Here is a 56,221-nt window from a genome sequence, read left to right on the forward strand (position 1 = left end):
CCGGCGTCGTGGTGTTCGCCGTCATGGCCGACCGCGTCCCCGCGCCGGGCACCCTCGCGGCCCGCGCCGCGCTCGACCGCGTGGCGACGGCGCTCGCGCGCTGCGGGTGCCGCTAGTGGTCCGGAACATGGGCACGCTGCCCAACTGGCTCGCGGTGGCGGGCGCGGTCCTCGTCCTCGCCGGCCTCGTGGCGCTCGTCAAGCAGCGCCCGGCCCTCGGCAGCGGGCTCGTCGTCGCCGGTCTCGTCGTGGGACCCGCCGCGATCGTCGTGCTGCGCTGAGCGACCTCGACGTCGCGCTGCGCCCGCGCGCGGAGCGCATAGCGTGAGGGCATGAGCGCTCCCGCAGTCCCCACCGTCGACTGGGACCTGGCCGTCGCGGCGGCGGTGCGCCTGGCTCCGCGCCCGCCGAGCCTCGACCGGGCGGAGGCCGCAGCCGTCGTCGCCGAGCTGCGCGATGCTGCCGGCCGCGCCCAGGCGCACGTGCGCGAGCACACCGGCCTCGTCGCCCCCGCCGGCGACGGTGCCGTCCTCGTCGTCGACCGGCCCTCGTGGATCCGCGCCAACGCCGACGCCTTCGCCGCCGTGCTCGACCCGCTGGTGCTGCGCCTCGCCAGTCGGCGCAAGGGCCCCGGCGCCTCCCCGGCCGCGCTCGCCGTCGGCGGGGCGCTCACCGGCGCCGAGGCCGGTGGCCTGCTGGCCCTGCTCTCGGCGAAGGTGCTCGGCCAGTACGAGGTGTTCGCCCCCGCGGCCTCCGGCGGCCGGCTGCTCCTCGTCGCTCCCAACGTCGTGGCCGTCGAGCGCGAGCTCGACGTCGACCCGTCGGACTTCCGGCTCTGGGTCTGCCTGCACGAGGAGACCCACCGGGTCCAGTTCGCCGTCGCGCCGTGGCTCCGCGACCACCTCCGCGAGCAGCTCGAGGTCTTCATCGACGCGACCGAGCTCGACGCTGCCGCGGCGCTGCGCCGGCTGTGGGCGGTGCTCCGCGCCGTGGTCTCCGCGGTCCGCGGCACTCCCGGCGCCTCGCTCGTCGAGGCCGTGCAGAGCGACGCGCAGCGGGCCGCGCTCGCCCGGGTGACCGCGGTGATGTCGCTGCTCGAGGGCCACGCCGACGTCGTCATGGACGACGTGGGCCCGCAGGTCGTGCCGTCGGTCGCGCAGATCCGCGAGCGGTTCCAGCGCCGCCGCGAGTCGACGAGCCTGCAGGACAGCGCCGTGCGCCGCTTACTCGGGCTGGAGGCGAAGATGCGGCAGTACCGCGAGGGCGCCGTCTTCGTCCGCGGCGTCCTCGACGCCGTCGGCATGGAGGGGTTCAACCGCGTCTGGGAGTCGCCCGAGACGCTGCCCCGCCCCGAGGAGATCGCCGACCCCGCCGCGTGGGTCGCGCGCGTGCACGCGGCCTGACCCGTGGGCGGCGCGCTCGACCCCGCGCTCGCGCGGGTCCGCGGAGCCGTGCGCGCCGCGCTGGCGGACCTGCCGCCCGGCGGCGCCGTGCTCGTCGCGTGCAGCGGGGGTGCGGACTCCCTCGCCCTCGCGGCCGCGGCCGCCTTCGAGGCCCCGCGCGCCGGGTTGCGCGCCGGGGCCGTCGTCGTCGACCACCAGCTCCAGCCCGGGTCGGGCGAGGTGGCCGCCGCCGCGGCGTACGCGCTGGCGGGGCTGGGCCTCGCGCCCGTCGCGGTGCAGCAGGTGGCTGTGGGGGAGCACGGCGGGCCGGAGGCGGCGGCGCGCACCGCGCGCTACGCCGCCCTGAGCGCCTGCGCCGACGCCGTGGGTGCCCCCGCGGTCCTGCTCGGCCACACCCGCGACGACCAGGCCGAGACCGTGCTGCTCGGCCTGGCGCGGGGCTCGGGAGCGCGCTCGCTCGCGGGGATGCGCCCCGTCGACGGGCGCTGGCGCCGCCCGCTGCTCGACGTGGACCGGGCCGAGTGCCGGCGCGCCTGCCTCGCCGCGGGGCTCGTCCCGTGGGACGACCCGCACAACGGCTCGGCCGCGTACGCCCGGGTGCGGGTCCGCGCACAGGCCCTCCCGGCGCTCGAGGACGCGCTCGGGCCCGGGGTGGCCGGGGCGCTGGCGCGCACGGCCCGGCTGCTGCAGCAGGACGCTGACGCGCTGGACGCGTGGGCCGCCCGCGCGCTCGACGAGGCGTCGGACGGCGACGGCCTCGACGTCGCCGCCCTGGCCGCACTCCCCGCGGCCGTGCGCACCCGCGTGCTGCGCCGGGCCGCGCTCGCCGCCGGCTGCCCCGCGGGGGAGCTCGCCCTGTCCCACGTGGACGCCGTGGATGCCCTCGTCACCCGGTGGAGGGGGCAGGGCCCGCTGGACCTGCCGGGCGGTGTCAGGGCGCGGCGGCGGTGTGGCAGGGTGAGCCTCGACCGGGCGCTGCCCGGCTGACGAGCGGGCTGGAGGCAGGACGTGCAGCAGGCGGACGTCGCAGGCGACCTCGAGAAGGTCCTCGTGACCGAGGAGCAGATCGCCGGGCGCCTGGCGGAGCTGGCCGAGCAGATCGCCGCCGACTACGAGGGGCGCGACCTGCTCCTCGTCGGGGTGCTCAAGGGCGCGGTCATGGTGATGGCGGACCTCTCCCGCGCGCTGCGGATCCACGTCGACATGGACTGGATGGCCGTCTCGTCGTACGGCTCGGGGACCAAGAGCTCGGGAGTCGTGCGCATCCTCAAGGACCTCGACCGCGACATCTCCGGCCGCCACGTGCTGGTCGTCGAGGACATCATCGACTCGGGCCTCACGCTGTCGTGGCTGCTCGCCAACCTGCGCTCGCGCCAGCCGGCTTCCCTCGAGGTCGCCGCGCTGCTCCGCAAGCCCGAGGCGGCGAAGGTCGACGTCGACGTGCGCTACGTCGGCTTCGACATCCCCGAGGAGTTCGTCGTCGGCTACGGCCTCGACTACGCCGAGAAGTACCGCAACCTCCCCTTCGTCGGGACGCTCGCGCCGCACGTCTACCGCTGACGCCCCGAGGTGTGGCGGGGCGCTCCCGCCGGAACAATGGGTCCCGGGCGCACGTTGACCGTGCGTCCCCGGTGCACGCCTCCTGGGGCGCCCGGAGCCGGCCCCGGCGGGCTCCAGCGCTCCCGGTGTACCGTCGGCAACCAGACCGTCGCTACTCGAGGAGGGACGGGGCCACCCGCCCCGCTTCGATGGACCTCAAGCGCTTCTTCCGCGGACCCGTGTTCTGGGTCCTCCTCGCCGTGCTCGCGGCCGTGCTCGTCATGACGACGATCCGGTCGTCGGGCGGCTACAAGACCGTCGACACCCAGAGCGCGCTCGACGCGATCAACAGGGACCAGGTCCAGTCGGCGAAGCTCGTCGACCGCGACCAGCGGCTCGAGCTGACCCTGAAGAAGGGCCAGGAGGTCGACGGGGCCGACAAGGTCCGCGCGTCCTACGTCGACATGCAGCAGGTCTCGATCGTGCAGCAGCTGCAGACGCACCAGCCGTCCGAGGGCTGGGACGTCGAGGTGCCCCGGCAGAGCTGGTTCGTCAGCCTGCTGCTCACGGTCCTGCCGATCCTGCTCATCTTCGTCGTCTTCCTGTTCGTCATGAACTCGATGCAGGGCGGCGGCTCGCGGGTCATGAACTTCGGCAAGTCCAAGGCCAAGGTCGTGTCGAAGGACACCCCCAAGACGACGTTCGCCGACGTCGCCGGCGCGGACGAGGCCGTCGAGGAGCTCCAGGAGATCAAGGAGTTCCTGGAGAACCCCGCGAAGTTCCAGGCCATCGGCGCCAAGATCCCGAAGGGCGTCCTGCTCTACGGCCCTCCCGGCACCGGCAAGACGCTGCTCGCCCGTGCCGTCGCCGGCGAGGCGGGCGTGCCGTTCTACTCGATCTCCGGCTCGGACTTCGTCGAGATGTTCGTCGGCGTCGGCGCCAGCCGCGTCCGCGACCTGTTCGAGCAGGCCAAGACCAACGCTCCGGCCATCGTGTTCATCGACGAGATCGACGCCGTGGGCCGGCACCGCGGCGCGGGCCTCGGCGGCGGCCACGACGAGCGCGAGCAGACCCTCAACCAGCTGCTCGTCGAGATGGACGGCTTCGACGTCAAGGGCGGCGTGATCCTCATCGCCGCGACCAACCGGCCCGACATCCTCGACCCGGCGCTGTTGCGCCCGGGCCGCTTCGACCGGCAGATCGCGGTCGAGAGCCCCGACCTCAACGGCCGGCACAAGATCCTCCAGGTGCACGCCCGCGGCAAGCCGATCGACCCCTCGGTCGACCTCATGGCAGTCGCGCGCCGCACGCCCGGCTTCACCGGTGCCGACCTCGCCAACGTGCTCAACGAGGCCGCCCTGCTCACCGCGCGCAGCGACCAGAAGCTCATCGGCCCGTACGCCATGGACGAGGCGATCGACCGCGTCGTGGCCGGCCCGCAGAAGAAGACGCGCCTGATGAGCGACAAGGAGAAGAAGCTCACGGCGTACCACGAGGGCGGTCACGCCCTGGTCGCCGCAGCGCTGCCGAACACCGACCCGGTGCACAAGGTGACGATCCTGCCGCGCGGGCGCGCCCTCGGCTACACGATGGTGCTGCCCGACGACGACAAGTACTCGACGACGCGCAACGAGATGCTCGACCAGCTGGCCTACATGCTGGGCGGGCGCGCGGCCGAGGAGCTCGTCTTCGCCGACCCCACGACCGGTGCCGCCAACGACATCGAGAAGGCCACCGGCGTCGCGCGCGCCATGGTCACGCAGTACGGCATGACCCAGCGCATCGGGGCGATCAAGCTCGGCCAGACCAACGGCGAGCCCTTCCTCGGGCGCGACATGGGCCACCAGCGCGACTACTCCGAGGAGGTCGCCTCGGTCGTCGACAGCGAGGTGCGCGGCCTCATCGAGGCGGCGCACGAGGAGGCGTGGCAGATCCTCTCGGACAACCGCGACATCCTCGACCGGCTCGTGCTCGAGCTCATGGAGAAGGAGACGCTCAACAAGGAGCAGATCGCCGAGGTCTTCTCCGACGTGCGTCGCCGCGCTCCCCGTCCGGCGTGGACGGGCTCGCCGAAGTTCCGCCCCGGCGACGGCCCGGTGCTGACCCGCAAGGAGCGCGAGCTCGTCGCCAACGGCCACGCGCCCAACGGCCGCCTGGAGAAGTCCATGGGGACCGGCGCGCCGACCGACGTCCCGGGCGGTCCGCTGCCCACCGAGGGCTGATGGCCGAGCAGGCGGGCGCGGTCGTCGACGAGGACGGCCCGCTCGAGCAGAGCGACGTCACCCGCAGCGAGCGGGCGGGGCGCCCGGCGTACGACGAGGAGCGGGCTCGCGCCGCGGTGCGCGAGCTGCTCCTCGCGCTCGGGGAGGACCCCGACCGCGACGGCATCCGGGACACCCCCGCCCGCGTCGCCCGCGCCTACCGCGAGCTGTTCGCCGGGCTGTGGATGGAGCCGGAGGACGTGCTCACCACGACCTTCGACCTCGGCCACGACGAGATGGTCCTCGTCAAGGACATCCCGATGGTGAGCGCCTGCGAGCACCACATGCTGCCGTTCTACGGCGTGGCGCACGTCGGCTACATCCCCGGCCCCGAGGGGCGGATCACCGGCCTGTCCAAGCTGGCGCGCCTCGTCGAGGTCTACGCCCGCCGCCTCCAGGTGCAGGAGCGGCTGACCACCCAGGTGGCCGACTCCCTCGAGCGGATCCTCGGCCCGCGCGGCGTGATCGTCGTCGTCGAGGCCGAGCACACCTGCATGTCCACGCGCGGCATCCGCAAGCCCGGCGCGAAGACCGTGACCAGCGCCGTGCGCGGCCAGCTGCGCGACCCCGCGACCCGGGCCGAGGCCATGAGCCTGATCCTCGGCCGGTGAGCCCCGCCGCTCCCCCCGTGGTCGGCCTCCCGGCGACGCTGCCGCAGGACCGCTGCCTCGTCATGGGCGTCCTCAACGTCACGCCCGACTCGTTCAGCGACGGCGGCCGGTGGCTCGACCCGCGCGCGGCGGTCGAGCACGGCCTCGCGCTGGTGGCCGAGGGGGCCGACCTCGTCGACGTCGGCGGGGAGTCGACCCGCCCCGGCGCGGGGCGCGTGGAGCCCGACGAGGAGGCCCGCCGGGTGCTGCCGGTCGTCCGGGAGCTCGCCGCGGCGGGCGTCGTCGTCAGCATCGACACCATGCGGGCGAGCACCGCGCAGGCTGCGCTCGAGGCCGGGGCGGTCCTCGTCAACGACGTCTCCGGCGGGCTCGCCGACCCCGACCTCCCGCGGGTCGCGCGGGACGCGGGAGCGGCGTACGTCGCCATGCACTGGCGCGGGCACAGCGCCGGCATGCAGGCGCGCGCGGTCTACGCGGACGTCGTCGCCGACGTGCGCGCCGAGCTCGCCGAGCGCGTCGCCGACCTGCTGGCCCTCGGCCTCGCGGCCGAGCAGCTCGTCGTCGACCCGGGGCTCGGCTTCGCCAAGACCGCCGCGCACAACTGGGCGCTGCTCGCCCGTCTGCAGGAGATCGCCTCGCTCGGCCTGCCCGTGCTCGTCGGCGCCTCCCGCAAGCGGTTCCTCGGCCTCGTCGGCCGGCCCGAGGGCTCCGTGCCCCTGCCCGTGGAGGAGCGCGAGGCGGCCACCGTCGCCGTGAGCGCCCTCGCGGCCGCGGCCGGCGCGTGGGCCGTCCGCGTGCACGAGGCCCGGGCCAACCGCGCCGCTGTCGACGTGGTCGCGGCGGCCGGAGCGGCGCGATGAGCCCGGTCGGCGCCGAGGACCGCCGCGCGGTGGAGCGCGTCACGCGCTCGCTGTACACCGCCATCGAGACCGCCGACCTCGACCTCATGCAGGCCGTGTGGCTCGACAGCGACGACATCGTCTGCGTGCACCCCGGGTGGCCCGCCCTGCGCGGGCGCGGCCAGGTCATGCGCTCCTGGGCCGTCGTCATGGGCGGCGCGCCCTACGTCCAGTTCTTCCTCACCGACCTCGAGACCCGCATCGAGGGCGACACCGCCGTCGTGACCTGCGGCGAGTCGATGCTCACCGGCGCGGAGGGCAGCGAGGACGGCTTCGTCGGGGCGCGGGCCGTCTCCACCAAGGTGCTGACCCGCACCCCCGGCGGGTGGCGCGTCGTCGTCCACCACTCCTCCCCGGTGCTCGGCACCAGCGAGGACGACGACGACGACCACATGGACGACGACGACGCGGACGACGGGACGGGAACCGGTCCGCAGGGCACGAGCGAGGGGGATGGTCCGCGTGGCTGAGGCTCCGCGCGACCGCATCGAGCTGCGGGGCGTGCGCGCGACGGGCTACCACGGGGTGTTCGAGTTCGAGCGGCGCGACGGCCAGGAGTTCGTCGTCGACGTCGTGCTCGGGCTCGACCTCGCCCCTGCCGCCGCCACCGACGCGCTCGACCGCACCGTCGACTACGGCGGCCTCGCGCTGCAGGTGCTGGCGCGGATCGAGGGCGAGCCCTCCGACCTCATCGAGACCCTCGCCGGGCGCATCGCCGACGACGTGCTGGCGAGCGCGCCGATCGTCGCCGACGTCGAGGTCGTCGTGCACAAGCCGACCGCGCCGATCCCCACGCCGTTCGGGGACGTCGCCGTCGTCGTGCGCCGCTCCCGCACCCGGGTCGCGCGGGTCGCGCTCGGGGCCAACCTCGGCGACCGCCGTAGCGCGCTCCAGGGCGCTCTGCTCGGGCTCGCCGGCCTGCCCGGCACGCGGGTCACGGGCGTCGCCCCGCTCGTCGAGACCGCAGCGGTCACCCTGCCCGGCAGCGGCCCGCAGCCCGACTACCTCAACACCGTCGTCCGCCTCGAGACCGCGCTGCCGCCCGCCGACCTGCTGGCCGCGGCCCACCGCATCGAGGCGGCGTACGCCCGGGTGCGGACCGAGCGCTGGGGCGCGCGCACGCTCGACGTCGACCTGCTGTCCTACGACGGGGTGGAGAGCGCGGCCCCCGAGCTGCTGCTGCCCCACCCGCGCGCGCACGAGCGCGCCTTCGTGCTGGTGCCGTGGGCGGCGCTCGAGCCGGGCGCGCTGCTGCTGGGCCGCCGCGTCGACGAGCTGCTCGCGGGGCTGCCCGAGGAGGAGCGCGCCTCCGTGCGCCCGGCCGAGGGCGAGCTGCCGCTGGAGCTGGTGTGACACCGCGCCTGCGCCCGATGCGCATCGCCGTCCTCGCGACGGTCGCGGTCGTCGCCGGCGTGGCGGCCTGGGCGCTGCTCGTCCTGCTCGACGCGCGCAGCGTCGACGTCCTCACCGCCTCCTGGCTCGCCGTCCCCCCGACCCTGCCCGTGGGACTGCTGGTCGTCGCCGTCGGCCTCGCGGTCGCCGTCCGCGCCTGGCGCCAGCGCGTCTCCGGCCACCCGGACGCCCGCCCGCTCGAGCCGCTCTCGGCCGCGCGGGCCGTGGCGGCGGCGAAGGCGTCGGGCGCCGTGGGGGCGGTCGTGGGCGGCGCGTACCTCGGCTATGCGGCGTACCTCGTCCCGGACGCGCACAGCGAGCTGCGCACCTCCCGGCTGGTCGGCTGCGCCGCCGTGGTGGTCTGCTCCGTGCTCGTCGTGGCCGCCGCCGTCGCCCTCGAGCGCGTGCTGCGGCTGCCCGACGACGACGAGGACGACCCGAGCGGCGCCGACCGGCGCTGACCAGCACTGGTCCGGCGCTGGGGCTCAGCCGGGGATGCTGTCGACCTCCGCCTGGCTGAGGTCCACCCCGAGCGCGTCGGAGTCCACGCTGCGCCGCAGCGCCTCGTGCAGCGTCTTGGGCGTGAGCACGCCGAGGTAGCGCGCGCCGTCGAGGACCGCCACCCAGCCGGCGTCGTGCTGGAGCATCTCCTGCAGGGCGTGCTTGAGCGTGCTGCGCGCCGGCACCCACGCCTCCATGCGGTGGCAGGCCTCGCCGACCGTGCCCGACCCGCGCACGGTGTCGGGGATGCCGACCCACCCGCGCAGGGCGCCGCCCTCGTCGACGCAGACCGCCCACGAGGCGCCCTCGCGGCGCAGCACCTCGGCCGCCTCCGCGAGCGACTGCTCCACGCGCACCACCGGAGGGTGGTCGAGGTCCTGCTCGGCGATCTCCGTCACCGAGAGCCGCTTGAGCCCGCGGTCGGCGCCGACGAAGCCGGCGACGAAGTCGGTGGCGGGGCTGCCGAGGACGGCGGCGGGCGTGTCGTACTGCTCCAGCACGCCACCCTCGGACAGCACGGCGATGCGGTCGCCCAGCCGGACGGCCTCGTCGATGTCGTGCGTCACGAGCACGACCGTCTTGCCCACCTGCTCCTGCAGGCGGAGGAACTCGACCTGCAGCCGGTCGCGGACGACGGGGTCGACGGCGCCGAACGGCTCGTCCATCAGCAGGACGGGCGGGTCCGCGGCGAGCGCGCGGGCGACGCCGACGCGCTGGCGCTGCCCGCCGGAGAGCTGGTGGGGGTAGCGCGGACCGTGCACGGCCGGGTCGAGCCCGACGAGCTCGAGCAGCTCGGTCGCGCGGGCGCGGGTGCGCCTCTTGTCCCAGCCGAGCAGCGAGGGGACGGTGCCGACGTTGTCGAGCACGGTGCGGTGGGGGAACAACCCGCCGGACTGGATGACGTAGCCGATGCGCCGGCGCAGCTGCGTGGCGTCGGCGCGCGTGACGTCCTCGCCGTCGAGCAGGATGCGCCCGCTCGAGGGCTCGATGAGCCGGTTGATCATCTTCAAGGTCGTCGTCTTGCCGCAGCCGCTCGGGCCGACCAGCGCGACCATCTCGCCCGCGGTGACGGCGAGGTCGAGGGCGCGGACCGCGGTCGTCCCGTCCGGGTACTGCTTCGCGACCGCCTCGAGGCGGATGGCGTCGGGCCGGGCGGTGCCGTTGGCGGTAGCGTCCATCCATGGCCTCCTCAGCCCCGAACCCGTGGTTCGACTGGGGCTACGTGCGTGACAACCGTCAGGACATCCTGTCTGCTCTCGAGCACCACGTCACCCTGACGGTCGAGACCGTGGTCATCGCCACGCTCGTCGCCCTGCCGCTGGCCGTGCTCGCCCGCCGCCGCAGGTGGCTGCGCGGGCCGCTGCTCGGCGTCGCGGGTGTGCTCTACACCATCCCCTCGCTGGCGTTCTTCGCCGTCCTCGCGCCCTGGAGCGGCATCGGGGCGCGCACCGTGCTCATCGGCCTCGTGGTCTACGCGCTGCTCATCCTCATCCGCAACACGCTGGTCGGCCTCGACGGCGTCCCGGACGACGTGCGGGAGGCCGCCCGCGGGCTCGGGTACGGGCCGGTGCGCATGCTGCTCCAGGTGGAGCTGCCCGTCGCCCTGCCCGCGGTGCTCACGGGCATCCGGCTCGCGACCGTCTCCACGGTCGCGCTCGTGACGGTGGGCGTCGTGGTCGGCTACGGCGGGCTGGGCCAGCTGATCCTGCGCGGCTTCAACAACAACTTCTACCGCGCGGAGATCTTCACGAACTCCCTGCTCTGCGTGCTGCTGGCGCTCGTGCTGGACCTGCTGCTGCTGGGAGCGTCACGGCTGCTCACGCCGTGGGCGAGGGGGCGGGCATGAGCTACCTGCACGACGCGTACGTCTGGGTGAACGACCCCGACAACTGGCGCGGGGACCACGGCGTCCCGTCGCTGCTGCTCGAGCACCTGCGGATCACCGCCGTCTCGGTCGTGGCGGCCGGCGTGGTCGCGCTGCCGATCGGCGTGCTCCTCGGGCACGTGCGCCGCGGCGGCCCGGCGACCGTGGCGCTCACCAACCTCACCCGCGCGGTGCCGGTGCTCGCGGTGCTGACGATCCTCGCGACCACGCCCGTGGGGTTCGGCGACCGGGCGAGCGAGTTCGCGCTCGCGCTGTTCGCGGCGCCGCTGCTGCTCGCCAACGCGTACGTCGGGATGCGGGGCGTCGACCCCGAGCTCGTCGAGGCGTCGCGGGGCATGGGCATGTCGGAGGGCCAGCTGCTGCTGCGGGTCGAGCTGCCGATCGCGCTGCCGCTGCTCGCCGCCGGGATCCGCACCGCGGTCGTGCAGGTCATCGCGACCGCGACGATCGCCGCGCTGGTCGGCGGGGGAGGGCTCGGCGTGCTCATCAACGAGGGGCTGAGCACGCAGCGCTACGGCGAGACCGTCGCGGGCGGCTTCCTCGTGGCGCTGCTCGCCGTCGTCGCCGAGCTCGCGCTCGCCGGGGTGCAGCGCTGGGTGACGCCCAAGGGGCTCGCCGGCGCCCGCTGACGCGCTCGTCCTCGTGCGGGGACGTGTCCACGATGTGAACGCGGCGCCTTCTCGCTTGCATCACAGCGCGTGGTCGGGTGGGGTGTACACCAGGGCCCGTGTGGGGCCACGCCGCCGCACATCGTGGCGGGGGGATGCGAGGAGGAAGCGCGATGTCCGTACGGCGTACGACCACGGCGGGAGCGGTGCTGGCCGCCGCCCTCGTGCTGGCGGGCTGCGGGGCCTCCGGCTCCTCGAGCGGCACGAGCGCGGGAGCGGCACCCGCGGGCAGCGGGGGCGCCAGCAGCGCGCCACTCGCATCCGGGGCCGCGTCCGGCGCGGCCGGTGACGCCTCGGCCGGGACCGGCGGCGCGGCCTGCGCACCGGTCGCCGACAGCCAGCTCGTCGTGCTCACCGACGACAAGAAGCTGCAGACGGTCGACAACGTCGTGCCCGCGATCAACGCGAAGGCCGCGACGCCGGCGCTGACCGCAGCGCTGGACAAGGTCTCGTCCACGCTGACGACCAGCGACCTGGTCGACCTCAACCGCCAGGTCAGCGCCGAGCGCAAGACCTCGCCGAACGTCGCGAAGGCCTACGTCGCGGCGAAGGGCCTCGCGAGCGGCCTGTCCGGCGGCAAGGGCTCGATCACGGTCGGCGCGGCGAACTTCGCCGAGAACCAGACCGTCGCCTCGATCTACGCCGACGTCCTCGACGCGGCCGGCTTCTCGGCCAAGGTGCAGACGGTCGGCAACCGCGAGGTCTACCTCCCGGCGCTCGAGAAGGGCCAGCTCCAGGTCGTGCCGGAGTACCTCGGCACCCTCACGGAGTTCCTCAACAAGGGGCAGAACGGTGCGAACGCCAAGGCGCTCGCGACCTCGGACACCGACGCGACGCTCGCCGCGGTGCAGCCCCTCGCCAAGAAGGCCGGCCTCGCGCTCGGCAAGCCGGCGGAGGCCGCCGACCAGAACGCCTTCGCGGTGACGAAGAAGTTCGCCGACGAGCACAAGGTGAAGACGCTCTCCGACCTCACCACGGCCTGCGGCTCCGGCCTCGTGCTCGGCGGCCCGGCAGAGTGCCCGACCCGGCCGTTCTGCCAGCCCGGGCTCGAGTCGACCTACGGACTGAAGTTCGACAAGTTCCAGGCGCTCGACGCGGGCGGCCCGCTCACGCAGACCGCGCTCAAGACCGGCAAGATCTCGATCGGCCTGGTCTTCAGCTCGGACGGCGGCCTGACGCCCGCCAGCTGACGCAGCACGTCCAGGGGCCCGTCCACGCACGTGGGCGGGCCCTCGGCGTCCTCCCAGGATGTGCATGATCACGGGGGAGGGGGTGCCGGGGGCCTCGGGGTTCAGCGGTCGACGTCGCCCGTGACGAAGAACAGCGAGGTGACGACCGCGGCGAGGTCCTCGACCCGCGTACCGGGCAGGAGCGCCTGCACCGCCTGCACGTTGCCGAACGACGCGCTGCGCAGCTTGAGCCGCCACGGCACCTTCCCGCCGCGCGAGACGAGGTAGTAGCCGTTGAGCCCGAGCGGGTTCTCGGTGGCGGCGTACGCGGTGCCGACCGGGACGGTCAGCACCTTCGGCAGGCGGACGGCGTGCTCCTCGCCGGTGGAGGCCTCGAGCGCCGGCAGGCAGGCCTCGGCGAGCGCCAGCGCGTCGGTCGCGGACTCCAGCAGCACCTCCCAGCGCGCCAGCGCGTCGCCCTCCGCGCGCACGACGCGCGGCACGTCGAGCGCGCCGTAGGAGAGGTACGGCGCGTCGCGTCGCAGGTCGACGCCCACCCCCGAGCCCCGCGCCACGGGCCCGCTGGCGCCCCAGCCCAGCGCGGCCTCCCGCGGGAGGACGCCGATGCCGCGCAGCCGGGCGGCGAGGGCGGGGTCCCCGACCGTCAGGGCGCGGACGCGGGGCAGCCCGGCGCGCACCTCGGCGACGGCCGCGGCCGCCCGCTCCGGCCACCCGGCGGGCACGTCCTCCTTGAGCCCGCCGACGCGGTTGAGCATGAAGTGGACCCGGCCGCCGGAGACCTCCTCGAGCACGCGCTGGAGCGGCTCGCGCAGCGCGAGGACCTCCTGGTGCGTGACGGTCCCCTCGCCGTGCGGGTCGGGCGGGGAGGCGAGGAACGCCAGCGAGGCGAGCGTGCGGCCGATCTCGGCGAGGCACGTGCGCGCCCAGGTGGCGCGGGGCGGCACCGCCATCCCCAGCAGCAGCTCGGTGGCCAGCACGATGCCGAGTTCGTTGCCGAACGCCGAGAGCCAGTCGTGGCGGTTCGCCAGCACGAGGATCTGCCGGTAGTCGCGCACCTCGAACAGCTTCTCGGCTCCGCGGTGCATGAAGCCGACCTCCGGCTCGACGCTGCGGACCACGCCGTCCTCCAGCGCCAGCCGCAGCCGGATGCCACCGTGGGCCGAGGGGTGCTGCGGGCCGATCGGCAGCACGAGGTCGGCGGCCCCCTCGCCCCACCCGGTGCTCGCGCCGACGCCGGCGACCAGGCTGCCCGTCCCGCGGCTGCTCTCCACCCGCCCATCGTCCCAGCCCCCGCCACCCCGCCCGTACGCTGCGGCGCGTGACCGATCCCGCCTTCGACGCGCTGGACGTCGAGTGGCGCGGCGTGTCCCCGCGCCTCGCGGCGGTCCGCCGGCTGCTGCTCTGCCCGCTGCTCCTGCTCGCCGGGCTCGGCGTCGGGGCGCTCGTGCTGCTGCTGGGCGGAGGGGGCTGGGCCGCCCTCCCGCTCGGGCTCGGGGTGGTCGGGGCGCTGCTCGCCTCCGTCTGGGTCGGGCGGGCGGTGGCGTCCTGGGCGTACGCCGAGCGCGGGGAGGACCTCCTCGTCCGCCACGGCGTGCTCGTGCGCCGCCTCGTCGTGGTGCCGTACGGCCGGATGCAGTTCGTCGACGTCACCGCCGACCCCGTGCACCGGCTGGCCCGGCTCGCCACCGTGCAGCTGCACACCGGCGCGGCGACGAGCGAGGTCGTCGTCCGCGGACTGGTGCCCGCGGAGGCCGCGCGGCTGCGCGACCGGCTCGCGGCGCGCGGCGAGGCCCGGGCAGCGGGGCTGTGACGGGTCCCGTCCGCCGGCTGCACCCGCTGACCCCGCTCGTCCGCGGGTGGAAGGCGTACGCCGCGTTCGCCGTCGTCGTCGGCCAGCAGGTCGGTCTCGAGCGCCACGGCGGCGCCCGCATCGCGGCGTACGCGCTGCTGGCCGCCCTGCCCGTCGCCGCGCTGCTCGGGTGGCTGGGCTGGCGGACGACGAGCTTCGGCTTCGACGGGGAGGACCTGCGCATCGACAGCGGTCTGCTCGTCCGCCGCTCGCGGCGCATCCGCCTCGACCGGCTGCAGGCCGTGGACGTGGTGCGCCCGCTGCTGGCCCGGCTCGCCGGCCTGGCCGAGCTGCGCCTCGAGGTCGCGGGCGGGGGGAAGCAGGCCGAGGGCGGGCTCGCCTACCTGGGGGAGGCCGACGCGCTCGCGCTCCGCGCCGAGCTGCTGGCCCGTGCCGCCGGCGTCGCGCGCGACGACCGCCCCGGAGCCGCGCCGGCCGAGCCCGAGGAGCACCTCCTGCACGAGGTGCCGACGCGGCGCTACGTCGCCAGCCTGCTGCTGCAGGGCGGCACCGTCGTCGGCCTCCTGCTCGTGGGGGTCGCGGTGGCCCTGGCCGTGGTGCTGCGCACGCCCGAGCTGCTGGTGACGGTGCTGCCGCCGCTCGTCGTCCCCGCGCACACCGTCCTCGTGCGCGGCCAGGCCGACGCGCTGTTCGCGGTCGCGGGCTCCGCGGCCGGGCTGCGGCTGCGCCACGGGCTGTTCGAGACCCGGCACCAGACCGTCCCGCCCGGTCGCGTGCAGGCCGTGCGCGTCGTCGAGCCGCTGCTCTGGCGCCGCCGCGGCTGGGTGCGGCTGGAGGTGACGGTCGCGGGCTACGGCAAGGAGGCGACGGTGCAGACGGGGACGCTGCTGCCCGTCGTCCCGGCCGCCACGGGGTGGGACCTCGTGGACCGCGTCCTCGGTGCCGAGGTCGGCGAGCACCCCGGCGCCCGCACCGTGCCCCTCGCGCCGCCGGGGCCCCGCGCGCGCTGGCTCGACCCGCTGGCCGCCCCGGTCCTCGGGGCCGGGGCCGACGACCAGCTGCTCGTCGTGCGCACCGGTGCCCTGCGCCGGGTGACCACGGTCGTGCCGCACGCGAAGGTGCAGTCGACGGCCCTGCTGCAGGGACCGGTGCAGCGCCGGCTCGGGCTCGCCTCCCTCGAGGTGCACGTCGCGCCGACGCTGCGGGTGCGCGCCCGGCACCGCGCCACGGCCGAGGCCGGCGCGCTGCTCGTCGGCGAGGTGGAGCGGGCGCGCACCGCGCGGCGGGTCGCCCGGTCGGAGCGGTGGGCGGAGGCCCCGGTGGAGCAGCCGCCGGGCTGAGCAGCACCTCGTCCGGGGACCTCCGGCCTGCGTCCGGGCGGGCGAAGGACCTGCGATGACGGGGGCATCCGGCCCCCACGCCCGTTACAGTGGCGTCCACCATGATCGGCACGGACCTGCCCGGCGCTCCGGACTTCGAGCCCGCCGACCCCTCCTTCGTGGCCGACCCGTACCCCGTCTACGCGCGGCTGCGGCGCGAGGCCCCCGTCGCGTGGTCGCCCCACACGGGCCAGGTCCTGGTCTCCCGCCACGCCGACGTCGACGCGGTGCTGCGCGACCGCAGGTTCGGGCGCAGCTACCTGCACGTCGCGACCCACGCCGAGATGGGCCGGCCGTCCGAGCCGCCGGCGCTCGCGCCGTTCTGGTCGGTCGTGCGCGACGGGATGCTCGACACCGAGCCGCCGGACCACACCCGGCTGCGCCGGCTCGTCTCGCGCGCCTTCACCCCGGCGCGCGTCGAGGCGCTGCGCCCGCAGGTGCAGCTCATCGCCCGCGGCCTGGTCGACGACCTGCTCGCGGCGGGCGCCGACGGGGGTGAGGTGGAGCTGCGCCGCACCATCGCCGAGCCGCTGCCGCTCGCCGTCATCTCCGACCTGCTCGGGGTGCCCGAGTCCGACCGGAGCCTGCTGCTGCCCTGGTCGCACGACATGTGCCGGATGTACGAGCTGCACCCGACCCCCGACGACCAGCGCGCCGCCGTGGTGGCCGCCGAGGAGTTCGCTGACTACCTGCGCGCGCTCGCCGCCGAGCGCCGCCGCCGCCCGGGCGACGACCTCGTCTCGGCGCTGACCCAGGTCGTCGACGAGGGCGAGCGGCTCACCGAGGACGAGCTCGTCGGCACGTGCGTGCTGCTGCTCAACGCCGGCCACGAGGCGACCGTCGGGGTCACCGTCAACGGCGTCGCCACGCTGCTGCAGCACCGGGAGCTGTGGCGCGCGCTCGGGGAGGACCCGGCGCTCGTGCCCAGCGCCGTCGAGGAGCTGCTGCGCTTCGCCACGCCGCTGCAGCTGTTCAGCCGCTGGGCGCTGGAGGACGCCGACGTCGCCGGGGTCCCCGTGCGCCGGGGCACCCAGGTCGCGCTGCTGTTCGGCTCGGCCAACCGCGACGAGGAGCGCTTCGCCGACCCGGAGCAGCTCGACCTCGGGCGCACCCCGAACCCGCACATCTCGTTCGGCGCGGGCATCCACTACTGCCTGGGCGCGCCCATGGCGCGGCTGGAGCTGGGCGCCGTCTTCGCCGAGCTGGCGGCCCGCGCGCCGGGGCTCGAGCTGGTGGGCGAGCCGTCCTACGGGCGGGGCTTCATCATCCGCGAGCTGGAGGCCGTCTCCGTCACGGTCTGACGCCGGCGCAGGGCCCTCAGGCCAGGCCGGCGTGCGCGGGGACGCGGACGCGGAACGTCGAGCCGCCGCCCGGCCGCGGCTCGTACGCCACGTCGCCGCCGTTGGCCCGGACCAGCTCGCGCACGATGTGCAGCCCGAGCCCCGTCCCGCGCACGGAGCCCGCGGTCCCGTCGGCCCTGCTGAAGCGGTCGAAGAGCCGCTCGCGGAACTCCTCCGGCACGCCGGGGCCGCGGTCGGCCACCTCGACGAGCACCCACGCGCCGTCCTGGACGACGGCGAGCTCGGTGGCGCCCTCGGCGTACTTCGCGGCGTTGGACACGAGGTTCTGCACCACCTGCGCGAGGTGCTGCGGCTGCACCAGCGCGTACGCCTCGGCGGGCGCGCGCAGCGCGACGTCCTCGCCGCCCGGCGTCGAGTCGAGCACGCCGCGGAGCAGGCCGCGCACCTCGACGGCCTCCGGGCGGGCGACGAGCCGGCCGGCGTCGGCGGTGACGAGGGTCAGCACCTCGCGGACGACCTCGTCGAGCTTGCGGGCCTGCCGGCCGACGACGTCGAGCACGCGGCGCCGGTCGTCCTCGTCGAGGCTGTCCCAGGTGTCGGCCGCGAGGTCGGTGTAGCCGAGGATCGCGGCCAGCGGGTTGTTGATCTCGTGGCCGAGCATCCCGATGAGGTCGAGCTTGAGCTGGTTGGCGCGCTCGAGCTGCCGGTTGCTCGCCTCGAGCGCGCTGGTCCGCTCGGCGATCGCCTCGGCCGCGGCGCGGCGCTCGGAGATGTCCTCGATCTGGCTGACGAGGTACGCCGCGGAGCCGTCCAGCGGACGCACGACGGCGGTGCGGATGCGCACCCACGCGACGCTGCCGTCGGAGCGGCGGTAGCGCCGGTCCACGGTCGCGCCCTCGTACTCGCCGGAGCGCAGGCCCTGCAGCACGGACGCCGTCGCGGCGCGGTCGTCCTCGTGGTGCAGCGTGCTGACGGCCATGCCGACGAGCTCGTCGGCGGGGTAGCCGGTGATCGCGCTCATGGCGGCGTTGACCTGGAGGAAGCGGGGCGGGTCGGCGAGCGAGGTGATCGCCATGCCGAGCGGGGAGCTGTCGAAGGCGAGCCGGAAGCGCGACTCGCTGTCGTGCAGGGCGTCGAGCGCGCCGGTGCGCTCGCGGAGCAGGCCCTGGATGCGCGCGTAGTCGTCGGCCTGGCGCAGCGCCGTGGAGAGCGCGTCGGCGAGCATCGTGAGCTGCTGGGCGTCGGCGGTGGTGAAGGCACCCCGCTCCGCGCTGCTCACCTTGAGCACGCCCGTGGTGTGCCCCTCCTCGAACAGCGGCGCCACCAGCATCGAGCCGATGCCGACGCGCCGGCAGGCCTCCCGGTTGACCCGCGGGTCGGTCTCGGGGTCGTCGCAGCGGGCCGTCGTCCCCGTGGTCAGCGCGAGGCCGGCGAGCGAGCCGGCGACGGGGATGTCCATGCCCTCGAAGGGCGTGAGCCGCCCCGTGGCGGCCGCGTAGTGCAGCACGTCGCCCTGCAGCAGCTCGACCACGGCGCCGTCCGCCGCCGGCAGCACGAGGGCGGCCTGCTCGGCGATGAGCCGGAGCATGCGCGCCCGGTCGCTGACCTGCGCGGTGACCGCGCGCTGCACCTCGACGGTGGCGCGCAGCCGCTCGGTCTCGCGCTCGGCGTGCTCGGCGGCCTGCCGGCGCAGCGTGATGTCCTCGACCTGCGCCAGGCCGTACGCCCGGCCGTCCGGGCCGTCGACCGCCCGCAGGCTGACCTCGGTCCAGACCGCGCTGCCGTCGGCGCGGACGAAGCGGTTCTGGAACACCGGCCGGGCGTCGCGCTGGCGCAGCGCGAGCGCGCTCGCGATCGCGCTGGCCTGCCGGTCGTCGGGGTGCGTGAGGGCGCGCGAGGTCAGCCCGAGCAGGCTGGCCTCGTCACGGCCGAGCATCCGGCACAGCGCGGGGTTCGCGCGGAGGATGCGGCCGTCCTCCTCGGTGAGCAGGAAGCCCGCGGCACTCGCGTCGAAGACCGTGCGGAACTGCTCCTCGCTCACCGCGGCGGAAGCGGCGGCGCGGCGCTCCTCGGTCACGTCGCGCATGGAGACGACGGCGCCCAGGGGCGTGCCGTCCAGCGCGCGCAGCGGCCGACCGTTGGCCAGCACGGTGCGGGTGGTGCCGTCGGGTCGCCCGACCGCCATCTCGTACGCCGTCACCACCTCGCCGCGCAGCGCGCGGAACAGCGGCACCTCGCCCATGGACAGCCGGCGGCCGGTGCCGTCGCGCAGGTCGTAGTGCGTCGTCCACTGGTCGGAGAGCAGGGGGGCCGCGGGCAGCCCGTGCAGCTCGACGGCCGCGCTGTTGAACAGCGTGAGCCTGCCCTCGGCGTCGCAGGCGACGATCGCGTCGCTGAGGTCGGAGAGGACGGCGCTGAGGAACGCCTCCGCCTGCCCGGTGGGCGGCTGCGCCGGCTCCGCGGCTGGCGGCGCCGCAGCGCTCGCGCCCGGCGCGGTCGGCAGGAGGGTCACACGAGCCCTTCGGCACCACCCGGCGGGGCCTTGAGCGACGAGCGCCCGTCGTTCCGGGGTCCCTGCGGGAAGAGCCGGACCAGGGGAGCTGGACGACGGATTCCTGCGCCAAGTGAGCGCGGACCCTCAGGACCAGCGCTACCTTGTCCCGGTGATCGACGTGCCGGTGATCGACAGGAGCCGCTTGGCCGCCCTCCTCGCGGAGGAGCGGGACGCCTACGTCCGCACCCACCCCGGCTCCGCCGCCGTCCACGCCCGGGCCGAGCACCTGCTGGGCCGGGTGCCGATGACGTGGATGGGCATGTGGACGGGCGGCTTCCCCCTGGCCTTCCGCGAGGCGAAGGGCGCGCGCGTCGTCGACGTCGACGGCACGGAGTACGTCGACTTCGCCCTCGGGGACACCGGTGCGATGGCCGGGCACTCGCCCTCCGCGACGGTCGCCGCCGTGCGCCGGCGCATCGACGACCTGGGGGGCATCACGACGATGATGCCGACCGAGGACGCCGAGGTCGTCGCTGCCGAGCTCACCCGGCGCTTCGGGCTCGCCCGCTGGTCGTTCACCCTCAGCGCGACCGACGCCAACCGCTGGGCCCTGCGCCTGGCCCGGCTGGTGACCGGGCGGCCGAAGGTGCTGGTGTTCTCGTACTCCTACCACGGCACCGTCGACGAGAGCTTCGTCGTCGTGGGCCCCGACGGGCAGCCGCGCAGCCGCCCCGGCAACGTCGGCCCCGCCGTCGACCCCACGACCACCACCCGGGTCGTCGAGTGGAACGACCTGGCAGCCCTCGAGCGCGAGCTCGCCGCCGGTGACGTCGCCGCGGTGCTCACCGAGCCCGCGCTCACCAACATCGGCATCGTGCTGCCCGAGCCCGGCTTCCTCGAGGGGGTCCGCGAGCTCACCCGCGCGGCGGGGACGCTGCTCATCATCGACGAGACGCACACGCTGTCCGCCGGGCCGGGCGGGATGACGGCGCGCGACGGGCTCCAGCCCGACCTCCTCACCATCGGCAAGTCGATCGGCGGCGGCGTCCCCGCCGGTGCGTACGGCGTGAGCGCGGAGGTCGCCGACCGGCTCTCCCGCGCCGTGGACGAGACGGGCGCCGACCTCGTCGACGTCGGCGGGGTCGGCGGCACCCTGGCCGGCAACGCGCTGTCGCTCGCAGCCGTGCGCGCGACGCTCGAGGACGTGCTGACCGAGGACGCCTTCGAGCGGATGGTGGCGCTCGGCACGGCCTACGCCGAGCAGGTCCGCTCCATCATCGAGACCCGCGGGCTGCCGTGGTCGGTCGTCCAGCTCGGCGCCCGGGCGGAGTACCGCTTCACCGCGCCGGCCCCGCGCAACGGCGGCGAGTCGGCGGCGGCTGCGGACGAGGAGCTCGACGCGTACCTCCACCTCCACCTCGCCAACCGCGGGGTGCTGCTCACGCCGTTCCACAACATGGCGCTGATGTGCCCCGAGACGACGATCCAGGACGTCGCCCGGCACACCGCGCTGTTCGGCGGCGCCGTCGACGCGCTGCTCGGCTAGCCCGCGGGGCGCTGGAGCAGCCAGCGGAAGGCGCCGACGCCCGTCGGGTCGCGCAGCTCGGCGCGGGCCAGCTCGCGGGCCCACCCACCGCCGGGGGCCAGCAGCCGGCCGAGCGCCTCGCGCTGCGTCGTGTCGAGCAGCGTCGTCGCGCCGCAGGCCTCGCCCGCCGCGCGGACGGCGTCCATCGCGACCGCGGCCGTGATGTCGCAGGAGCCGTCCGGCACCGGGGGGACCAGCCGACCCCCGCGGTGCCCCCGCAGGGTGCCGCCCGTGAAGGCGCCGGCGGCGCGCTCCGCGCGCAGCGAGCCGTAGTCGACGGCGAGCGCGGCGCTGCCGGGGGGCAGCGAGCGGAGCAGGGCTGTCCACGCCGCGTCGCGCGGGCCGCCGAGCTCCGCGCGGTCGCCCGGTGCGGCGAGCGGCCACCAGCGCTCCAGCCACGCCAGCTCAGCGTCGTCCGCGGGCGGTCCGGGCTCCTCGCTCCCGTCGTCGTCGACGAGGAGGACGCGCGGACCGTCCTCCGCGAGCGCGACCGCGTCGACGGGCACGGCGTCGAGCCACTCGTGGGCGACGGCCAGCACCGGCTCGTCGCCGGCGGTCCGCTCCTCGGGCTGCGTCCAGCCGACCCCGGGTGGCAGGCCGGGCGGGCGGGGCACGACGTCGACCCCGCACAGGCGCAGCTCCGGCGCGTGCGCGGCCAGCCCGTGCAGCAGCTCGCCGCGCCCCGCCCCGACGTCGAGGACCGCGCCGAGCCCGAGCTCGCGGGCCAGGGCGGCGACGGCCTCGGCGAACAGCGGCTCCTGCGCGCTGGTGCGGAAGTGCCCCGCCGGCCCCTCCGGACGGCGGTAGAAGCCCCCTGGCGCGTACAGCGCCTCGGCGACCGCCTCCCGCCACCTGCGCACCCGGTCATCCTGCCCGAGCGGTGCGCTCAGGAGGTCGGGACCACCTCGCGCAGGGGGGCGAGCACGCACCGGTCGCGCCCGGTCTCCTTCGCCTGGTAGAGCGCCGCGTCGGTGTCCGCGAGCAGCGCGGCGATCGCCGCCTGCACCGCGCCCTCGCCCGGCTGCTCCTCCGGGTCGGCCTCGCCGCGGGGGAGGGCCGCGACGCCGATGCTGCAGGTCACGGGGACGCCGGTGTCGGCCGTCGCGACCGCCCGCCGGAACCGCTCGACGGCCTCGACGGCCTGGGCCGGCGTGGTGCCCGTGAGGATGACCGCGAACTCCTCGCCGCCGTAGCGCGCGACGAGGTCACCGGCCCGGGCGGTCGTCTGCAGCGCCGCCGCCGCGCCCTTCAGCGCGTCGTCGCCCGCCGCGTGGCCGTGGGTGTCGTTGATGCTCTTGAAGTGGTCGAGGTCGACGAGGGCGACCGCGAGCGGCGCGCCGCTGCGCTCGGCCCGGAGCACCTCGCGGCGCATCGCCTCGTCGAACGCCCGGCGGTTGGCGACGCCGGTGAGCCCGTCGGTCTGCGCGGCGCGCCGCAGGCGGGCGACCAGCTCGGCACGGCTCAGGGCCAGGCCGACGTGGGCGCACGCCTGGGTCAGGGTGGAGAGGAGGCGCCGCTCGACGCCCTTGCCGTGCTTCGGGCCCAGGTCGACCGCGAGCCAGCCGTCGACCTCGCCGTCGAGGGGCAGCGGCAGCGCGACGACGTTGCGCGCGTCCGGCAGCTGCTGGGCGAGCCACGCGTCGCGCAGCCCGTCGAGCGAGCGGGCGAGCTGCGCGTCGCCGGCCTCGCTCGCCCGGCGCAGCAGCGAGCCGGGCGGGTCCGCCGGGATCTCGGCCTGCGCGCCGCGGCTGCGGCGGGCGGCGGCGGGGGTCGTGACCTCGAGCCGGCCGAGCGCCGTCGCCGACGAGCGCGGCTGCACGAGCACGACCGCGCGGCGCCCGAGCAGCTCCTCGGTCGCGAGCACCGCGAGCAGCTCGACGATGGCCGGCGGCTCGTGGACGGCCTCGAGCTGCGACGCGAGCCCGTGCAGCACCTCGGCGTCGTAGCGGCGGCGGCGCAGCTCCCGCTCGTTGATGGCCGCGAAGGTCGCGGTCGCGAGCGCCGCCGCCCACAGCACGACGAGGAACGCCGCGTAGTCGCGCGTCGTGCTGGGGGCGCCTGCCCAGCGGGGGAGCCAGTCGGCGCGCTCGGCGTTGATGACGACGAGGACCACCAGCGAGTGCCACAGCGCGACCTTGGTCCCCGACCGGAACGACGTGAGCAGGCTCACCGCGCTGACGTGCACGACGAGCAGCGCGGGTACGGGCCCGGCCAGCCCCCCGGTCGCCCAGAACACCGCGCCGAGGAACAGCCCGTCGAGCACGAGCGAGGCGTTGACGGCCGCGATCGCGAGCGACCGGCCGCCGCGGGGGGAGAGCGCGGTGCCGAGGACCACCACGGCGTACAGGCCGGTGGCGGTGGCGACGGCGGAGGGGTCGCCGGGGCGCGCGGAGCCCGAGTGCAGGCTCCACAGCAGCAGCGAGGCGGCGACGAGCCCGACGCGCAGGCAGGTCGACCAGAGGATGCGGTCGGCGAGCGGGACGAGGCCGAAGCGGGCGGGGTTCGGCTTGCTCACGGAGCGCTCCTCGCGGTCTCGGCGGTCGGGTGGTCGGTGGTCGGGTGGTGGACGGTGGGGTCGTCTGCTGGCGGGTCGTCGGGCCCGCCCGCCGGCACGAGGTCCGGCGGGTCCGGGGGGAACGGCAGGTGCGGGTCGGAGTAGAGCGGTGCCGCGGCGAGCTTCGGGTCGCGCCGGTCGATGCGGTCCTGCAGCCCGAGGAAGGCGAGGACGACGACGAGCAGCGCGCTGGGGAAGCCGGAGTGGCGGGCCACGGTGGTGCTCGCGTCGCTCAGCGCGGGCGCGATCGTCGAGAGGTCGCTCGGCAGCAGCCCGCGCAGCGGTGAGACCAGGGCCCGCAGCGGCGCGCTCACGGCCTTGAGGGGCTTCGCGAACGGGCGCAGCGGGGCGAGCGCGGCCCGGCCGAGGGCGGACCCGACGTCGGTGAGCAGCTGCCCGGGGCCGGACGGGCCGGCGTCGGGACTCCCCGTCAGCGGGACCGTGGTGGTCGCGCGGGGACGGGTCGGCGCCGAGCCGGTGCGCGGTGCGCGCCCCCCGGAGGCCGCGCCACCGGACACACCGCCGCCCGTGCTGCCGGCGCCGGCGTCGCTTCCGCTCCCGGGGTCACTGCCGGAGCCGCCGCCGCTGTCGCGCGGCGCGTCGCCGGGACCGCCCGCGCCGCCGTCCCCGGGACCGCCGGAGCCGCCGCTCGCGCTGCTGCTCGGCGACGGGTCCTCGCCCGGCGTCGGCGTGCTCGCGGGCGTCGCGCGCGGCGACGGCGTACGGGCCGGAGACGGAGCGGGGGACGGCGTCCGCGTCCGCGCAGGGGTCGGCGTCGGGCTCGGCGGTCCGACCGGAGCGGGCGTCGGCGCGGCGCTCGGCACCGGCGGCGGGGGGACCGGCGCGACGGGCGCGTCGACGTCGAGCAGCGACCAGGCGAACGACGCGGTGGCGCTCGCCCCCTGGGCGCGGTCGTCGCCCTCGACGCTGACCGTGAGCCGGTACGTCGTGGTGCCGTCCCCCCGCACGCCCACGGCGATGCTGCTCGCGGAGGTGCGGGGGAGCAGCGCGTACTCCGCGAGCGTGCCGGTGAACACGGTGGTGCCGGAGAAGCCGGTGCAGTCGCCGTACGCCCCGCCGGAGCCGCGCTCGACGCGCAGGTCGAGGTAGTCGGCGAGCGGCCCGGAGGCCGTCGCGGAGGGGACCAGCGCGGCGTCGGTCGCGCCGGTCCACGAGACGCGGACGCAGGCGCTCTGCGGCGCCCCCGGCGCCATGGCCGTCGCCTGCACCAGCGGGCCCGTTGCGTCGGTGCTCACGGTGGGGTCCTGCGCGCGGGCGGGGGCGGCGGCCACGAGGCCGGCGAGGGCGGTGCAGGCGAGAGCGGCGAGCAGGCGGGCCGCCCGCGCGCGCGTACCCCGCTGGTGCACGCTCCCCACCCCCTGCCCTCGCTCGTCCGCCGGGCCGCACCCCCGGCCCTCCCCCCATCGGCCACCGCCGGCCGCGGACCAGTGGTCGGCCCCGCGCGCCGCCCGTCCGGACGCGCCACGGCTCAGGCGGGGAGCCTGCGCGCCGATGGTGAGGAGGAGAGGGAGGGGTCTGCGCGCATGTCGGGACGGGGGCGAGCGCGGCACGTCCGGCGCAGCCGGCACGCAGCCGCTGCTGCCGCGCGCCCGCGCGTCCCCGCCGGGCTGCGCCGCCGCGCGCGCCGCGCTGCGGTCGTCCCCGTCGCGGTCGCGGCCCTGGCGGCCCCGAGCGCCCTGTGGTCCCCGGTCGTCAGCGCGTTCAGCGGCACCACGGGCAACGCCGCGAACAAGGTGACGGCGGGCTCGGTGGGCGTCGGGACCAGCCCGGGGACGGCGCTGTTCACGGCCAGCTCCTTGCAGCCGGGCAGCACGGACACCCAGTGCGTCACGGTCTCGTACACCGGCAGCCTTGCGGCGACCGTGTCCTGGTACGCGGTGTCGACCACCACGTCGTCGCCGTCGCTGGCGACCTACCTCGACATCGTCGTGGAGCGCGGGGGCGCGAGCTGCGCGGCGACGACCGGATGGACCGCGGTCTACACCGGCACCCTCGCGGCTGCGCCGTCGTCGTTCACCTCGGGCAACGCGTACGCCGTGAGCAGCGGCAGCGCTGCTCAGGTGTTCCGGGTCACCTACACGCTGCAGGACACGAACGCCGCGGTCAGCAAGAACGTCTCGACCTCGTGGACGTGGGAGGCCCAGAACTCCTGAGGCGGCCGGGTGGCGAGTGGCGCATGACGACCTGGAGGGGCTCCTGCCGACGGCAGGAGCCCCTCTGTGCTCCGCGAGCACCGCGGCGGGATCAGGACGCGAGCATGTCCTGCAGGCTGGCGACGGGGACTGGCGTCCGCACCTCGGCGCGGCGGTGCCGGCCCTCGACGCGGGGGGCCGTCAGCACCACGAGCAGCGCGGCCGCGAGCGCGCCGAGCGTCCCACCGGCCCGGACGGGGTGGCCGTCGCGGACCCACATCGCCGGCAGCCCGACGAGGGGGATTCGCAACCGCGGGAGGCCGACGACGTCCGCCGGTGCCACGTGCGTCGAGTCCTCCTGGGCGTTGGCGTCGCCGCGGGTGATGATCGAACCGTCGGAGGTACGGCCCACCATCCGGTGGAGGAGCAGGTGGTCGTCCCGGCTGCGGTCGCGCACGAGGACGACCTCGCCGGGCCGCAGGGCGTCCGCTGCGACAGGAGCCGCCGCGACGACGTCCCCCGGGCGGATGCGCGGCTCCATCGACCCGGACATGACGACGGTCGTCCGCCAGTGCAGCAGCGCGGGGACGGTGGAGACCGCGACGAGCCCGAACACGACCGAGAGGAACGCGGCGAGGGCCCCCCGCAGGTACGGGAAGCCCTCCGACGCCAGCCGCGCCGGCGCCGCCGGCTCGCGGCGGGCGGCGTGCTTGCTCACGAGCTCCGGACCTCCCACTTGAGCTGGATGCCGCTCTGCGCGCTGCCCTGGGCGCCGGTGTTGCACGCCGAGACGCCCCCGCAGTCGGAGGGCAGGATCCAGTTGACGCGGAAGACGCGGTACTCCCCGGCAGCGGACGGCTTCCACGTCCCGATGCTGTACGTGTCACCCGTGGTGAGCGACGTCGCTCCCGGGTCGTTGTAGGAGACGCGGGTCAGCAGCTCGCCCAGCGTGCCGTAGGTGTTGGCCGTCTGGGTCGTGGGCGTCACCGCGCCGCCCCCGTTCCCGGTGCCGTTGGTCGCGGTCGTCGAGCCGTAGATCGTCGCCATGCCGCCCCTGCTGGAGCAGCTGTCGCCGGCGCTGCTGTTCGGCGTGAAGGCGAGCGCTCCGGCGCTCGAGGCCGTGTCCATCTCGATCGAGAGGTTGAGGTAGCTCGCGACGGCCGCGGTCGAGCCGCCGTTGCCGGTCGTGTAGAGCTGGATCTTCGTCGCGGGCGTCAGCGACCCGTTGTAGGTCACGGTGATGCAGGCGTGCCCCGCGTCACCCGGCTTGATCGTGTTGTTGCTCGCGCTGGTCGTCGTCGAGAACATCGCGCTGCTGCCACCGTCGTTGTCGGCGATGGTCACCGAGCCGGCGGTGAACTGGTTGCTCGTGTTGTTCGTCGTGGCGCTGAAGGCGGCGTACGACGCCTGCCAGGTGAGCAGGCCGCTGCCGATGAGGCCCACCGGCACCCCCAGCCCGATGAGGATGCGGCCGCGGCGAGACCGGCGCGCGCGCCGTCGGTTCTCGGTCCTGGACATCTGTGCGAACTCCCCCTGTCGGGAGGCGCCCGCGGACGCGCTGGTCGCGTCCACCTGTCGAGCTGCCTGCGCTGGCCCTCGGGTCGCCTCTCGGTCCAGCCCATCGACCGACCGGCCGGTCGGCTGAGCGCGACGCGGGGCGACCACCCGGGCGGGGGAGTCGGAGGGCCCGCGTAGGGTGGGCGGCCGCAGCACCGTCTGGTACCCCTCGTGGACTGGAACGTCGATGACCGCAGCTCCGCCGCCCGCCGCCGCGCGCCCGCGCCCGGCGCGCCTCGACGTCGGCGTGGTGGGGACGGGTCGGGTCGGGGCGGTGCTGGGTGCCGCCTTGGCGGCGGCCGGTCACCGGGTCGTGGCCGCGTCGGCGGTTTCCGCGGCCAGCCGCACCCGGGCCGACGCGCTGCTGCCGGGTGTCCCGCTGGTCGACCCGCGCGACGTCGTCGAGGCGGCCTCTCTGGTCCTGCTCGCCGTGCCCGACGACGAGCTCGGCCCTCTCGCCACCGGCCTCGCCGAGGTGGGGGCGTTCCGCAGCGGGCAGCTGGTCGTCCACCCCAGCGGGCGGTGGGGTACGGGCGTGCTGGCCCCCGCGACCTCCGCCGGGGTGCTGCCCCTCGCCCTGCACCCGGTGATGACCTTCACCGGCACGAGCCTCGACCTGAGCCGGCTGCAGGGGTGCTCCTTCGCCGTGACCGCGCCCGACGTGCTGCGCCCGATCGGCCACGCCCTCGTCGTGGAGATGGGCGGGGAGCCGCAGGACGTCGCCGAGGAGGCCAGACCGCTCTACCACGCGGCCCTCGCCAGCGCCGCGAACTCCCTGGTCACCCTGGTCGCGCAGGCGCAGGACCTGCTGCGCCGCTGCGGCGTCGAGGACCCGGCGCGCATGGTCGCGCCGCTGCTGTCCGCCGCCCTCGACGGCGCGCTCCGGGAGGGGGACGCCGCGCTGACCGGGCCGGTGGCCCGCGGGGACGCGGGGACCGTCGAGGCGCACGTGCGGGAGCTGGCCGCGGTCTCCCCGGAGGCGGCGGCCGCGTACGTCGCGCTGGCGCGGTTGACGGCGGACCGCGCGCTCGCGGCCGGGGTCCTCGCGCCGGAGCGCGCCGAGCCACTGCTCGGCGTGCTCTCGGGGTGGCGCGCGTGACGCTCCTCGTGGACACCGCGGCCGAGCTGCGGGCGGCGCTCGCGCAGCGCGCCGGCCGGGTCGCCGTCGTCATGACGATGGGCGCCCTGCACGACGGGCACCGCTCGCTCATGGCCGCCGCCCGCGGGCTGGTGGGCGAGGCGGGGACGGTCGTCGTCACGGTCTTCGTCAACCCGCTGCAGTTCGGTCCGGGGGAGGACTTCGCGCGCTACCCCCGCACGCTCGACGCCGACCTCGAGGTGTGCCGCGGCGCCGGGGTCGACGTCGTGCTCGCGCCCGCGGTCGAGGAGGTCTACCCCCGCCCGCAGCAGGTGACGGTCGACCCGGGACCGCTGGCCGCCCAGCTGGAGGGGGCGGTCCGCCCGGGCCACTTCGGCGGCGTGCTCACCGTGGTGCTCAAGCTGCTCCACCTCGTGGGGCCCGACGTCGCGGTGTTCGGCGAGAAGGACTACCAGCAGCTCGTGCTCGTCCGCGGCATGGTCGCCGACCTGGCGGTGCCGGTCGAGGTCGTCGGCGCGCCGACGGTGCGTGAGCCGGACGGGCTGGCCCGCTCGAGCCGCAACCGCTACCTCTCGCCCGGGGAGCGGACCTCCGCCCTCGCGCTCTCGCGGGCCCTCACGGCCGGCGTGCGCATGGCGGCGACCGGGCGGGAGTCCGTGCTCACCGCCGCCCGGGCCGTGCTCGACGCGGAGCCCGGCGTCGCCCTCGACTACCTCGAGCTGCGCGACCCCGAGCTGGGACCCGCCCCGGAGCGCGGCCCGGCTCGGCTGCTCGTGGCCGCCCGGGTCGGCGCGACGAGGCTCATCGACAACGTGGACGTGCTGCTGGGAGGCGCCTGACCGTGCTGGGGACGACGATGCTCGCCGAGGTCCATGCCGAGGTTCACGGCGCGACGAGGAGGAGGTCGGCGTGAGCACCCCCGCACTGCCGCAGCGGCTGGCAGCCCCTCCACCCGGGTGGCAGGCCCGCGCGGACGTCGTCGTCGTCGGCAGCGGCATCGCCGGGCTCACCGCGGCGCTGCGGCTGCGCGCCTCGGGCGCGAGCGTGCTGCTCGTCACGAAGACCCACCTCGACGCGGGCTCCACGCGCTGGGCGCAGGGCGGGATCGCCGCAGCGCTCGCGCCGGACGACACCCCCGAGGAGCACCTCGCCGACACCCTGGTCGCCGGCGTCGGGCTCTGCGAGGAGGACGCGGTCCGGGTGCTCGTCACCGAGGGCCCGCAGCGGGTGCGCGAGCTCGTCGAGCTCGGCACCCGGCTCGACCGCACCGCCTCGGGGGAGCTGGCGCTGACGCGCGAGGGCGGGCACCACCGCGACCGGATCGCGCACGCCGGGGGTGACGCGACCGGGCTGGAGATCGAGCGGGCGCTCATCGCCGCCGTACGCCGTGACGGGGGCATCGAGGTCGTCGAGCACGCGCTCGTGCTCGACCTGCTCACCGACGCGGGCGGACGCGCCTGCGGCGTCACCCTGCACGTCATCGGCGAGGGCGCCCGCGACGGCGTCGGTGCGGTGCTCGGGCGCGCGGTCGTGCTCGCGACCGGCGGGCTGGGCCAGGTCTACGCCTCGACCACCAACCCCTCGGTCTCCACCGGGGACGGCGTCGCGCTGGCCCTGCGTGCCGGGGCGGACGTCGCGGACCTCGAGTTCGTGCAGTTCCACCCCACCGTGCTGTGGCTGGGCGAGCGCTCGGGCGGCCAGCAGCCGCTGGTCTCGGAGGCGGTGCGCGGCGAGGGCGCCGTCCTCCTCGACGCCGCGGGCGAGCGGCTCATGCGCGGCGTGCACCCGATGGAGGACCTCGCCCCCCGCGACATCGTGGCCAAGGCGATCCTGCGCAGCATGCGGGCGAGCGGCTCGCCGCACGTGTGGCTGGACGGGCGCCGCTTCGGCGAGGAGACCTGGCGCCGGCGCTTCCCGACGATCCTCGCCAGCTGCCTCGAGCACGGCGTCGACCCGGTCACGCAGCTCATCCCGGTCGTCCCGGCTTGCCACTACGCGAGCGGCGGCGTGCTGACCGACCTCGCGGGCCGTACCTCCGTCCCCGGCCTGTACGCCTGCGGCGAAACCGCGTGCACGGGCGTCCACGGCGCCAACCGCCTCGCCTCGAACTCCCTGCTCGAGGGCCTGGTGTTCGCCGCGCGGATCGCCGACGCCATCGCCGCGGAGGGGCTCCCCGACCAGCGTGAGCCCGCGAACGACGAGCGTCCCGTGGGCCTGCTCGACCGCAGCGTCCGCCCGCTGCTCCAGCGCGCCATGTCGGGCGGGGCCGGCGTGCTGCGCTCGGCCGCCTCGCTCGACGCCACCCTCGCCACGCTCGGCGAGCTCGCCGCGACCCCCGCCGGAGAGCGCGGCATCGAGGCGTGGGAGGCGACCAACCTCGTCACGGTGTCCTCCGCGCTCGCGGGCGCCGCGCGGCTGCGCGAGGAGACCCGCGGCAGCCACTGGCGCGAGGACTTCCCCGAGCGCGACGACGACGGCTGGCGCACCCACCTCGTCACGACCCTGTCCGGCGGCACCCTGCAGGTGCGCCGCGTCCCGCTCCGCCCGCAGCCCCGACCGCAGGAGACTCCCGCATGACGCTCCGCCCGCAGACCCGCCAGGCGCTGGCCGACGCCGGGCTCGACCCGGACGCGGTGGTCGACCTCGTCACCCGCGCGCTCGAGGAGGACCTCGCCGGCGGCGTCGACGCGACGACGCTGGCGACGGTCCCGGCCGGCTCGCTCTCCTCCGGGGACCTGGTGAGCCGCGCCGACGGCATCGTGGCGGGCGTCCCCGTGGCGGCCGCCGTGTTCGAGGTGGCGGGCGACGCCGTGCTCGAGCCGGTCGCGCGCGACGGCAGCCTCGTCCGCCGCGGCACACCGCTCGCGACGGTCGCCGGCCCCACCCGCGTGCTGCTCACCGCCGAGCGCACCGCGCTCAACCTCATCGGTCGGCTCTCCGGCATCGCGACGCTGACCGCGATCTGGGTCGACGAGGTCGCCGGGACCGGCGCGGCCGTCCGCGACACCCGCAAGACGACGCCGGGCCTGCGCGCCCTGGAGAAGTACGCCGTGCGCTGCGGCGGCGGCGTCAACCACCGCATGTCGCTGTCCGACGCGGCGATGGTGAAGGACAACCACGTCGTGGCAGCGGGCGGGGTGGTCGCGGCGTTCGAGGCGGTGCGCCGCGCGTACCCGGACCTCCCGGTGGAGGTCGAGGCCGACACCGTCGACGACGCGGTGCTGGCGGTCGAGGCGGGCGCCGACCTCGTGCTGCTCGACAACATGGGCCCCGAGGACCTGCGCCGCGCGGTCGCGCTGGTCGAGGGGCGCGCCCGGCTGGAGGCGAGCGGCGGGCTCTCGCTGGCCAACGCGCGGGAGGTCGCCTCGACCGGTGTGGACTACCTCGCCGTGGGCGCGCTGACGCACTCCGCCCAGGTGCTCGACATCGGGCTCGACCTGCACCCGCTCTCCCGCGACACCGCCGAGGAGGACTAGGCGTGCTGCTCACGATCGACGTCGGGAACACCCACACCGTCCTCGGCCTGCTCGACGGGCCCCAGGTCGTCGAGCACTGGCGGATCGCGACCGAGCCGCGGCGTACCGCGGACGAGCTGGCGGTGGTCCTGCGCTCGCTGCTCTCCACGCGCGAGAGCCCGGCCGAGATCGACGGCATCGCCGTCTGCTCGACGGTCCCCGCGGTCCTCCACGAGATGCGCCAGCTGTGCCGGCGCTACTTCGCCGACGTGCCGCACCTCATCGTGGAGCCCGGGGTCCGCACCGGCGTCCCCGTCCTCACGGACAACCCCAAGGAGGTCGGGACCGACCGCATCCTCAACGCGCTGGCGGCCGTCGCCCTCCACGGCGGCCCGGCCGTCGTGGTCGACTTCGGGACGGCGACGACCTTCGACGCCGTCACCGCCAAGGGCGAGTACGTCGGCGGCGCGATCGCCCCCGGGATCGAGATCAGCGTCGACGCCCTCGGCGCGCGCGGCGCGCAGCTGCGCAAGGTCGAGATCGCCCGCCCGCGCTCGGTCATCGGGCGCAACACCGTCGAGGCCCTGCAGTCCGGCATCGTCTTCGGCTTCGCCGGGCAGGTCGACGGGCTGGTCGCGCGCATGTCCGCCGAGCTGGCGGACGACCCCGACGACGTCACCGTGATCGCCACGGGCGGGCTCGCGCCCGTCGTCATCGAGGAGACACGGTCGATCGACGTGCACGAGCCGTGGCTCACGCTGCACGGGCTCCGGCTGGCCTACGAGCGGAACTCCTGACGCACCTGTCCTGTGACCGACGCCACGATCCGCGAGTGCGTCTGCCTCAGGCAAGTGCCTCGTGCGTCGATACGGAGCCGACAGCGTCAAGGATCGGCGACGGGGGTCGTGATGTTCGGTCGGTCAGCGGGGCAGCAGGTGGTGGCCCTCCAGGAGGAGCGCGACGCGTTCCGGGCGGACCTCGAGGCGCTGACCAGCGTCCTGGGCACGATCGCCCGAGCCCGCACGACCGCCGAGGCGGTGCGGGGCGTCCTGGACGAGGTGCGCGCGGCGTTCGGGTGGGCGTACGGCTCCTTCTGGCGACTCGGGCCCGACGGCCTGCTCCACTTCGACCAGGAGTCCGGCTCCGCGGGCGAGGAGTTCCGCCAGGTCACCCTCGAGGCGTCCTTCGCCGAGGGTGTCGGGCTCTCCGGGCGAGCCTGGAAGGCCCGTGACCTCGTCTTCGTCGAGGACCTCGGCACGGTCACCGACTGCGTGCGCCGGCCGGCTGCCCAGCGCGCCGGGGTGAAGTCCGGCGTCTGCTTCCCGATCCTGGTCTCCGGCCGCGTGATCGGCACCATGGACTTCTTCGCCACCGAGACGCTCTCCCCGTCGCCGCAGCGCCTGGAGGCGCTGCGCAGCATCGGCCAGCTGCTCTCTCAGGGGGTGACCCGCGCTGCTGAGGGCGCCGCGCAGGACGAGATCGCGGTCGACTCAGCCGCGCTCAACGCCGTCATGCGCGCCGTGGCGAGCGTGGGCCGCCAGGAGGAGGCCGCGCAAGCCGCCCTCGACGCGATCCGAAAGGAGTTCGGCTGGGAGTACGGCTCCTACTGGGCCGTCGACGACGCCGTGGGCGCGCTGCGCTTCGTCCTCGAGTCCGGCAGCGCCGGCGAGGAGTTCCGGCAGGTCACGCTCTCCGCGACGTTCCAGGAGGGCGTGGGCCTCTCGGGGCGCGCGTGGAAGGCGCGCGACCTCGTCTTCGTCGAGGACCTCGGCGAGATGACCGACTGCGTACGCGCCCCCGCCGCCCAGCGCGCGGGCGTGAAGTCCGGCGTCTGCCTGCCGCTCGTCGTCGGCGGCCGCGTCGTCGGCACGATGGACTTCTTCTCCACGCAGACGCTCTGCCTGACGGAGAACCGCCGCGACGCGCTGCGCAACACCGCCTTCCTCGTCGCGAAGTCGATGGAGCGCGTGCTGGAGTCGGGGCGGCTGGCCGTCGCCGGCGAGCAGCTCGTGACCTCGATCCAGGAGGTCGAGCGCAACGTCGTCGCCGCCACCAACACCGCGGCCGACGCCGTCCGCCTGTCCGAGGACGCGAACAGCACGGTCGGCCGGCTGAGCGCCTCGTCGGTCCAGATCGGCAACGTCGTCAAGGTCATCAACTCGATCGCCGAGCAGACCAACCTGCTCGCGCTCAACGCGACCATCGAGGCCGCGCGGGCCGGCGAGGCAGGCAAGGGCTTCGCCGTCGTCGCCAACGAGGTCAAGGAGCTGGCGCAGGAGACCTCCCGCGCGACCGAGGACATCGTGCGCAGCATCGACGCCATCCAGGCCGACACGGGCAACGTCGTGGTGTCCCTGCGCGGCATCGCCGAGATCGTGGAGCGCATCAACGAGACGCAGGGCGTCATCGGCAGCGTGCTCACCGAGCAGTCCGCGGTGACGCGCGACATCCTCGCCTAGCGCCCACCCGCCCCGGGCGGGTCACGCGACCGGCCCGGGGGCAGGATGGGCCCATGACTTCCCCCTCGCAGACGCGGCTGACCGAGGAGCCGTCCTGGCAGCGGCTCCAGGAGCACTACGAGCAGGTCAAGGACCTCCACCTGCGCGACCTGTTCGCCCAGGACGCGACCCGCGGCGAGACCCTGACCGCGACCGCCGGCGACCTCTACGTCGACTACAGCAAGCACCGGGTGACGAGCGAGACGCTCGGGCTCCTGCTCGACCTCGCGCGGGCGCGCGGCGTCGCCGAGCAGTTCGAGGCGATGGTCTCCGGCCAGCGGATCAACACGACCGAGGGCCGCGCGGTGCTGCACACCGCGCTGCGCGCGCCGCGCGACGCGGTGGTCGAGGTCGGCGGCACGGACGTCGTGCCCGAGGTGCACGAGGTGCTCGACCGCATGTCGGCGTTCGCCGAGTCCGTACGCTCCGGCGAGCACACCGGCCACACCGGCTCGCCCATCAAGGCCGTCGTCAACATCGGCATCGGCGGCTCCGACCTCGGGCCCGCCATGGCGTACGAGGCGCTGCTGCCGTTCAGCCGGCGCGACATCTCGTTCTCGTTCGTGTCCAACATCGACGGTGCCGACATCGCCGAGGTGCTGCGCGGGCTCGACGCCGCATCGACGCTGTTCATCATCAGCTCCAAGACGTTCACGACGCTGGAGACGCTGACCAACGCGCACACTGCGCGCGACTGGCTGGTGTCGCAGCTCGGCTCGGACGAGGCCGTGGCGAAGCACTTCGTCGCCGTGTCGACCAACGCCGAGGAGGTCGCGAAGTTCGGCATCGACACCGCGAACATGTTCGGCTTCTGGGACTGGGTCGGCGGGCGCTACTCCTTCCCCTCCGCCATCGGCCTCTCGCTCATGCTCTCGATCGGCCCGGACCAGTTCCGCGAGCTGCTCGCCGGCATGCACGAGATCGACGAGCACGTGCGCACGACGCCGCTCGAGCGCAACGTCCCGGTCCTGCTTGGGCTGATCGGCCTGTGGTACCGAGACTTCTTCGGCGCCCAGACCCAGGCGGTGCTGCCGTACTCGCAGTACCTCGACCGGCTCGCGGACTACCTCCAGCAGCTGGACATGGAGTCCAACGGCAAGTCCGTGACGAAGTCCGGCGAGCGGGTCGACTACCAGACCGGTCCGATCGTCTGGGGCACACCGGGCACCAACGGCCAGCACGCGTACTACCAGCTGATCCACCAGGGCACGACGCTGATCCCGGCGGACTTCATCGGCCTGGCCCGTCCGGCCGAGGAGGTCGGCGAGCACCAGGACCTGCTGATGGCGAACTACTTCGCGCAGCCCGAGGCGCTGGCGTTCGGCAAGACCGCCGAGCAGCTGCGCGAGGAGGGCGTGGCCGAGGAGCTCGTGCCGCACCGGACCTTCGAGGGCAACCGCCCGACGACCTCGATCCTGCTGCCGGAGCTCACGCCGCGCACGCTCGGGCAGCTCATCGCGACGTACGAGCACAAGGTCTTCACGCAGGGAGCGGTCTGGGGCATCAACAGCTTCGACCAGTGGGGCGTCGAGCTCGGCAAGGTGCTGGCGAAGCGGATCGCGCCCGAGCTGACGGCCGAGTCGGACGCGGAGCTCGGGCACGACAGCTCGACCAACGCGCTGATCCGGCGCTACCGCAGCCTGCGGGGCCGCTGACCCCGCTCGTGATCATGCACGTCCTGGGTCCCCAGGACGTGCATGACCACGCGGGCTAGCGGAGGAGGCGGCGGACGTCCGGGGGCGCCTCGTGGACGCGCAGGCGCAGGCCCTCGCGCAGGGCGTCGTCGCGCAGGTCGAGCAGGAAGCCCCGGCCCGAGTCGTCCAGCGAGGTGCAGCCGTCGAGGTCGAGGGCCACCGAGCGCGGGCGCAGCGCCAGCACCTCCGCCCGCACCTCCACGAGGTCGGCCGCGAACGGGTCGCCGACGTGACCGGAGAGGCGCACGACCACCTGCGTCCCCACCCGGACCACGCTCACCCCGCTGGTGGGCTCCATGTCCGCATGGTTCCCCGGGGTGGGCGATCCCGCCACTCGAAGCGTCAGCCGGCGGAGAGGCGCAGCGCCCCGCTCACCCCGGAGCGCCACTCGCGGTCGCGCGGGAGCAGGACGCGGTACGTCCCGGCCCCCCGCGCGCGCAGCACGGCCCTCCCGCGCACGACGGGCACCGCGGCGACCGTCGTCCACCGCCTCCCGCGGAGCCGCTGGAGCTCCGCCGGGCCCGAGCGCAGCGCCGGCACGCTCGCGGTGACGACCACGCGCGACCCGACGAGCGTGCCGCGGGCGGCGACGGGCGTCACGAGCCACGACGTACGGACCTGGGCCTGCTGGACGACGGTGTCGCCGAGCACCCGGCTGACGCTGAGCACGTAGGCGCTGCCGTCCCCGCGGACGGTATGCGAGAAGGCGTAGTGCCCGGTGGCGTCGGTGCGCACGTAGCGGACCGGGCCCGAGGGCGGCGCGGCGAACAGCGGCGAGGTCCAGACCGCCAGGCGCAGACCGGCCGCGGGCCGCCCCGTCCTGCCGAGCAGGACCCGGCCGCCGACCAGGACGCGCGACCCGGCCGGGACCGGCGTACGGCTGAGCGCGCCGATGCTGAGCACGGGTGCGTCACGTCCCACGACGAGCGCCGTCGCCCCGGCCAGGGCCGCGGCGGGCACGAGCGCGCCCCCCGGCAGGACGAGGTCGTCGACCGCCCAGCGCCCCGCCTGCGCGGCGGTCACCGGGGCACTGCCCGTCCAGTCGCCGTCCTGGACGGTCCCGCTGACGAGGTGCAGCCCCACCACGGCCGCGTGCGCGGCCTGCGGGTCGATCCCGCCGCTCGCCAGCAGGGCGCAGGGGCAGGTCCGGTGCAGCGGAGCCGGGGAGACGGTGCCGTCGACGCTGTCGCCGCCCGCGAACGTCCGTGCCTCCGTCGTGACGCCCGAGGGGTCGGTCAGGTGGACGTGCACGACGACCTGCCCGACGGCCGTGCCGGTCAGCGGAGCGGGAGCGGTCAGCGTGACGCCGCTCGCGGTCGGCGAGGGCGCGGTGTCCGCCGCGGCGCTCGGCAGTCCGGCGGTGAGGGGGAGCGCTGCGGCGAGGGCGGCGAGCAGCGCCCGGCGGGGGAGGACCATGCCCGGAGGAGACGTCGAGGGCGCGGGAGGGTTCAGCGCCCTCGGTACCCTTGCCCCTCGTGAGCGACGCGTCCCTGCCCCCGTCCCCCGCCGGCCTCTCCGAGCAGGAGCAGGTGCGCCGGGAGAAGCTGGCCCGGCTGCGCGAGCAGGGCGTCGACCCGTACCCCGTCGGCTTCGCGCGCACCGACACCGTCGCCGAGGTCCGTGAGCGGCACGAGGGGCTCGCTCCCGACACCGCCACGGGCGAGCGGGTCGCGGTCGCCGGCCGGGTCGTGCTCAACCGCATCGGCGGCAAGCTCTGCTTCGCGACGCTGCGCGACATGACGGGCGACCTGCAGGTCATGCTCAGCCTCGACGTCCTCGGCGAGGAGCGGCTGCAGGCGTGGAAGGACGCGATCGACCTCGGCGACCACGTGGGGGTCGAGGGCGAGGTCATCTCCTCCCGCCGCGGCGAGCTCAGCATCCTGGCGGGCTCCTGGACCCTGACGAGCAAGTCGCTGCGTCCGCTGCCGGACAAGCACAAGGGCCTCACCGACCCCGAGGCACGGGTGCGGCAGCGCTACGTCGACCTCATCGTCAACCCCGAGTCGCGCCGGATGCTGCTCACCCGCAGCGCCGCCGTGCGCAGCATCCGCGAGACGCTGACGGGCCGCGGCTTCGTCGAGGTCGAGACCCCGATGCTGCAGACCATCCACGGCGGCGCCAACGCGCGCCCGTTCGTCACGCACATCAACGCCTACGACCTCGAGCTCTTCCTCCGCATCGCGCCCGAGCTCTACCTCAAGCGCCTCGTCGTCGGCGGCATCGAGAAGGTCTTCGAGGTCAACCGGAACTTCCGCAACGAGGGCGCGGACTCGAGCCACAACCCCGAGTTCACGATGCTCGAGGCGTACGAGGCCTACGGCGACTACGACACCATGCTCCGGCTCACCCGCGAGCTCATCCAGCAGACGGCCGTCGACGCGCTCGGCGGCACGGTCGTGCGCCACGAGGACGCCGAGGGCGCAGTCACCGAGCACGAGATCGGCGGCGAGTGGCGCGTCGTCACCGTCAACGACGCGATCTCCGAGGCGCTCGGCGAGAGCGTCACCAACGACACCGGCCTCGAGGCGCTGCGCCGCCTGGCCGAGCGGGCCGGCGTCCCGCTCGCGCCGCAGTGGGGCCGCGGGCAGGTCGTGCTCGAGCTCTACGAGCACCTCGTCGAGGAGCACACGGTCCTGCCGACGTTCTACAAGGACTTCCCGACCGACGTCTCGCCGCTGACGCGCGCGCACCGCGAGGACCCGCGCGTCGCCGAGAGGTGGGACCTCGTGGCCTTCGGCGCGGAGATCGGCACGGCGTACTCCGAGCTCGTCGACCCCGTCGAGCAGCGCGCCCGGCTCACCGCCCAGTCGCTGCTCGCGGCCGGCGGGGACCACGACGCCATGCAGCTCGACGAGGACTTCCTCCGCGCGCTGGAGTACGCCATGCCGCCCTCGGGCGGCCTCGGCATCGGGGTGGACCGGCTGCTCATGATGCTCACCGGCAAGGGCATCCGGGAGACCGTGCTGTTCCCCCTGGTGCGCCCGGAGTGAGCGCGTGACCAGCGCGGTCGAGGTACGCAGGGCGCGGACGAGCGACGTCCCCTCGATCCGCACGCTCATCGACGCGTACGCCCGGGAGCGGCGGCTGCTCTCCAAGGCGACGGTGACGCTCTACGAGGACGTCCAGGAGTTCTACGTCGCCGACCTCGAGGGCCGCGTCGTCGGCTGCGGGGCGCTCCACGTGCTGTGGGAGGACCTCGCCGAGGTGCGCACCCTCGCCGTCTCCGACGACGTGCGCGGCATGGGGGTCGGGGGCGCCCTGCTCGCCACCCTGCTCGAGACCGCGCGCGGTCTCGGCGTCGCGAAGGTGTTCTGCCTCACCTTCGAGGTCGGGTTCTTCGCGCGCTACGGCTTCACCGAGATCGAGGGCACACCGGTCGACCCCAAGGTCTACGCCGCGCTCCTCGAGTCCTACGACGAGGGCGTCGCGGAGTTCCTCGACCTCGAGCGGGTCAAGCCCAACACCCTCGGCAACACGCGGATGCTCATCACGCTCTGAGCGGCTCGACCACCACGAGGGGAGCGCCCGGCTCGGCCGCGCGGGCCATCGCGGCGGGCAGGTCCGCGAGCGGGCGCGTCTCCACCGGGACGGCGGCGAGGTCGAGCAGGCCGGCGGCGACGAGCTGCAGCAGCCTGGCCGGAGCGTCCGGCGGGTGCATGAAGCTGCCCAGCACCTCCTTGCCGCCGCGGAGCAGCCCGGCGTAGTCCAGCGGCAGCGGCACGGTCATGCTCCCGCTGAGCACCAGCCGACCGCCCCGGCGCAGCGCGGCCAGCGCGGCGAGCACGCCGTCCGCGGACGACGCCCGCCCCGCGCTGTCCAGGGCGAGGTCGACCACGCCGCCGGCGGCCTCGCGGAGAGCGGCGGCGTCCGCGGCCACGTCGCCCGTCATGGGGACGGCCCGGACGCGGTCGAGCGTCCCGAGCCGGTCCAGCACCTCCCGGTTGCGCCCGGCCGCCACGACCCGCGCCGCGCCCATCGCCAGCGCGACCAGGACGCCGGCCGAGCCGAAGGCGCCCGTCGCCCCGTGCACGACCACGGTCTCGCCCGCGGCCAGGCGCCCGCGGAGGAGGGCGCCGTACGGCACGACCAGGCGGCTCACGGCTGCCAGCGACGCCGAGGGGACCGCGTCCAGCCCGCTCGGCACCGCGGTGACGGTCGCGGCGGGGGCCACGGCGTACTCCGCGAGCGTGCCGTCGGCCCACAGCTCCAGCAGGCCCTCGCTGCCCGGCTCGGCGGTCAGGGCGACGAGCGCCTCGGGCGGCTCGGGGGCGGTCTCCGCCGCCACGACGTACGGCGTGGTGAGGACCCGTCGGCCCGGCCGCAGGGTGAGCACGCCCTGCCCGACCGCCTCCACGGTGCCGACGGCGGAGGTGCCGGGGGTGAAGGGCCCGGGCGGCGGCCGGTAGGTCGTCAGCCGCCCCGAGACGTAGTCGCCCAGGTAGGCCAGCAGCGGCGAGGCCTCGACCCGGACGAGCACAGCGCCGGGGCCGGCGCTCGGCTGCGCCACGTCCTGCAGCTCGAGCGCGCCGCCGGGAGCCTCGAGCCGCCACGCGCGCACGCGGCGACGCTACCGGCGGCGGGGACTGGGCCGCCAGGTCGAGCGCCGCCCGGAACGGCCGCACAATGGAGCCATGAGCGTCCTCGAAGCCGTCATCCCCACCGTCGTCCTCACCACGGCCTTCATCGCGCTCCTGGTCGTCGCATTCCGCGCCACGGACGGCCACCACAAGGACGAGTGAATGCCGCTCCGCCCATTCCGGCGCACCGCACGTGGCCATTCCCGATAGGCGGGCGGCATGTTGCGCCGGCGTTTCTGCGCTATTCTCTGGAATGCCGCGGAGGGGGTTCCGCGCACGACGACAGGACGGACAATGGCGCAGCGCACGATCGTCACCCTCGAGGACGACATCGACGGCGGCGAGGCGGAGGAGACCGTCACCTTCGCCCTCGACGGGGTGACCTACGAGATCGACCTCAACGAGGCCAACGCGGCGCGGCTGCGCGACGCCCTCGCGCCGTACGTCGGGGCCGGCCGCCGCGTGGGGGGCCGCTCGTCGGCCGCCGCCCGCCCGGCCGCCCGGCCCGCCCGCGCCGCGAGCTCCCCCAAGCAGGACACCGGCGCGGTGCGCGAGTGGGCCCGGGCCAACGGCTTCACGGTCAGCGACCGCGGCCGCATCCCCGGCAACGTCGTCCAGGCCTTCGAGCAGGCCCACTCCTGACGCCCGCGGGCCGGCCCGCGCGGCCACGGCTCGTTCGCCGTTGGCGTACGACGCCCCGCTCGGGTCCCGGACTGGAATGGTCGACGTTGGGCACCCGTTGTCCATGACGACCCGAGGGCCCCGCGCCGCCGCAGGTGGCGCACTGCAGGGGCCCGACGTTCGGGGCTAGCATGCGGAAGGACAGGCGCCCGTCCCGGGCGCAGGTCCGATCCGCCCCGTGAGGAGCGAGCGATGTTCGAGAGGTTCACCGACCGCGCGCGGCGGGTCGTCGTCCTGGCACAGGAAGAAGCCAGGATGCTCAACCACAACTACATCGGGACCGAGCACATCCTGCTCGGCCTGATCCACGAGGGCGAGGGCGTCGCCGCGAAGGCGCTCGAGTCGCTCGGCATCTCCCTGGAGGCGGTGCGCTCCCAGGTCGAGGAGATCATCGGCCAGGGCCAGCAGGCGCCGTCCGGCCACATCCCCTTCACGCCCCGGGCGAAGAAGGTCCTGGAGCTCTCGCTGCGCGAGGCGCTCCAGCTCGGCCACAACTACATCGGCACCGAGCACATCCTGCTGGGCCTCATCCGCGAGGGCGAGGGCGTCGCCGCCCAGGTCCTCGTCAAGCTCGGGGCGGACCTCAACCGCGTCCGCCAGCAGGTCATCCAGCTCCTGTCCGGCTACCAGGGCAAGGAGACGGCGACCGCCGGCGGCCCCGCCGAGGGCGCACCCTCGACCTCGCTCGTGCTCGACCAGTTCGGCCGCAACCTGACGCAGGCCGCTCGGGAGGGCAAGCTCGACCCGGTCATCGGGCGCGAGAAGGAGATCGAGCGGGTCATGCAGGTGCTGTCCCGCCGCACCAAGAACAACCCCGTCCTCATCGGCGAGCCCGGCGTCGGCAAGACCGCCGTCGTGGAGGGCCTCTCGCAGGCCATCGTCAAGGGCGAGGTCCCCGAGACGCTCAAGGACAAGCAGCTCTACACCCTCGACCTGGGGGCCCTCGTCGCCGGCTCGCGCTACCGCGGCGACTTCGAGGAGCGGCTGAAGAAGGTCCTCAAGGAGATCCGCACCCGCGGCGACATCATCCTGTTCATCGACGAGCTGCACACGCTCGTGGGTGCGGGTGCCGCCGAGGGCGCGATCGACGCCGCCTCGATCCTCAAGCCGATGCTCGCCCGCGGCGAGCTGCAGACGATCGGCGCGACGACGCTCGACGAGTACCGCAAGCACCTCGAGAAGGACGCGGCGCTCGAGCGCCGCTTCCAGCCGATCCAGGTGGCGGAGCCCTCGCTCCCGCACACCATCGAGATCCTCAAGGGCCTGCGCGACCGCTACGAGGCGCACCACCGCGTGTCGATCACCGACGCCGCGCTGGTCGCCGCCGCGACGCTCGCCGACCGCTACATCTCCGACCGCTTCCTCCCGGACAAGGCGATCGACCTCATCGACGAGGCCGGCTCGCGCATGCGCATCCGCCGCATGACCGCGCCGCCGGACCTGCGCGAGTACGACGAGCGCATCGCCGGCGTCCGCCGCGAGAAGGAGTCCGCGATCGACGCGCAGGACTTCGAGAAGGCTGCGCGCCTGCGCGACGAGGAGAAGCGCCTGCTCGGCGACAAGGCGCAGCGCGAGAAGGAGTGGAAGGCCGGCGACATGGACGTCGTGGCCGAGGTCGACGAGGAGCTCATCGCCGAGGTCCTCGCCACGGCGACGGGCATCCCGGTCTTCAAGCTGACCGAGGAGGAGAGCGCCCGCCTGCTCCGCATGGAGGACGAGCTCCACAAGCGCGTCATCGGCCAGGAGCAGGCCATCAAGGCCCTCGCCCAGGCGATCCGGCGCACCCGCGCCGGGCTCAAGGACCCGAAGCGCCCCGGTGGCTCGTTCATCTTCGCCGGCCCGTCCGGCGTCGGGAAGACCGAGCTGTCCAAGACGCTCGCCGAGTTCCTCTTCGGCGACGAGGACGCGCTGATCGCGCTCGACATGAGCGAGTTCTCCGAGAAGCACACGGTCTCGCGGCTGTTCGGCTCCCCGCCCGGCTACGTCGGCTACGAGGAGGGCGGGCAGCTCACCGAGAAGGTGCGGCGCAAGCCGTTCTCGGTGGTCCTGTTCGACGAGGTCGAGAAGGCCCACCCGGACATCTTCAACTCGCTGCTGCAGATCCTGGAGGACGGTCGCCTGACCGATTCCCAGGGGCGGGTCGTCGACTTCAAGAACACTGTCATCATCATGACGACCAACCTCGGCACGAGGGACATCTCCAAGGGCTTCAACCTGGGCTTCGCCGCCACCGGCGACACCCAGACCGGCTACGAGCGGATGAAGGCCAAGGTCCAGGACGAGCTCAAGCAGCACTTCCGTCCCGAGTTCCTCAACCGCATCGACGACATCGTCGTCTTCCACCAGCTCACCGAGAAGGAGATCATCCAGATCGTCGACCTGATGCTCGCCCGTCTCGACGAGCGGCTGAAGGACAAGGACATGGGGCTCGAGCTGACGCAGAGCGCCAAGCAGCTCCTCGCGGCCCGTGGCTACGACCCCGTGCTGGGAGCCCGGCCGCTGCGCCGGACCATCCAGCGCGAGATCGAGGACGCCCTGTCCGAGAAGATCCTGTTCGGCGAGCTCAAGGCCGGCGAGATCGTGCTGGTCGACACCGACGGCGAGGGCGAGGGCGCGACCTTCACCTTCCGCGGCGAGGCCAAGCCGCCGCTGCCGGAGGTCGGGCTCACGAAGTCGCTGTAGCCCGGCGCCAGCGCTGGTCACGAGGGCCGCACCCCGCGAGGGGTGCGGCCCTCGTGCCGTCCGTGCTGGTCGAGCCGTCCGTGCCGGTCGGGGGGCGAGGGCGGGGAGTCGCGCGCGGTCAGGCGGTCGTGAACGGCGTGAGCGTGCCCACGACGACGGTCCGCCCGCCCTCGAGCCGCTCCGGCTCCAGCTCCAGCAGCACCTCGACCTCGCTGCCGTCGCGGCGCCGAGCGGGCACCCTCACGCTGTGCCCGACGAGGTGCCGCTCGCCGGTGAGCAGGAAGCGCACGAAGCCCGCGATGTGGGCCTCGTGCAGCCGCGGGGGGATGATGACGACCAGGCGGCGCCCGACGAGCTCCTCCGCCGGCCACCCGAGCAGCTGCTCGGCCGCAGGGCTCACCGCGAGGATCCGCCCCGCGTCGTCGCTCGCGACCTGCGCGGCCCGGCTCGCGACCACGCGGGCGCCGTCCCACTCGGGGCGCGCGCGCTCGGTCGCCTCGTCGGCGGCCTCGAGCGGCGTCCACGCGGTGGGTGCCGCGCCGGTGAGCTGGTCGAGGACCTCCTGCAGGACCCAGCGCCGCATCCGCCGGATCTCCGGCTGGCTCGGCGGCGCCAGCAGCTCGCCGCGCGCCGCCTGCCGGACGGCGCGGTCGAGGGCGGCCCCCAGCGCGCGGAAGCGCGGCGCGGCGTCGCCGGGCACCTCGATCTCGAGGTCCAGCACCTGCCGGTCGGTGCGCAGCTGGTCCGAGGTGCCGCCCGTCAGCAGGGTCAGCGCGTCGTTGCCGGCGGCTGCCTCGTCGGCCAGCTCCCGCGAGCCGCTCCGCTCGTCGAGGCAGGTGATGAGGTGCTCGCGCAGCAGCGAGGACGCGTGCTCCAGCAGGGTCCGGAACAGCGCGGCGCGGACGTGGAGCAGGCGGACGGCCGTGGTCTCGGGCGCGACACCGGCCGCGTCGGGTGCGCCCCCGCCGGGCTCCTCGCGCAGCGACCCGCCGGTACGCCCGCCGAGGGTGAACCACACGACCTTGCCGCCGCTGCTCGTCCGCCGGGCGCCGGAGTCCGTCGCCAGCGCCTCGACCAGCTCGAGCCCCCGCCCCGTCGTGCCCTCGCTGGCGAAGCTCCGCTGGACGGGCAGGTGCGGGCTGTGGTCGGAGACCTCGACGAGCACGCCCCGGGAGTCGACGGTCACGGTGACGCCGACCGACGAGCGGGCGTGGACGACTGCGTTGGTGACGAGCTCGGTGACGAGCAGGCTGGCGGTGTCGACGTCGTCCTCGGGGGAGCCGGCGGTGCGCAGCGCGTCGGCGACGGCGTGCCGGGCCCTCCGCACGCTCGCCGGCTCTGCGCTCAGCTCGACCTCGCGGTGCACGAGGTCGGGCTCCGGTCCCCCCACCACCTGCGTCCCCCTCACGCTGCCCGACCGGTGAGTACCCCGCGTCCCGCGTCCCCACTCATCCGGCTGCCGCGCCCCAGCGTCCGGGCAGCGCGTACGCCCCGCCGGGGAGCTCCTCGACGAGCCCGTCGTGGAGCAGCCCGGCCAGCGCGCGCTCGCGCTGGACCTCCTCCGGCCAGGCGTCCTCGAGCCGCGCCCGAGGGACGGCGCCCGGAGCCGCGCGCAGCACGGCGAGCAGCGTGCCGCGGGCCTGCCGGTCGGTCCCCTCCCAGACCTGCGCCCGCCGGGGCGGCCCGGTCTCCGGCCGCCCGGCGGCGAGCCAGCGGCAGCGCGTGGCCAGCGGGCAGTCCCCGCAGCGCGGGGCCCGGGCGGTGCAGACGAGGGCGCCGAGCTCCATGACGCCGACCGACCACCTCGCGGCCTGCCGCCCGTCGGCCGGCAGCAGCGCCTCCGCCCGCTCGCGCTCTGCCCGGGTGATCGCTGGGCGGGGCGCGGCGACCCCGTCGAGGACCCGGCCGAGCACCCGCCGCACGTTGGTGTCGAGCACGGCGTGGCGCCCACCGTGCGCGAAGGCCGCGACGGCGGCAGCGGTGTAGTCGCCCACTCCCGGCAGGGCACGCAGCGCCGCGTGGTCGGCCGGCACCTCGCCGCCGTGCTGCTCGACCACGGCCCGCGCCGCGGCGTGCAGCCGCAGCGCGCGGCGCGGGTAGCCGAGCCGGCCCCACGCGTGCACGGCGTCGCCAGGCGTCGCGGCCGCGAGGGCTGCGGGCGTCGGCCACCGCTCGCACCACTCCCGCCACACGGGGAGCACCCGCGCCACCGGCGTCTGCTGGAGCATGACCTCGCTGACGAGCACCGACCAGGCGCTGGCGCCGGGCTCGCGCCAGGGCAGGTCGCGGGCCGAGGCGGCGTACCAGTCGGTGACGACCTCGACGATCTCGGCGGCGTCGGGCGGTCGGTCCATCGCGCGCGCATCGTACGCCGGACCGCCCCCCTGACGGCGTGGCAGCGTGCCCCGGCGCGGCGCCGGCCGTAGCCTCCGAGCGTGGTGATGCAGCCCGTCGGCCCGGAGCCGCCGACCGTCTACTGGCGGCGGCGCGCCCTCGTGCTCGGCGGCCTCGTCGTCGTGCTGGCCCTGCTGCTCGCCTACTGCACCAGGGGTGGCGGTGGCAGCGGGGGCAGCGCCAGCAGCAGCGCGAGCTCCTCCTCCGCAGCGTCCGACGGGGCGTCCGACGGGGCGTCGGTGGACGCCGTCGGCGGCGGGCTGGAGCCGAGCGCCCCCGCGGACGACGCCTCCTCGGCCGCGAGCGGCGAGCCCGCGGCGTCCGGTGCGAGCACCGCCGAGGCCTCGGCGAGCGCAACCCCTGCGGCCGGCGGGACCTGCGCGGACTCCGCGATCACGGTCAGCGTGCGGACCGACGCCCGGGCGTACGCCGTCGGCGGGCGCCCGCACATCAGCCTGAGCGTCACTAACTCCTCGCGCGCGGCCTGCCGGCGCGACGTCGGCTCCGCCGCCCTCTCCGTCGTCGTCCGCTCCGGCGCCGACCGGGTGTGGAGCTCGGACGACTGCGGCGGCAAGGGGACGAGCCGGGTCACCCCGCTGGCGGCGGGGGCGGCGTACTCCACGTCGGTCACCTGGTCCGGCAAGCGCTCCGCGCCGGGGGAGTGCGGCGCCCGCCCGGCGGCGAAGGCCGGCACCTACACGGTGACGGCGTACGCCGGGCGCGCCGCGAGCACGCCGGTCCGCTTCGTCCTGCGCTGACGCACGCCGTACGCTGCGGCGGGCGAAGGGAGGGCCGACCGTGGTGCAGTGGGTGACGTTCCTCGTCGGGCAGCGCGTCATGACGGTGCGCGACGACGAGATCGCGGACGTCGTGCGGGACGCGGTGGTCGAGCACCGCTCGGGCCTGCGCGCCCCGATCACGGCGTCGATGGACTACCACGACGGCCGTCTCGAGCTGGTGGACCTGCGCGAGCACGAGGCCCGGGCCGACGTCCTCGTGCTGCTGCGCCCGGCCGCCGGCGTCGTCGTCGACGGCGTGCTCGCCATGGTGGACGAGGACGCGCTCGAGGTCGAGGAGGCGGTCCCCGACGGGCTGCTCCCGCACTACGTCCGCGCCGTGCTGCGGCGCCCCGACGCCTCGGGCAGCCGGGTCTACTACGTCGACCTGGCGGCCTTCGCCGGGCTGCGCGCGCAGCGGCCGTCGCGCCCCGGCGCCTAGTAGGGGAACGCCACGTCGCACACCTCGTCGTCGGGCGCGGCGGAGGGGAAGTGCGCGAAGTAGACCTCCCGCGGCCCGGCGCTCGGACGCAGGCCCTGCCCCTGCAGCCAGGCGGCGACCTCGTCATAGGCGGTGAGGATGCTGGGGAAGACGGTCTCGCGCTTGCGCAGCCGGACGTACGCCTCGCGGTGGGCGGGCTCGACGCGCACGGCGGGGTCGTCCTCCGGCGCCGCCACCGGCAGGCAGACCTCCAGCGGGCCGTCGCTGTCCTCGGTCACCAGGCCGTGGAAGACGAGGAGCATCGGGCCGCTGGGACCGCCGTACGCCGCGGCGCGCTCCTCGAGCCGCGCCACCGCGGCCGGCACCCACGCCGGCATCTCGGGCTGGGTGATGGTGCGCTGCTCGCTGAGCACCCGCTGCTGCGGCACCTCGCGCTGCTGGACGTCGTGCACGGCTCCTCCTCCTGCTGACGGGTCCTCCCACTGGGCGAGCAGGGCGGCCACGAGCGCGCGCTGGCCGGCCACCCGGCGCTCGGTCTCGTCCCAGTACGCCGCGAGCAGCTCCGCGCGCGCCGCCGCCGGCGCGGCGAGGACCGCCGCCACGCGGTCCAGCGGCATGCCGAGCCTGCGCAGCCGCACGACGAGCCGGGCGTCCTCGAGCTGGGTGGCGGCGTAGCGGCGGTAGCCGTTGGCCGGGTCGACCGTGGCGGGCACGAGCAGCCCGCGCTGCTCGTAGACCCGCAGCGCCTTCGGCGACAGCAGCGAGCGGCGGGAGAACTCCCCGCTGCCCATCAGCCCCTCGTCGCCCTGCACGCCCTCACCCTCGGGCCTGCCCCAGGGGCGGGGTCAAGGGGTCTAGACGTAGCGCTCGAGGATGGAGGACTCCGCCAGGCGGGAGAGCCCCTCGCGGACGGTGCGCGCCCGGGACTCCCCGACGCCCTCGACCGCCTGGAGGTCGTCGATGTTGGCGGCGAGCAGCTTCTGCAGGCTGCCGAAGTGCTCGACGAGGCGGTCGACGACGGGCGCGGGCAGGCGGGGGACCTTGGCCAGCAGCCGGTAGCCGCGTGGGCTGACCGCCGCGTCGAGCCCGTCGCCGGTGGTGCCGAAGCCGAGGGAGCGGGCGACGGCCCCGAGGTCGAGCAGGCCGGCCGCGTCGAGGGAGTCGAGCTCGGCGAGCACGTCCTCGACGCTGCGCGCGCGCCGCCCGCCGCCGCTGGGGAGGTAGTCGCGCGCGACGAGCTCGCGGTCGGACTCCACGCCCGCGACGAGCTCCTCGAGCTGGAGGCTGAGCAGGCGGCCGTCGGTGCCGAGCTCGACGACGTAGCCCTCGATCTCGTCGGCGATGCGGCGCACCATCTCGAGGCGCTGGGCGACCGCGCTGACGTCGCGGACGGTGACGAGGTCCTCGATCTCCAGCGCCGAGAGCGTGCCGGACACCTCGTCGAGGCGGAGCTTGTAGCGCTCCAGGGTGGCGAGCGCCTGGTTGGCGCGGCTGAGGATCTGCGCGCTGTCCTCGAGGGCGTAGCGCCGGCCGCCGGCGTAGAGCGCGACGATCGACATCGAGGCGCTCACCGAGACCACGGGCATGCCGAGCTGGCGCGAGACGCGCTCCGCGGTGCGGTGCCGGGTGCCGGACTCCTCGGTGGGGATCGTCGGGTCCGGGACGAGCTGGACCGCGGCGCGCAGGATGCGGGTGACGTCGGCGTCGCAGACCACCGCGCCGTCCATCTTGCAGAGCTCGCGCAGCCGCGTGGAGGAGAACTCGACGTCGAGGTTGAAGCCGCCGGTGCACAGGGCCTCGACGGAGCGGTCGTAGCCGAGCACGATCAGCGCGCCCGTGCGCCCGCGCAGGATCCGCTCCAGGCCCTCGCGCAGCGGGGTGCCGGGGGCCAGCTTGGCCAGGATCGAGCGCAGCGGGTCATCGGTCGACTGGCGGTCGCTCGGCACGGCGCTCCTCGGCCCTCGTCGGCGGTCACGGAGAGTCTAACCGGGCGCTCGCGCGGCCCCCGCCGTCCACCGTCCTCGCGCCCGGTCCGGCGAGCAGCCCGCCCTACCCGCGCTCGGGCGGGCGCGGCTGCGGCGTCGTCCGCTGCAGCCGGACCGCCGCCTCCACCGCCGAGGCGATGTCCGCGGCGCGCACGACCGTCATCCCGGGCGGCACCTCGTAGCTGCCCGGCGGCACCACCGCCTGGCGGAAGCCGAGCCGCTTGGCCTCGGCCAGCCGCCGCTCCACCCCGAGGCAGGCCCGGACCTCGCCCGCGAGGCCGAGCTCGCCGGCGGCGACGAGCCCCGGCGGCAGGGGCAGCTCGTGCTGCGCGCTGAGGACCGCCAGCGCGACGGCGAGGTCGGAGGCCGGCTCGGCGAGCCGCACCCCGCCCACGGTGGCGAGGAAGACGTCGCGGTCGCGCAGCCGGACGCCCGCGCGCCGCTCGAGCACCGCGAGCACCATGGCGGTGCGGGCGCTGTCGAGCCCGTTGGTCGCGCGGCGCGGCTGGGGCGAGGCGGAGGGCGCCACGAGGGCCTGGACCTCGGCGAGCAGCGGGCGGCGGCCCTCCAGGGTCACCGCGGTGCACGTGCCGGCGACCGGGGTGAGGTGCCGGGTGACGAACAACCCGCTGGGGTCGGCCACCTCGAAGATCCCGGCGTCGGCCAGCTCGAAGCAGCCCACCTCGTCGGTCGGGCCGTAGCGGTTCTTCACCGCCCGCACGAGGCGCAGCCGGGACGCCCTGTCGCCCTCGACCTGGAGGACGACGTCGACGAGGTGCTCGAGCTGGCGGGGGCCCGCGATGCCGCCGTCCTTGGTGACGTGCCCGACGAGCACGGTCGCGATCCCGCGCTCCTTCGCGGTGCGGGTGACGGTCGCCGCCACCTCGCGCACCTGCGTGACGCCGCCGGCCACGCCGTCCACGTCCGCCGACGCGAAGGTCTGCACGGAGTCGACGACGAGCAGGCCGGGGGAGACCGCGTCCACGTGGCTGAGCAGGGCGCCGAGGTCCTGCTCGGCGGCGAGGTAGAGCTCGGGCGACACGGCGCCCACCCGCTCGGCGCGCAGCCGCACCTGGCCGGCCGACTCCTCGCCGGTGACGTACAGCGTGGGGGCCCCCGGCCGGGCGCAGCGCGCGGCGACCTCGAGCAGCAGCGTCGACTTGCCGACGCCCGGCTCGCCGGCCAGCAGGACGACGGCCCCGGGCACGAGCCCGCCACCCAGCACCCGGTCGAGCTCGCCGACGCCGGTCGGGCGGGCGCTGGCCTGCTGCAGGTCGACCTCGCCGATGGGCCGGGCGGGCGCCGTCACCGCCCCCGCGCGGGTCTGCCCCACGACCGGGCCCGGCTCCTCGAGCGTCCCCCACGCGCTGCACTCGCCGCAACGCCCCACCCACTTCGCCGTCGTCCACCCGCACTCCGCGCAGCGGTACGCCGCCCGCTCCCGGCCCTTCGCCGTCCTGCTGCTCCCGCGCACCGCTGCCATGCCCCGCACGGTAGGCGAGACCACCGACAGAGCCGGTCAGGCGCGACCACCGGCCGGACCCCGGGCACCGGGTGCCATGCTGGCCAGGTGGCAGCTGCAGAGGGGTACGCCGGGCTCGCGCCCGAGGAGGCCGTCCGCCGCGCGGTGGTCGAGCTCGCCGCGGTCGCGCAGACCGGGCTGCACTACGCCGAGGACCCCTTCGACCGGGCGCGCTACGCGCAGGTCGCCGACGTGGCCGAGGCGCTGCGCGCCGTCGTCGCATCGGGCTCGGTCGCCGGGCTGCGCCCCCTGGTCGACCCGGACGGCGGGCACGCGACGCCCAAGGTCGACGTCCGTGGCGTCGTGCTGGACGACCAGGAGCGGGTGCTGCTGGTCCGCGAGCGCTCCGACGGGCGCTGGACCCCGCCCGGCGGCTGGTGCGACCCGCTGGAGCCGCCGACCGCGTCCGCGCTGCGGGAGATCACCGAGGAGGCGGGCGTGACGGCGCGCGTCGTGCGCCTCGCGGGCGTCCTCGACCGCGACCTGCGCGGCCACCTGCCCAAGCACCCGACCGCCGTCTACAAGCTGCTCTTCGTCTGCCGGCCGGTCGACCTGGGCAGCGGCACGCAGGACGCGAAGGAGATCCTCGACGTCGGGTGGTTCCCGCTCGACGACCTGCCCCCGCTGTCGCAGAGCCGGATCACGGTCGAGGAGCTCGAGATCTGCCGCGCCGCGCTGCGCGACCCCGCGCTGCCGACCGTCGTCGACTAGCCCTCGGGCCCTGGGTACTCAGGGACGGAGCGGCCGGCACGGCCAGCGAGGTGAGCAACGCCTGCTCAGGAGGGCACCGCCCGCGCCGGCCAGAGTGTGACCGAGGCGGACGACGCGCCGCTCCGACACACGAAGGACAGGCGAGCACACGATGTTCAAGCAGCTGAAGGCCCTCCGCGAGACCACCGCCGCCGTGCCCGGCATGCTCCAGGACGCCGCGGCCCTGCGCGACGCCGCGCAGCACTACCAGGCGTCCGCCGCCGCGCCCACGAGCTCCGGCCTGGCGAGCGGTGACGCGCGGCTGGCGCCGATCGCCGGGATCGACCTCGCGACGTACGCCCGCATCTCGAAGCTGTCGATGACGACCGGCCAGCCCGCGGACGCCGTCGCAGAGCAGCAGGGCTTCGGAGCCGACGCGTGGACCGCGGCCGCGACCGGCTGGGTGGCGCGGATGCGCGGCGACATGGGGCTCGCCGTGCAGTACGGCAACCTGTACGCGAGCGCGTCCTGATGGGGGTGCTGCGCGACGCCCGCGCGGCGGTCCGCGCGAGCAGGGCGCTGACCGGCCCGGACCACGACCCCGCGGCGCAGCTGCGGGCGGGCTCCACGCGCATCCGGGAGATGACCGCGCTGCTCGAGGCGCAGGACCCCCAGCGCTCGCTGGGACCCGGTGCCGTGCGGACAGCGGCCACCGTCGTGCGGACGGCTGCCACCGGCAGCAGCGTCAACGGCCAGCCGGTGCTGCAGGTCTCGCTGCTCGTCCTGCTGCCCGGGCAGCCGCCCGTGCCGACCACGGTCACCGCGCCGGTGCCGGTGGACCAGCTCGCGGCCCTGCGGCCGGCGAGCGAGGTCGCCGTGCTCGTCGACCCAGCGCAGCCCGGGCAGGCGGTGCTCGTCTGGTCCTAGCGGGCCTCGGGGACGGCGCCGTCCGCGTACGCCGGAGTGGCGCGCAGCAGCCCGCCGGTCGTGCGCGGGTCGTCCGGGCGCGCGAACAGGTAGCCCTGGCCGTAGCGGCAGCCGAGCTCGCGCAGCAGGGCCAGCTGCTCGGGCGTCTCGACGCCCTCCGCCGTGACGGGGATGCCGAGGGCGTCGGCCATGGCGGTGATGGCCGTCACGAGGGCGCGCTTCTCGGTACTGGTCGTGAGGTCGGCGACGAACGAGCGGTCGATCTTCAGGACGTCCATCGGCAGCCGCTCGAGGTAGGACAGCGACGAGTAGCCGGTGCCGAAGTCGTCGAGGTGCAGCTGGACGCCCAGCGCCCGCAGGTCGGCGAGGGTGTGCCCGATCCCGGGTGAGTCCGCGAGCAGGACGCTCTCGGTGAGCTCGAGCGCGAGCGAGCTCCCGGGGACCCCGTGCTGGTCGAGCGCCGCGGCGACGCTGTCGACGAAGCCCGCCCGCAGCTGGCGCGAGGAGACGTTGACGGCGAGCACGAACGGCGGCGGGACCGTCCCCTCGGCCTGCCACTCGGCGAGCTGGCGCGCGGCCTCGTCGAGGACGCGCGCCCCGAGCGGGACGATCAGCCGGGTCTCCTCCGCCAGCGGGATGAAGGTGCCGGGCGGGACCGGGCCGAGCTGCGGGTGCCGCCACCGCAGGAGCGCCTCCGCGCCGTGCCACGTGCCCGTGCGGAGGTCGAGCACGGGCTGGTAGTGCAGGTGGAACTGCCGGCGGGCGACCCCGTCGCGCAGCGCCGAGTCCAGGCGCAGGCGGCTGTGGGCGGCATGGCGCATCTGCTCGTCGTAGACCGCGTGGCCGTGCCCGCCCGGCGCCTTGGCCTGGTACATCGCCGCGTCGGCCTCGCGCAGCAGCGTCGTGGGGTCGGCGCCCCGCTCGTCGGCCAGCGCGAGACCGATCGAGCCCGAGCTCCACAGCTCGCCGTCGCCGGTGCCGAACGGCTGCTCCCAGATGCCGCTGATCCGGGTCACGAGGTCGGAGGGGTCGACCTGCCCGGACGTCCGGACGACGACCGCGAACTCGTCACCGCCCAGCCGGACGACCGTCGCCCCCGTGTCCGCCGTGGCGGTGCTCAGCCGGGCGGCCGTGAGCGCGAGCAGCTCGTCCCCCGTGTCGTGGCCGTACGTGTCGTTGACCAGCTTGAAGTCGTCGAGGTCGATGAGCGCGACGGCGACGGTGCCCCCGTGCCGGTCCCGCTCGCGCAGCGCGGCGGCGGTGTGCGTGGCGTAGACCCGGCGGTTGGCCAGCCCGGTGAGCGGGTCGCGGGTGGCCAGGTCCTGCAGCCGCAGCTCGCTCGTCCGCATGCGCCCCGCGGCCCAGGCGACCAGGGTGGTCGCGGCGGCCACGGTCCCCATCGTCATGGCCCAGAGCGACACCGCCGTGCCCAGCGGGGGGTGGACCGCGGCCAGCGAGGCCGCGAGCACGGCGCCCACCCAGGCGGCGTGCTCCGCGGCGTGGCGGCGGGAGAAGAAGAACGCCGTGAACGGCGTCGCCCACACCCAGAACCACCGGAGGTCGTTCGACGGGTCGCGCGCGGCGACGTACGCGACAGCGATGACCAGCTGGATCAGCGCGATGACGGCGTGCAGCGGAGCGGCCCGTCGCCGGAGGTCGGAGAGCGCGACGAGGACGACGCCGCCGACGACCGCCACGCAGGCCATCGCCGCGACCACGGGCCGGCCGTGGGCGGTCCGGTCGGGCAGGGCGAGCCAGACCAGGGCGAGCACCCCGCCGCAGACGTAGAGCAGGCCCACCGCGCGGTACTCCTCGGGCACGCGGGGACCGCCCAGGGCAGTGCTCTCCGGGTCCCGGGCGGGGTCCAGGGCCTGACCGTCGTGCGCGGCCACGTCCCCGTCATCCCCTGCTCCCGCGCGAGGAACCACGCGGCCGACACTAGGGGCGGGCCGGCGCCGCGGACCAGCCCCTGGGCTGAGGAGCGTGGGCTGGTGGCTGGGCGAGCGGACCGCGGCGTGACGCCGCTGCAGTTCGTCGTCGGGTTCGGGATGGTGTCGGCGTGCGCGGACGTGGTCTACGAGGGGGCGCGGAGCCTCATCGGCCCGTACCTCGTCTCGCTGGGGGCGAGCGCCGGCGTCGTCGGCCTGGTCACCGGCGCGGGGGAGGCGGCCGCCCTCGTGCTGCGGCTGGTCACCGGGCGCCTCGCCGACCGCACGCGCCGGCCGTGGCCGCAGACCGCCGTCGGGTACGCGCTGACCGCCGTCTGCGTCCCGCTCCTCGCGCTCACCTCGAGCCTGCTGCCGGCGGCGCTGCTCTACAACGGGGAGCGGGTCGGGAAGGCGGTCCGCACGCCCGCGCGGGACAGCATGCTCGCCCACGCCTCGGCCTCGCTGGGGCGGGGCTGGGCGTTCGGGCTGCACGAGGCGCTCGACCAGGTGGGGGCCATGGCCGGCCCCTTGCTGCTCGCCGCCGTGCTGGCCCTGGGTGGCAGCGACCACCTGGCCTTCGCCGTGCTGGCCGTGCCCGGCGCGCTCGCCCTGCTCGTGCTGGCCCGGCTGCGGCGCGCCGCCCCCGACCCCTCGCTGTGGGAGCCGGAGGCCGAGGTGGCGGAGAGGAAGCGGCTGCGCCTCGGCCGCGGGCTGCCGCGCCGCTTCTGGCACTACGCGGCGTTCTCCGCCACGACCATGCTCGGGTTCTCCACCTGGGGCGTGCTCACGGTCCACCTGACGCACCGCCACCTCGTGCCGACGGCCGTCGTGCCCGTGCTGTACGCCGTGGCGATGGCCGCCGCCGGTGCCGCCGCCGTGGCCTTCGGCCGCGTCTACGACCGGGTCGGCCTGCGCGGCCTGCTCGTGCTGCCCCCGCTCGCGGTCGCGGTGCCGCTGCTGGCCTTCTCCGACCAGCGGCTGGCCCTGGTCGCGGGCGCGGTGGTCTGGGGCGCGGCGACGGGCGTCCACGACTCGACCCTGCGCGCGGCGGTGACCGGGCTGGTGCCGAGCCAACGGCGTGGAGCGGGGTTCGGGACGTTCAGCGCGGTCTACGGGCTGGGCTGGCTCGCCGGGGCCGCCGTCATCGGGAGCCTCTACGAGCGGTCCGCGGCCGCAGCGACCTGGTACGTCGCGGGCGTGCAGTCGGTCGCGCTCCTGCTGCTGCTCCCGCTGGTCCGCCGACCGGCCGCGGGCACTCGCGGCTGAGTCCTGCGGGACCGTCGTACGACGGCGCCCTGTCGTGCGACACTGAGGGCAGCCTTGCCTCACCCCTGCTCCCCGGAGGACGCATGTCGCTCGCCCGCACGCTGCTGCTCGGCCTCGTCGCCGGCGTGACGATCGTGCTCGGGCTGCCGGTCGGGCGGATGCGCCGTCCGGCGCCGACCTTGCGCGTGGGCCTCAACGCGGTGGCCGTCGGCATCCTGCTCTTCCTCGTCTGGGACGTGCTGTCGGCCGCGTGGGAGCCCATCGACGCCGCGCTGGGCGACGTCCACGAGGGCAAGGGCGGGCTGGGGACGGCCATCGGCTACGGCCTGCTCGCCTCCGCTGGCCTCGCGGTCGGGCTGCTCGGCCTCGTCGGCTACGAGCGGTGGATGGCCCGGCTGACCTCCCCGCAGCGCTTCGGCCCGGG

Annotated in this window: 54 protein-coding genes (2 of these 54 cut by a window edge); 37 read left to right on the top strand and 17 right to left on the bottom strand. The window is 75.6% G+C overall.

The window, feature by feature from the left end:
* The 11 genes from dacB to EV189_RS18595 all read left to right on the top strand — a co-directional run.
* Positions 1–116: the 3' end of a D-alanyl-D-alanine carboxypeptidase/D-alanyl-D-alanine endopeptidase gene (gene dacB / locus EV189_RS18550; RefSeq protein WP_130494501.1), read on the top strand. It extends 1,318 nt beyond the left edge of the window; the window shows 116 of its 1,434 coding nt (coding positions 1,319–1,434); its start codon lies beyond the left edge, outside the window; it ends in the stop codon at positions 114–116.
* A gap of 11 nt (positions 117–127) precedes the next feature.
* The gene (locus tag EV189_RS20395) at positions 128–280 is read left to right on the top strand and encodes a hypothetical protein (RefSeq protein WP_165400386.1); all 153 of its coding nucleotides are present in this window, start codon (positions 128–130) and stop codon (positions 278–280) included.
* A 51-nt stretch (positions 281–331) separates the two neighbouring features.
* Positions 332–1,402 carry a zinc-dependent metalloprotease gene (locus EV189_RS18555; protein WP_130494502.1) on the top strand — a complete coding sequence of 357 codons (1,071 nt, stop codon included), beginning with the start codon at positions 332–334 and terminating at the stop codon, positions 1,400–1,402.
* A 3-nt stretch (positions 1,403–1,405) separates the two neighbouring features.
* Complete coding sequence (tilS, locus tag EV189_RS18560) at positions 1,406–2,389, top strand: tRNA lysidine(34) synthetase TilS (protein WP_130494503.1); 984 nt, start codon at positions 1,406–1,408, stop codon at positions 2,387–2,389.
* Between the two features lie 21 nt (positions 2,390–2,410).
* Complete coding sequence (hpt, locus tag EV189_RS18565; RefSeq protein WP_130494504.1) at positions 2,411–2,962, top strand: hypoxanthine phosphoribosyltransferase; 552 nt, start codon at positions 2,411–2,413, stop codon at positions 2,960–2,962.
* 188 nt (positions 2,963–3,150) lie between these two features.
* Positions 3,151–5,163 carry an ATP-dependent zinc metalloprotease FtsH gene (ftsH, locus tag EV189_RS18570; RefSeq protein ID WP_130494505.1) on the top strand — a complete coding sequence of 671 codons (2,013 nt, stop codon included), beginning with the start codon at positions 3,151–3,153 and terminating at the stop codon, positions 5,161–5,163.
* Entirely contained in the window at positions 5,163–5,813 is a 651-nt protein-coding gene (folE, locus tag EV189_RS18575) for a GTP cyclohydrolase I FolE (protein ID WP_130494506.1), read from the top strand. The genes ftsH and folE overlap by 1 nt, the downstream gene beginning before the upstream one ends.
* Before the next feature lie 62 nt (positions 5,814–5,875).
* Positions 5,876–6,673 (top strand): dihydropteroate synthase, encoded by a 798-nt coding sequence (gene folP / locus EV189_RS18580; protein WP_130494557.1) that lies wholly within the window; start codon positions 5,876–5,878, stop codon positions 6,671–6,673.
* A complete protein-coding gene (locus EV189_RS18585; protein WP_130494507.1) occupies positions 6,670–7,182 on the top strand; it encodes a nuclear transport factor 2 family protein in 513 nt (170 codons plus the stop codon). The genes folP and EV189_RS18585 overlap by 4 nt, the downstream gene beginning before the upstream one ends.
* Positions 7,166–8,065, top strand: a complete 900-nt coding sequence (folK, locus tag EV189_RS18590) for a 2-amino-4-hydroxy-6-hydroxymethyldihydropteridine diphosphokinase (protein ID WP_130494508.1) — start codon at positions 7,166–7,168, stop codon at positions 8,063–8,065. Before EV189_RS18585 ends, folK begins: the two co-directional genes overlap by 17 nt.
* A 17-nt stretch (positions 8,066–8,082) precedes the next feature.
* Positions 8,083–8,565, top strand: coding sequence for a DUF3180 family protein (locus EV189_RS18595; protein ID WP_130494509.1), 483 nt, complete (start codon positions 8,083–8,085; stop codon positions 8,563–8,565).
* Positions 8,566–8,589: 24 nt separating this feature from the next.
* Here EV189_RS18595 and EV189_RS18600 read toward each other — a convergent pair whose 3' ends face one another.
* On the bottom strand, positions 8,590–9,783 hold the full coding sequence (locus EV189_RS18600; RefSeq protein WP_130494510.1) for an ABC transporter ATP-binding protein: 1,194 nt from the start codon (positions 9,781–9,783) through the stop codon (positions 8,590–8,592).
* Positions 9,784–9,785: 2 nt separating this feature from the next.
* Here EV189_RS18600 and EV189_RS18605 point away from each other — a divergent pair, with 2 nt between their 5' ends.
* The 3 genes from EV189_RS18605 to EV189_RS18615 all read left to right on the top strand — a co-directional run bounded on the left by EV189_RS18605 (position 9,786) and on the right by EV189_RS18615 (position 12,348).
* Positions 9,786–10,451: an ABC transporter permease gene (locus EV189_RS18605; RefSeq protein WP_130494511.1), complete on the top strand. Its 666-nt coding sequence runs from the start codon at positions 9,786–9,788 to the stop codon at positions 10,449–10,451.
* Positions 10,448–11,119, top strand: a complete 672-nt coding sequence (locus EV189_RS18610) for an ABC transporter permease (RefSeq protein ID WP_130494512.1) — start codon at positions 10,448–10,450, stop codon at positions 11,117–11,119. Before EV189_RS18605 ends, EV189_RS18610 begins: the two co-directional genes overlap by 4 nt.
* A 152-nt stretch (positions 11,120–11,271) precedes the next feature.
* Complete coding sequence (locus EV189_RS18615; RefSeq protein WP_130494513.1) at positions 11,272–12,348, top strand: glycine betaine ABC transporter substrate-binding protein; 1,077 nt, start codon at positions 11,272–11,274, stop codon at positions 12,346–12,348.
* 101 nt (positions 12,349–12,449) lie between these two features.
* Here EV189_RS18615 and EV189_RS18620 read toward each other — a convergent pair whose 3' ends face one another.
* Positions 12,450–13,619, bottom strand: coding sequence for an NADH-quinone oxidoreductase subunit D-related protein (locus EV189_RS18620; RefSeq protein ID WP_196788598.1), 1,170 nt, complete (start codon positions 13,617–13,619; stop codon positions 12,450–12,452).
* Between the two features lie 47 nt (positions 13,620–13,666).
* Here EV189_RS18620 and EV189_RS18625 point away from each other — a divergent pair, with 47 nt between their 5' ends.
* The 3 genes from EV189_RS18625 (at position 13,667) to EV189_RS18635 (ending at position 16,838) form a co-directional block, all read left to right on the top strand.
* A complete protein-coding gene (locus EV189_RS18625; RefSeq protein WP_231116566.1) occupies positions 13,667–14,158 on the top strand; it encodes a PH domain-containing protein in 492 nt (163 codons plus the stop codon).
* A complete protein-coding gene (locus EV189_RS18630; protein WP_130494515.1) occupies positions 14,155–15,498 on the top strand; it encodes a PH domain-containing protein in 1,344 nt (447 codons plus the stop codon). The genes EV189_RS18625 and EV189_RS18630 overlap by 4 nt, the downstream gene beginning before the upstream one ends.
* A 101-nt stretch (positions 15,499–15,599) precedes the next feature.
* Positions 15,600–16,838 (top strand): cytochrome P450, encoded by a 1,239-nt coding sequence (locus EV189_RS18635; protein WP_130494516.1) that lies wholly within the window; start codon positions 15,600–15,602, stop codon positions 16,836–16,838.
* Between the two features lie 16 nt (positions 16,839–16,854).
* Here the strand turns inward: EV189_RS18635 and EV189_RS18640 are convergent, their stop codons facing one another.
* Complete coding sequence (locus EV189_RS18640; protein ID WP_130494517.1) at positions 16,855–19,350, bottom strand: PAS domain S-box protein; 2,496 nt, start codon at positions 19,348–19,350, stop codon at positions 16,855–16,857.
* 154 nt (positions 19,351–19,504) lie between these two features.
* Here EV189_RS18640 and EV189_RS18645 point away from each other — a divergent pair, with 154 nt between their 5' ends.
* Entirely contained in the window at positions 19,505–20,878 is a 1,374-nt protein-coding gene (locus EV189_RS18645; RefSeq protein WP_130494559.1) for a transaminase, read from the top strand.
* Here the strand turns inward: EV189_RS18645 and EV189_RS18650 are convergent.
* Genes EV189_RS18650 through EV189_RS18660 form a run of 3 tightly spaced genes read right to left on the bottom strand, consistent with a single transcriptional unit; the run spans position 20,875 to position 24,838 of the window.
* A complete protein-coding gene (locus EV189_RS18650) occupies positions 20,875–21,777 on the bottom strand; it encodes an SAM-dependent methyltransferase (protein WP_231116568.1) in 903 nt (300 codons plus the stop codon). The two genes, EV189_RS18645 and EV189_RS18650, sit on opposite strands and share 4 nt — an antisense overlap.
* 26 nt (positions 21,778–21,803) lie before the next feature.
* Positions 21,804–23,432: a GGDEF domain-containing protein gene (locus tag EV189_RS18655; protein ID WP_130494518.1), complete on the bottom strand. Its 1,629-nt coding sequence runs from the start codon at positions 23,430–23,432 to the stop codon at positions 21,804–21,806.
* On the bottom strand, positions 23,429–24,838 hold the full coding sequence (locus EV189_RS18660; protein ID WP_165400387.1) for a hypothetical protein: 1,410 nt from the start codon (positions 24,836–24,838) through the stop codon (positions 23,429–23,431). The genes EV189_RS18655 and EV189_RS18660 overlap by 4 nt, the downstream gene beginning before the upstream one ends.
* 177 nt (positions 24,839–25,015) lie before the next feature.
* Here EV189_RS18660 and EV189_RS18665 point away from each other — a divergent pair, with 177 nt between their 5' ends.
* On the top strand, positions 25,016–25,645 hold the full coding sequence (locus EV189_RS18665; protein WP_130494520.1) for a hypothetical protein: 630 nt from the start codon (positions 25,016–25,018) through the stop codon (positions 25,643–25,645).
* Positions 25,646–25,736: 91 nt separating this feature from the next.
* Here the strand turns inward: EV189_RS18665 and EV189_RS18670 are convergent, their stop codons facing one another.
* Together EV189_RS18670 and EV189_RS20400 are read right to left on the bottom strand one after the other, a co-directional pair.
* On the bottom strand, positions 25,737–26,342 hold the full coding sequence (locus EV189_RS18670) for a signal peptidase I (protein WP_165400388.1): 606 nt from the start codon (positions 26,340–26,342) through the stop codon (positions 25,737–25,739).
* Positions 26,339–27,142 carry a hypothetical protein gene (locus tag EV189_RS20400; protein ID WP_165400389.1) on the bottom strand — a complete coding sequence of 268 codons (804 nt, stop codon included), beginning with the start codon at positions 27,140–27,142 and terminating at the stop codon, positions 26,339–26,341. Before EV189_RS20400 ends, EV189_RS18670 begins: the two co-directional genes overlap by 4 nt.
* Positions 27,143–27,368: 226 nt before the next feature.
* Between EV189_RS20400 and EV189_RS18675 the strand changes: the two genes are divergently transcribed.
* The 7 genes from EV189_RS18675 (at position 27,369) to pgi (ending at position 35,888) form a co-directional block, all read left to right on the top strand.
* Positions 27,369–28,280: a Rossmann-like and DUF2520 domain-containing protein gene (locus tag EV189_RS18675; protein WP_130494522.1), complete on the top strand. Its 912-nt coding sequence runs from the start codon at positions 27,369–27,371 to the stop codon at positions 28,278–28,280.
* Entirely contained in the window at positions 28,277–29,119 is an 843-nt protein-coding gene (gene panC, locus EV189_RS18680; protein ID WP_130494523.1) for a pantoate--beta-alanine ligase, read from the top strand. Before EV189_RS18675 ends, panC begins: the two co-directional genes overlap by 4 nt.
* A gap of 70 nt (positions 29,120–29,189) precedes the next feature.
* Positions 29,190–30,857 carry an L-aspartate oxidase gene (locus EV189_RS18685; RefSeq protein WP_130494524.1) on the top strand — a complete coding sequence of 556 codons (1,668 nt, stop codon included), beginning with the start codon at positions 29,190–29,192 and terminating at the stop codon, positions 30,855–30,857.
* The gene (nadC, locus tag EV189_RS18690; protein ID WP_130494525.1) at positions 30,854–31,756 is read left to right on the top strand and encodes a carboxylating nicotinate-nucleotide diphosphorylase; all 903 of its coding nucleotides are present in this window, start codon (positions 30,854–30,856) and stop codon (positions 31,754–31,756) included. The genes EV189_RS18685 and nadC overlap by 4 nt, the downstream gene beginning before the upstream one ends.
* Before the next feature lie 2 nt (positions 31,757–31,758).
* Entirely contained in the window at positions 31,759–32,532 is a 774-nt protein-coding gene (locus tag EV189_RS18695) for a type III pantothenate kinase (protein WP_130494526.1), read from the top strand.
* Positions 32,533–32,643: 111 nt separating this feature from the next.
* Positions 32,644–34,194 carry a GAF domain-containing protein gene (locus EV189_RS21045; RefSeq protein WP_130494561.1) on the top strand — a complete coding sequence of 517 codons (1,551 nt, stop codon included), beginning with the start codon at positions 32,644–32,646 and terminating at the stop codon, positions 34,192–34,194.
* A 53-nt stretch (positions 34,195–34,247) separates the two neighbouring features.
* The gene (gene pgi, locus EV189_RS18705) at positions 34,248–35,888 is read left to right on the top strand and encodes a glucose-6-phosphate isomerase (RefSeq protein ID WP_130494527.1); all 1,641 of its coding nucleotides are present in this window, start codon (positions 34,248–34,250) and stop codon (positions 35,886–35,888) included.
* A gap of 55 nt (positions 35,889–35,943) precedes the next feature.
* Here the strand turns inward: pgi and EV189_RS18710 are convergent, their stop codons facing one another.
* Positions 35,944–36,225 (bottom strand): STAS domain-containing protein, encoded by a 282-nt coding sequence (locus EV189_RS18710; RefSeq protein ID WP_130494528.1) that lies wholly within the window; start codon positions 36,223–36,225, stop codon positions 35,944–35,946.
* Between the two features lie 44 nt (positions 36,226–36,269).
* Complete coding sequence (locus EV189_RS18715) at positions 36,270–37,343, bottom strand: hypothetical protein (RefSeq protein WP_130494529.1); 1,074 nt, start codon at positions 37,341–37,343, stop codon at positions 36,270–36,272.
* Between the two features lie 59 nt (positions 37,344–37,402).
* Here EV189_RS18715 and lysX point away from each other — a divergent pair, with 59 nt between their 5' ends.
* Complete coding sequence (gene lysX, locus EV189_RS18720; RefSeq protein ID WP_130494530.1) at positions 37,403–38,917, top strand: bifunctional lysylphosphatidylglycerol synthetase/lysine--tRNA ligase LysX; 1,515 nt, start codon at positions 37,403–37,405, stop codon at positions 38,915–38,917.
* A gap of 4 nt (positions 38,918–38,921) precedes the next feature.
* Positions 38,922–39,425, top strand: a complete 504-nt coding sequence (locus EV189_RS18725) for an amino-acid N-acetyltransferase (protein ID WP_130494531.1) — start codon at positions 38,922–38,924, stop codon at positions 39,423–39,425.
* Here EV189_RS18725 and EV189_RS18730 read toward each other — a convergent pair.
* Positions 39,415–40,485, bottom strand: coding sequence for a zinc-binding dehydrogenase (locus EV189_RS18730; RefSeq protein ID WP_130494532.1), 1,071 nt, complete (start codon positions 40,483–40,485; stop codon positions 39,415–39,417). The genes EV189_RS18725 and EV189_RS18730 overlap by 11 nt on opposite strands.
* A 313-nt stretch (positions 40,486–40,798) precedes the next feature.
* Between EV189_RS18730 and EV189_RS18735 the strand changes: the two genes are divergently transcribed.
* A complete protein-coding gene (locus EV189_RS18735; RefSeq protein WP_130494533.1) occupies positions 40,799–41,146 on the top strand; it encodes a histone-like nucleoid-structuring protein Lsr2 in 348 nt (115 codons plus the stop codon).
* Positions 41,147–41,377: 231 nt separating this feature from the next.
* Positions 41,378–43,867: an ATP-dependent Clp protease ATP-binding subunit gene (locus EV189_RS18740; protein ID WP_130494534.1), complete on the top strand. Its 2,490-nt coding sequence runs from the start codon at positions 41,378–41,380 to the stop codon at positions 43,865–43,867.
* 118 nt (positions 43,868–43,985) lie between these two features.
* On the opposite strand, the gene EV189_RS18745 is transcribed toward EV189_RS18740, so the two are convergent.
* Positions 43,986–45,260, bottom strand: coding sequence for an ATP-binding protein (locus EV189_RS18745; protein WP_165400390.1), 1,275 nt, complete (start codon positions 45,258–45,260; stop codon positions 43,986–43,988).
* Between the two features lie 55 nt (positions 45,261–45,315).
* A complete protein-coding gene (locus EV189_RS18750) occupies positions 45,316–46,221 on the bottom strand; it encodes an HhH-GPD family protein (protein ID WP_130494536.1) in 906 nt (301 codons plus the stop codon).
* Positions 46,222–46,302: 81 nt separating this feature from the next.
* Between EV189_RS18750 and EV189_RS18755 the strand changes: the two genes are divergently transcribed.
* Entirely contained in the window at positions 46,303–47,019 is a 717-nt protein-coding gene (locus tag EV189_RS18755; RefSeq protein WP_130494537.1) for a hypothetical protein, read from the top strand.
* Positions 47,020–47,059: 40 nt separating this feature from the next.
* Positions 47,060–47,479 (top strand): hypothetical protein, encoded by a 420-nt coding sequence (locus tag EV189_RS18760; RefSeq protein ID WP_130494538.1) that lies wholly within the window; start codon positions 47,060–47,062, stop codon positions 47,477–47,479.
* On the opposite strand, the gene EV189_RS18765 is transcribed toward EV189_RS18760, so the two are convergent.
* The 3 genes from EV189_RS18765 to radA all read right to left on the bottom strand — a co-directional run bounded on the left by EV189_RS18765 (position 47,476) and on the right by radA (position 50,947).
* Positions 47,476–48,291, bottom strand: a complete 816-nt coding sequence (locus EV189_RS18765; protein ID WP_231116569.1) for a MerR family transcriptional regulator — start codon at positions 48,289–48,291, stop codon at positions 47,476–47,478. The two genes, EV189_RS18760 and EV189_RS18765, sit on opposite strands and share 4 nt — an antisense overlap.
* A gap of 42 nt (positions 48,292–48,333) precedes the next feature.
* Positions 48,334–49,425 carry a DNA integrity scanning diadenylate cyclase DisA gene (gene disA, locus EV189_RS18770; RefSeq protein ID WP_130494539.1) on the bottom strand — a complete coding sequence of 364 codons (1,092 nt, stop codon included), beginning with the start codon at positions 49,423–49,425 and terminating at the stop codon, positions 48,334–48,336.
* A gap of 103 nt (positions 49,426–49,528) precedes the next feature.
* Complete coding sequence (radA, locus tag EV189_RS18775) at positions 49,529–50,947, bottom strand: DNA repair protein RadA (RefSeq protein WP_196788599.1); 1,419 nt, start codon at positions 50,945–50,947, stop codon at positions 49,529–49,531.
* 87 nt (positions 50,948–51,034) lie between these two features.
* Between radA and EV189_RS18780 the strand changes: the two genes are divergently transcribed.
* The 3 genes from EV189_RS18780 (at position 51,035) to EV189_RS18790 (ending at position 52,603) form a co-directional block, all read left to right on the top strand.
* The gene (locus EV189_RS18780; protein WP_130494540.1) at positions 51,035–51,697 is read left to right on the top strand and encodes an NUDIX hydrolase N-terminal domain-containing protein; all 663 of its coding nucleotides are present in this window, start codon (positions 51,035–51,037) and stop codon (positions 51,695–51,697) included.
* A gap of 151 nt (positions 51,698–51,848) precedes the next feature.
* Positions 51,849–52,208, top strand: a complete 360-nt coding sequence (locus EV189_RS18785) for a hypothetical protein (RefSeq protein WP_130494541.1) — start codon at positions 51,849–51,851, stop codon at positions 52,206–52,208.
* On the top strand, positions 52,208–52,603 hold the full coding sequence (locus EV189_RS18790) for a hypothetical protein (RefSeq protein WP_130494542.1): 396 nt from the start codon (positions 52,208–52,210) through the stop codon (positions 52,601–52,603). Before EV189_RS18785 ends, EV189_RS18790 begins: the two co-directional genes overlap by 1 nt.
* On the opposite strand, the gene EV189_RS18795 is transcribed toward EV189_RS18790, so the two are convergent.
* A complete protein-coding gene (locus tag EV189_RS18795) occupies positions 52,600–54,495 on the bottom strand; it encodes a putative bifunctional diguanylate cyclase/phosphodiesterase (RefSeq protein ID WP_130494543.1) in 1,896 nt (631 codons plus the stop codon). The two genes, EV189_RS18790 and EV189_RS18795, sit on opposite strands and share 4 nt — an antisense overlap.
* A gap of 156 nt (positions 54,496–54,651) precedes the next feature.
* Here EV189_RS18795 and EV189_RS18800 point away from each other — a divergent pair, with 156 nt between their 5' ends.
* Both EV189_RS18800 and EV189_RS18805 read left to right on the top strand, forming a co-directional pair.
* Positions 54,652–55,797, top strand: coding sequence for an MFS transporter (locus EV189_RS18800; RefSeq protein ID WP_130494564.1), 1,146 nt, complete (start codon positions 54,652–54,654; stop codon positions 55,795–55,797).
* Between the two features lie 83 nt (positions 55,798–55,880).
* On the top strand, positions 55,881–56,221 hold the beginning of the coding sequence (locus EV189_RS18805) for a ZIP family metal transporter (protein ID WP_130494544.1). It continues 538 nt past the right edge of the window; the window shows 341 of its 879 coding nt (coding positions 1–341); it begins with the start codon at positions 55,881–55,883; its stop codon lies beyond the right edge, outside the window.

The organism is Motilibacter rhizosphaerae (assembly GCF_004216915.1).
Taxonomy (GTDB): Bacteria; Actinomycetota; Actinomycetes; order Motilibacterales; family Motilibacteraceae; genus Motilibacter; species Motilibacter rhizosphaerae.

Bases quoted from the DNA above. Each gene is read 5' to 3' on its own strand.
- EV189_RS20395 (WP_165400386.1), top strand. From the start codon at position 128: ATGGGCACGCTGCCCAACTGGCTCGCGGTGGCGGGCGCGGTCCTCGTC.
- EV189_RS18555 (WP_130494502.1), top strand. From the start codon at position 332: ATGAGCGCTCCCGCAGTCCCCACCGTCGACTGGGACCTGGCCGTCGCG.
- ftsH (WP_130494505.1), top strand. From the start codon at position 3,151: ATGGACCTCAAGCGCTTCTTCCGCGGACCCGTGTTCTGGGTCCTCCTC.
- folE (WP_130494506.1), top strand. From the start codon at position 5,163: ATGGCCGAGCAGGCGGGCGCGGTCGTCGACGAGGACGGCCCGCTCGAG.
- folP (WP_130494557.1), top strand. From the start codon at position 5,876: ATGGGCGTCCTCAACGTCACGCCCGACTCGTTCAGCGACGGCGGCCGG.
- EV189_RS18585 (WP_130494507.1), top strand. From the start codon at position 6,670: ATGAGCCCGGTCGGCGCCGAGGACCGCCGCGCGGTGGAGCGCGTCACG.
- folK (WP_130494508.1), top strand. From the start codon at position 7,166: ATGGTCCGCGTGGCTGAGGCTCCGCGCGACCGCATCGAGCTGCGGGGC.
- EV189_RS18595 (WP_130494509.1), top strand. From the start codon at position 8,083: ATGCGCATCGCCGTCCTCGCGACGGTCGCGGTCGTCGCCGGCGTGGCG.
- EV189_RS18600 (WP_130494510.1), bottom strand. From the start codon at position 9,783: ATGGACGCTACCGCCAACGGCACCGCCCGGCCCGACGCCATCCGCCTC.
- EV189_RS18605 (WP_130494511.1), top strand. From the start codon at position 9,786: ATGGCCTCCTCAGCCCCGAACCCGTGGTTCGACTGGGGCTACGTGCGT.
- EV189_RS18610 (WP_130494512.1), top strand. From the start codon at position 10,448: ATGAGCTACCTGCACGACGCGTACGTCTGGGTGAACGACCCCGACAAC.
- EV189_RS18615 (WP_130494513.1), top strand. From the start codon at position 11,272: ATGTCCGTACGGCGTACGACCACGGCGGGAGCGGTGCTGGCCGCCGCC.
- EV189_RS18635 (WP_130494516.1), top strand. From the start codon at position 15,600: ATGATCGGCACGGACCTGCCCGGCGCTCCGGACTTCGAGCCCGCCGAC.
- EV189_RS18665 (WP_130494520.1), top strand. From the start codon at position 25,016: ATGTCGGGACGGGGGCGAGCGCGGCACGTCCGGCGCAGCCGGCACGCA.
- EV189_RS20400 (WP_165400389.1), bottom strand. From the start codon at position 27,142: ATGTCCAGGACCGAGAACCGACGGCGCGCGCGCCGGTCTCGCCGCGGC.
- EV189_RS18675 (WP_130494522.1), top strand. From the start codon at position 27,369: ATGACCGCAGCTCCGCCGCCCGCCGCCGCGCGCCCGCGCCCGGCGCGC.
- nadC (WP_130494525.1), top strand. From the start codon at position 30,854: ATGACGCTCCGCCCGCAGACCCGCCAGGCGCTGGCCGACGCCGGGCTC.
- EV189_RS21045 (WP_130494561.1), top strand. From the start codon at position 32,644: ATGTTCGGTCGGTCAGCGGGGCAGCAGGTGGTGGCCCTCCAGGAGGAG.
- pgi (WP_130494527.1), top strand. From the start codon at position 34,248: ATGACTTCCCCCTCGCAGACGCGGCTGACCGAGGAGCCGTCCTGGCAG.
- EV189_RS18710 (WP_130494528.1), bottom strand. From the start codon at position 36,225: ATGGAGCCCACCAGCGGGGTGAGCGTGGTCCGGGTGGGGACGCAGGTG.
- EV189_RS18715 (WP_130494529.1), bottom strand. From the start codon at position 37,343: ATGGTCCTCCCCCGCCGGGCGCTGCTCGCCGCCCTCGCCGCAGCGCTC.
- EV189_RS18735 (WP_130494533.1), top strand. From the start codon at position 40,799: ATGGCGCAGCGCACGATCGTCACCCTCGAGGACGACATCGACGGCGGC.
- EV189_RS18740 (WP_130494534.1), top strand. From the start codon at position 41,378: ATGTTCGAGAGGTTCACCGACCGCGCGCGGCGGGTCGTCGTCCTGGCA.
- EV189_RS18750 (WP_130494536.1), bottom strand. From the start codon at position 46,221: ATGGACCGACCGCCCGACGCCGCCGAGATCGTCGAGGTCGTCACCGAC.
- radA (WP_196788599.1), bottom strand. From the start codon at position 50,947: ATGGCAGCGGTGCGCGGGAGCAGCAGGACGGCGAAGGGCCGGGAGCGG.
- EV189_RS18785 (WP_130494541.1), top strand. From the start codon at position 51,849: ATGTTCAAGCAGCTGAAGGCCCTCCGCGAGACCACCGCCGCCGTGCCC.
- EV189_RS18790 (WP_130494542.1), top strand. From the start codon at position 52,208: ATGGGGGTGCTGCGCGACGCCCGCGCGGCGGTCCGCGCGAGCAGGGCG.
- EV189_RS18800 (WP_130494564.1), top strand. From the start codon at position 54,652: ATGGTGTCGGCGTGCGCGGACGTGGTCTACGAGGGGGCGCGGAGCCTC.